This window comes from Micromonospora wenchangensis (genome assembly GCF_002210435.1).
GTDB classification, from domain to species: Bacteria; Actinomycetota; Actinomycetes; order Mycobacteriales; family Micromonosporaceae; genus Micromonospora; species Micromonospora wenchangensis.
In genome coordinates this window covers 1-49,947 of sequence record NZ_MZMV01000051.1, presented here as the reverse complement: position 1 = coordinate 49,947, position 49,947 = coordinate 1, and the positions used below count along the sequence as shown (strand labels likewise).

The following is a 49,947-nucleotide window of genomic DNA, read 5'->3' as shown; positions in this document are numbered from 1 at the left end:
GCACGGCCGAGGTGACCCGGGCGGTGCCCGCGCAGCCGTACCGCCCGGTCTACGACATCCGCGGCGGCGACCAGTACGTCATCAACAACAACGTGCTCTGCTCGGTCGGCTTCGCCGTCGCCGGCGGGTTCGTCACCGCCGGGCACTGCGGCGCGACGGGCAGCACCACCAGCGGCAGCGGCGTCGCCCAGGGCACCTTCCGGGGCTCGTCCTTCCCGGGCAACGACTACGCCTGGGTGCAGACCAACTCCTCCTGGGTGTCGACGCCCACGGTGAACACCTACAACGGTGGCACGACGGCGGTGGCCGGCTCGGCGGAGGCGGCGGTGGGCAGCGCGGTCTGCCGGTCCGGCCGGACCACCGGCTGGCGGTGCGGCACGATCACCGCCCGCGACGTCACCGTCAACTACTCCGGTTCCCTGGTGTACGGCCTGGTGGCGAGCAGCGCGTGCGCGCAGCCCGGTGACTCCGGTGGCGCGTTCATCTCCGGCAACCAGGCCCAGGGCGTCACCTCGGGTGCCGGTGGCGACTGCAACTCCGGTGGCACCACCGTCTACCAGCCGGTCAACGAGATCCTCGGCGCGTACGGGCTGTCGCTGACCACCACCGGCGGTGGCGGGACCAGCCAGCTCGTCGGGTACGCCGGCAAGTGCATCGACGTGCCCAGCTCCAACGGCGTCGACGGCCAGTACCTGCACCTGTGGACCTGCAACGGCACCGCCGCCCAGCGGTGGACGTTCGCCGGGGACGGCACCGTGCGGGCCTTCGGCCTGTGCATGGACGTGGCCTGGGGCTCGACCGCGAACGGGGCGGTCGTCCAACTGGCCCGGTGCAGCGGCAACCCGGCCCAGCAGTTCGTCCTCAGCGGTGCCGGCGACCTGGTCAACCCGCAGGCCAACAAGTGCGTCGACGTGCTGGGGGCGAACAGCGCCGACGGGACCCGGCTGGTGATCTGGGAGTGCACCGGCGGTGCCAACCAGAAGTGGCGGCGCGGCTGAGCCGACCGGCCGCGCCGACCCCGGCGACGGTCCGCGGCCGCCACTAGGATCGGTGTGGAGGTGGACGAGGCATGAGACTCGGACTGCACTACTGGAACTACTCGACCCCGACCGATCCGGCGGCGATCGCCCCGACGCTGATCGAGACCGCGACGATCGCGGAGGAGGCCGGGGTCGCATCGTTCACCGTGATGGACCACTACTTCCAGATGGAGGCGATGGCCCCCGCCGAGGAGCCGATGCTGGAGGCGTACACGACGCTGGGTTTCGTCGCGGCGCGGACCTCGCGGATGACGCTCGGCGTGCTGGTCACCGGCGTGATGTACCGCTACCCGGGGCTGCTCGCCAAGATCGTGACCACGCTGGACGTGCTCTCCGGCGGCCGGGCCCGGCTCGGCATCGGCGCGTCCTGGTACGAGCGCGAACAGCACGGCCTCGGGGTGCCGGTGGTCCCGGTCGCCGAGCGGTTCGAACGGCTGGAGGAGACGCTGCTGATCTGCCGGCAGATGTGGAGCGACGACAACGGGCCGTTCGAGGGCCGGCACTACCGGTTGGCCGAGACGCTCAACTCTCCGCAGCCGCTGCAACGACCCCACCCGCCGGTCATGATCGGCGGCAGCGGCGAGAAGAAGACCCTGCTCCTGGTGGCCCGGTACGCCGACGCCTGCAACCTGTTCGGCAGCAGCCCGGCCGAGGTGGCGCACAAGCTGGACGTGCTGCGCGGGCACTGCGCCGCCGAGGGCCGCGACTACGACACCATCGACAAGACGGTCATCGTGATGCGACCGCCGCTGGCCGACGTGGACGCGTTCCTCGCCGACGTGGCCGGGTACGCCGCGCTCGGGGTGACCGAGGTCCAGGTCACCCCGGACCGGCACCCGGTGGAGTTCACCCACCGGATCGCCGACGAGGTGCTGCCGAAGCTGACCGCCATCGGCTGAGGTCGGTCGACCCGGCCACGGACACCGCTGCGGGCGATCAGTCCGGGCGCGGTGCGCCGCTGGCGGCACGTCCCGCCGGCTGTGATCAGCCGCCGGTGCCGTCCGCCCGCCGCTGAGCCGGCGGGCGGACGGCCTGACGGCCTGACGGTCACTGGCTGAGCTGGGCGACCTGGTCGGCGGTGAGCCGCAGTCCGGCCGGGGCCGCGCTGCGTCCCGTCGCCGTGGCGGCCGGCGGGTCGGCCGGCCGGCGCAGGTGCCAGTCGGTCACCGCCTGGTAGGCGGCGACCACCGACAACAACCGGTCCTCGCCGTACGGCAGGCCACCGAGGATGGTGCCGATCGGCAGTCCCGCGCCGGTGAACCCGATCGGGAAGCCGATCTCGGGCAGGCCGAGGATGTCGAACGGCACCGGGCCGGTCTGCACCACCACGTCGCAGTGCGCGAAGAGCTGGTCCAGCACCCGTTCCATCAGCAGCAGCTTGGCCCGCTGGCCGGTGATGAACTCGCCGCCGCCCAGCAGCGCCCCCTGCAACCAGCCGGTCACCGACACCCCGAAACCCCGCAGGTCGGTGCGCAGGTAGGGCAGGAAGGGCTCGGTGCGCTCGGGCAGCCGTACGTTGTTGAACGCGCTGCCGGTGAGCAGCTCCCACTCGTCGGGCAGCGGCACGTCGACGATCGTCGCGCCGGTGATCGCGGCGAGCTTCGCCAGGTACGCCTGCCGGGCCAGCGCGGTCTCCGAGGTGCCGGCGGTGAAGCCGGGCAGCACCCCGATCCGGGTCTTCCACCGCAGCTTGAGCTTGCCGCCCTGGTAGGTGGGGGTGGCCGCGTCGATCAGCTTGGGCACCGCGGGCAGGCCCTGGCTGCGCGGGTCGGCCGGGTCCTCGCCGGCCATCGCGGTGAGCATGATGGCCGCGTCCTTGGCGTCGCGGGCCAGTGGACCGGGGTGGTCGCGGGTGTAGCTGAGCGGGATGATCCCGTGCAGCGACACCCGTCCCATGGTCGGCTTGAGCCCGGTGAGGTTCTGCGCGTTGGACGGCGCGGTGATCGAACCGCCGGTCTGGGTGCCGGTGCCGCTGGCGGCGAGCCGTCCGGCCACGGCGGTGGCGGTGCCGGTGGAGGACCCGCCCGGGTCGGTGGCGGGATTGGTGGGGGTCCAGGCGTTGACCGTGGTGACCACCCCGGCGGGGGTGGTGGCCCGGGTGGTGGCCAGCGGGCCCATCTGGGTCTTGCCCAGCACGATCGCCCCGCCACCGGTGACCAGCCGGGTCACCGCCGTGGCGTCGTACGGGGGCCGGAAGTCGGCGAACAGGTAGGAGCTGGCGGTGGTCGGCACCCCGGCGGTGTAGTAGTTGTCCTTGACGGCCAGCGGGATGCCGTGCAGCGCGCCCCGGTGCGGCTTGCGGGCCATCGCGCGGGCCGCCTTGACCGCCTGCTCGGCGAGCACCAGGTTGAACGCCTGGTAGGTGGTCTCGTGGCGGCTGATCCGGGCCAGGTACGCCTCGACCAGCTTCTCCGGGGTGAGCTTGCCGGCCCGGATCAGCCAGGCGGCCTCGGCGACGGTCAGTTCGGTCGGGTCGGCCACCGCCTCCGGGCGCGGCTTGACGTAGGCGTTCGGTACGGCCAGCGCCGGGTTGTAGCGGCCGGGTGGGGCGACCGCCGCACGGGTGACGCCGGCCGCCGAGGCGACGGCGGGCAGCCCGACGACGCCACCGACCGCCGAGGCGGTGGCCAGCGCGGCGGTCCGGGCGAGGAAGGCGCGACGGTCGACGCCGCGGTCGGCAGGTGCTGTGCTCATCACTTCCGCCATTCGGTGCTGATCGAGGGGTAGAGCATCGGCGCGGGCTGCTGGGACAGCGCCATGGCCACGGCCGGGTCGGTGCCGGCCGGAGCGGGCGGTTGGTAGGCGGCGAGGGTGCCGACGGTGCCGCGGACGAAGGAGCGCAGCGAGGCCAGCACGGTGTCCCGGCCGGGGGAGCCGGTCTGCGGGTCGGCGGTGGTGCCGGGGGGAAGCTGGTCGAGGTCGATGCCGAGCGACGCGAGCCGGGCGCGGATGAGGACGTCCAGTTCCGCGTCGGTCGGTGGGGTGGGGGCCATGACGCTCCTTGAGGGGTGGGCGACGATGACCCACTGTCGAGCCGGATCGTGTCGCGGGCGTGACATGTTGATCTCGGCGTCGTGAAGCCACGCAGGTCAATGCCCCTGTGCGGGCCGCGACAGTGGACGGCGGGCCGACGCGGCGGGGCTGCGCCGCCGGCCGACGTTGGCTAGGGTGCCCGGGTCGCGCGACCGCGTCCCGGAGGAGAACATGCTCGCCCCACTGCGGCACGCCGCCTTCCGTCGCCTGGCCGCCGGCCGGCTGGTCAACATGGTCGGCAACGCGGTCGCCCCGGTCGCGCTGGCCTTCGCCGTGCTCGACCTGACCGGTTCGGTCCGCGACCTGGGCCTGGTGGTCGGCGCCCGCTCGCTGATGAACGTGCTGTTCGTGCTCTTCGGCGGCGTGCTCGCCGACCGGGTCCCCCGCCGGCTGGTGCTGGTCGGTTCCAACCTGCTCGGTGCGCTGACCCAGGCGGCGGTGGCCGCCCTGGTGCTCACCGGCACGGCGACGATCCCGCTGCTGCTGGCGCTCGGCGCGGCCAACGGGGTGGTGAGCGCCCTGGCCCAGCCCGCCGCGGCCGCCGCGACCCCGCAGACCGTCCCGGCGGAGCTGATCCAGTCGGCCAACGCGGTCATCCGGCTCGGCATGAACGCCGGCATGATCGGCGGCACGGCGCTCGGCGGCCTGCTGGTCGCCGCGGTCGGCCCCGGCTGGGGGCTCGCCGTCGACGCGGTCACCTTCGCCGTCGCGGCCGTCGCCTTCGCCGGGGTCCGGGTGCCCGCCGCACGCGGCGGTGCCGCCCGTACCGGCGTCGTCGCCGACCTGCGCGAGGGCTGGACCGAGTTCGCCGCCCGGACCTGGGTGTGGGTGGTGGTGCTCGGGTTCATGGTGCTCAACGCGGCGCTCGCCGGTGGGGTGAGCGTGCTCGGCCCGGCCGTCGCCGACGCGACGATCGGCCGCAGCGCCTGGGGCCTGGTGCTGGCGGCGCAGACCGTCGGGATGGTCGTCGGCGGCATCGTCGCGTTGCGGCTGCGGGTACGCCGGCTGCTGCTGCTCGGAGTGGTCTGCATGGTCGCCGAGTCGCTGCTGCTGCTGGGGTTGGCCCTGACCCCGACGCTGGTGGCGTTGCTGGCCGCCGCGGTGGCGGTCGGGATCGCCGTGGAGCAGTTCGCGGTGGCCTGGGAGACGTCGATCGCCCAGCACGTCCCGGCCGACCGGCTGGCCCGGGTCTACTCGTACGACATGCTGGGCTCGTTCGTGGCCATTCCGCTGGGGCAGGTGGCGGTCGGACCGGCCGCCGCGGTGGTCGGCACCCGCGACACCCTGCTGATCCTCGCGGCGCTGGTGGTGCTCTCCGTGCTCGGGATGGTGTCCAGCCGGGCCGTCCGCCGGCTGGAGGCGTCGACGCCCGGGGCCTGACGGAGCGGCCGGCGACGACGCCACGCCCGATCGGGAACCGGCCGGCGGCACCGGCGCGTGGTCGGACGTTTGGCGCGGCCGGTGCCCGACCGGCGTGGTCCCCGGCGGCGGGCCACCTGCCCCGGTCGGGCGACCGGCGGGGACGGCGGCGACCGGTCGGGTGCCGGCACCGGGCCGGTGCCGGTCGTGGGTTCGCCGGATCGCGCACCGCCACGCACCGGAGTGGACGCAATCGCGCCCGCCCGACAGTTACCGCAGGGCATTCCCGGCGACGACGAGGAAACGACGGAACGTCAGATCAATGCCCGCCGGAGTCGGCACGGTCGCCGCGACCGCACCGATCCGCGCAGATCCCGAGCGCCATGCGTGCTGCGGGGTATTTCGGACGATGCCTGGTGGCCGCACGCCATTACCTGTTGGTCGTCGGCCGCCGGGAACGGCTCAGTCGTGGAGCGTGACGTCGGGTAGTGGGCGGCCGGTGGCGTCGAACAGCGCGGCACCGCAGTCGCAGTGCTCGTCGGCGAGGCTCCCGGTCGCCGGCAGTTGCCAGACCAGCATCGCGCCGCAGCGTGGGCAGTCGAGGCTGACCAGGGTCTCGGCGGGTGGCGAGCCCCAGGCCCGTACCGGCTGGCCCTGGTGGGTCAGCCCGGCCGGCGGTGGCCCGCCGGTCCGCAGCACCAGCACCGGGTAGCTGTCGGTGCCGTCGTCGTGCACCGCGAGGGTGAAGCCGAGCGGTGCCAGCATGCCGGACAGGTGGTCGAGCTGGCGGATCGGCAGGTCACCCCGGCCCGGCGTCGGGTCGGCCCCGGCGGCCTGCCGGACGACGTCGGTGTCGACGCCGGCCGGCTGCGCCCCGAAGGCCCGGACCCGCCCGGCCACGAACGCCGCCAGGGCGTCGGGCTCCTCCTCGCCGGTCCAGTCCATCACGAACAGCACGCTGTCGACCCCGATGCCCCGGGCCCGCTCGTCGGGGGTGAGGGCCAGGTCCGCCAACTCCGTCACGACGGTCACGCTAGCAACCGTCGGGTGGTGGGCCGTGCGCGCCGGTCGGCCACTGTCGCCGCCCGCGTGGTGGCGGTGGGCGACGACCACAGGACGCGCGGGATCGGTGCGGACCCGGATGCGGCCGGCGTGCTTGACCCCTATGGAAGGGGAAACTAAACTCCGGCCGTTAACGTTCACAATTATCACAGTCGATATGTGCTGTCGAAACGCCGACGGTGAGGTCCAGGTCATCCCCGTGGCGGCGCAGCAGATCGGTGCCGACCGGCTCGATGGAACCGGCAGGGCGCGTATCACCACCACCAGGAGGACGAAAGAAATGACGCAGGATCAGAATGGGCCGGCGGCCGGCGAGCGGAAAACGCTGAGTCGTCGCGTCGTCCTGACGACGCTGGGCGCGCTGCCCGTCGCGGCGGCCACGGCGGCCCTGGGGGCCACCGAGGCCTCGGCCGCCCCGGCCAGCATCAACCTGTCGGCGTCCCGGCAGACGATCAAGGGCTACGGCGCGATGACCCACGCCGGCTGGATCGGGGACCTGACCGCCGCCCAGCGGGAGACGGCGTTCGGCACCGGCGAGGGGCGGCTCGGCTTCTCCGTGCTGCGCATCCCGGTCGGCGAGAGCCAGGCGGACTGGAGCCGTGACCTGGCCACGGCCAAGCGCGCGGCCGAACTCGGGGTCACCGTCTTCGCTTCGCCGTGGAACCCCCCGGCCAGCATGATCGAGACGTTCACCCGGGGCAGCCAGACCAACGCCAAGCGCCTGCGGGCCAGCTCCTACGCCGCGTACGCGCAGTACCTGAACGACTTCACCGTGTACATGCGTAACAACGGGGTCAACCTCTACGCCATCTCCGTGCAGAACGAGCCCGACTACGCCCACGACTGGACGTGGTGGACCTCCGCCGAGATCGTCAAGTTCCTCAAGGAGAACTCCGGGGTGATCAGCACCCGGGTGATGGCGCCGGAGTCGTTCCAGTACGTCAAGTCGATGTCGGACCCGATCCTCAACGACGCCACCGCGCTGGCCAACGTCGACATCATCGGGGCCCACCTCTACGGCACCTCGTACTCGAACTTCCCGTACCCGCTGTTCAAGCAGAAGGGCGCGGGCAAGGAACTGTGGATGACCGAGGTCTACTACCCGAACAGCAACGCGAACTCGGGTGACGCCTGGCCGGAGGCGCTCGACGTCGGCGAGCACATCCACCGGTCCATGGTCGACGCCGAGTTCCAGACGTACGTGTGGTGGTACCTGCGGCGCAGCTACGGCCCCATGCGTGAGGACGGCCAGATCAGCAAGCGGGGCGCGATCATGGCCCAGTACGCCAGGTTCGTGCGTCCCGGATACGTCCGCGTCGACGCCACGGCCAACCCGGCGTCGAACGTCTACGTCTCGGCCTACCGGGGCGGCAACACCGTGGTCATCGTCGCGGTCAACAAGAACACCTCGGCGGTGAGCCAGCAGTTCACCCTCTCCGGCGCCACCGCGTCGGGCAGCGTGCAGAACTGGCTGACCGACGGCAGCCGCAACGTCGCCCCGCAGAGCGCGCTGACCATGTCCAACGGCTCGCTGACCGTCAACCTGCCCGCGCGCAGCGTGATGACGTTCGTGACCAGCATCAACGGCACCACCCCGACCCCCACCCCGACCGTGACGCCCACGGCCACCCCGACGCCGACCCCGACCCCGACGCCCACCCCCACCCCCACGGCGGGCGGCAGCGGACCCCGGGTCGGCTACACGATGAACAGCTGGGACTCCGGCTTCACCGCCAGCATCAGCATCACCAACACCGGCACCTCGACGATCGACGGCTGGACGTTGGTGTTCACCCTGCCGTCGGGCCAGTCCATCACGTCGGCCTGGAGCGCCACCATCTCGCCCACCAGCGGCCAGGTGAGCGCCCGCAACGTCAGCTACAACGGCACGATCGCCCCCGGCGCCACCGTCGAGATCGGCTTCCAGGCCAGCCACACCGGCAACACCGCCAAGCCGACCGCCTTCACCCTCAACGGCATCCCCTGCACGGTCGCCTGACCGGTCGACCGGAGCGACCCCCGTACGGCCGCCGCGGACACCGCGGCGGCCGTACCCGTCGCGGGTGCTTGCTCCTCACGCGGCGTGAGGACGGATAGTCGGTGCCGTGGACGAACACCTGACCGTGGGACGGGTGGCGGAACTGGCCGGGGTCACCGTCCGGACGCTGCACCACTACGACGAGATCGGCCTGCTGACGCCGTCCGCGCGGACGGCGGCGGGACACCGGGCGTACTCGCCTGCCGACGTACGGCGGCTGCGCGAGGTGCTCGGCTACCGGCGGCTCGGGTTCGGGCTCCGGCAGATCGCGGACCTGGTGGACGACCCGGCCACCGACCCCGTCGCGCACCTGTGCCGGCTGCGCGGTCTGCTGACCGACCAGCGCGACCGGGCCGCCGCCCTGGTCGCGGCGATCGACCGGGAGCTGCACGCGCGGGCGATGGGGATCGCGACCACCCCGGAGGAGCAGCTACGGGTCTTCGGCGGCCGGTTGTACGACACCATCGGCGACGCCTACCCGGCGACCCGGCGCACCGAACCCCGGATCGCCGCCCGGATCTGGGCCGCGTTGGGCGACGCCCGGACCGTGCTCAACGTCGGGGCCGGCACCGGCTCCTACGAACCCGTCGACCGTGCGGTGACGGCGGTGGAGCCGTCGGCGGTGATGCGGGCGCAGCGTCCGGCCGACGCCGCGCCGTGCGTGGCCGCCGCCGCGGGGGACCTGCCGTTCGCCGACGGGTCCTTCGACGCGGCGATGGCGGTCAGCACCGTCCACCACTGGCCGGACCCGGTCGCCGGGCTGCGGGAGATGCGCCGGGTGGCCCGGCGGGTGGTGGTGTTCACCTACGACGCCGCCGGCACCGGCTGGCGGGAGAGGTTCTGGCTGACCCGCGACTACCTGCCGGAGTTCGCCGGTCTGCTGGTCGACTGGCCCCCGTTGGGTGAGCTGACCCGCGCGATCGGTGGGCGCGCCGAGCCGGTGGACGTCCCGTGGGACTGCGCCGACGGGCTGTTCGAGGCGTACTGGCGGCGGCCGGAGGCGTACCTGGACGAGCGGGTGCGGCGCGCGGTGTCGGTGTGGACCCGGGTCGGGCCGCAGGCCGAGCGACGGGCCGTCGGGATGCTCCGGGAGGACCTGGCCTCGGGCCGGTGGGCGCAGCGCAACGGGGACCTGCTGCGCCGTGACACCGCGGAGCTGGGCCTGCGCCTGCTCGTGGCCTGAGCGGCCCGACCGGCGGGGCGGCCGGCGGGGCGGTGCCGGCAGCTCCGCCGGACGCTCGGGTGGGGGCCGGCCGACGCCACCTCAGCCCTGGCGGGTCGGTCGGATGGTCAGGTCGCCGATCTCGACGTCGTCGGGTTGGTCGATGGCGAAGGCGATCGCGCGGGCGACCGCGCCGGGGTCGAGGCCGAGCGCGGCCATGGTCCGCTGTACCTCCCCGCGTACCGTGGGGTCGTCGATCGCCCGGTCGACGAACTCGGTGCGGACGTAACCGGGGGAGATCGAGGTCGTCCGCAGCGCTCCGCTGGTGCTCTCCTGCCGCAGACCCTCCAGCAGGGTGCGCACCGCGTTCTTCGTCCCGGCGTACACCGCCTGGGTGGGAACGATCTTCAGGCCGGCGGTCGAGACGACCGTGACGAGGTGGCCGCCGCCCTGGCGGGTGAAGACGGGCAGGGCGGCGGCGATCCCGTGCAGGACGCCCTTGACGTTCACGTCGACCATCGCCGACCAGCCCTCGACGTCCAGTTCGGCGACGGTGCCGATCCTGCTGATCCCGGCGTTGCCCACCAGGACGTCCAGCCGGCCGAAACGTTCCACCGCGAGGGCGACCAGGGACCGCAGGTCGTCCGGGGCGGTGACGTCCACCCGGGTGGCGACCGCGGTGCCGCCCGCGGCCTCGATCTCGGCGACCAGTCGGTCGAGCCGGTCGGTGCGCCGGGCGCCGAGGACGACCGACGCGCCGAGCGCGGCGAGGTGGCGGCCGGTCGCCGCGCCGATGCCGCTGCTGGCGCCGGTGATCGCGACGACCTTTCCGGGGATGGTCATGGTGCTCCTCGGGGTAGAGTGGACACATGTCCGGTTATCCCGACGAGCCTAGCGGACATGTGTCCGCTTCTGTCAAGGGTGCGGCGTCCCGCGCCGACGCGCGGCGCAACCGCGAACGCATCCTCCGCGCGGCCCGCGACCTGGTGCACGGACCGGGCGAGCTGAAGCTCAACGCGGTGGCGAAGGCCTGCGGCATCGGGCAGGGCACCCTGTACCGGCACTTCCCCACCCGGGAGGACCTGCTCGTCGAGGTGTACCGCCACGAGGTCGACGACCTGGTCGCCGCCGCCCCGCAACTGCTGGCCACCCACCCGCCGGTGGCGGCGTTGGCAGCCTGGTTCGACCGGGTGGCCGCCTACGCCCGGGTCAAGCGGGACGTGTTCGCCGCCGTCGAGGCGGCGACCTGGCGTGACCTCGCCGCGCACAGTCTCGGCCCGATCGGCGAAGCGGTGGAACTGCTGCTCGCCGCCGGCCGCTCGGCCGGCAGCATCCGCACCGACGCCGAGGCCCAGGACGTCATCATCCTGATCGGTTGGCTCTCCCGGCTCGACGACACCGAACTCGACAGCCGGGGGCCGCGCCTGCTGGCCATCCTCGTCGACGGCCTGCGCACCCCCGGCCGTGAACCGGGGACCTGACGGCCCCACGCCGCGCCGGCCCCGGCGCGGCGTGGGCGGAAGGCGGCGTGGGGGTGGCCCACGAGGCACCGAGAATCGTCACCGGCAGCGGCTAACCTGCCGTCATGGCGAGCGCGGAACTGGATGAGTTGGTCGTCCCCGACGCGGACGCGCTGCGCGCCTGGCTGTCGGCCCACCACGACACCTCACCAGGCGTCTGGCTCGCCCTGACCCGCAAGGGCGGCACGGTCACCACCCTGACCTGGCAGCAGGCGGTCGACGAGGGGTTGTGCTTCGGCTGGATCGACGGGCAGGCCCGCAAGCGGGACCAGGAGAGTTCCTGGATCAGGTTCACCCCCCGCCGGGCGCGCAGCATCTGGTCGCAACGCAACGTCGCCCACGTGGCCCGGCTGGAGGAACAGGGCCGGATGCAGCCCCCGGGACGGGCCGCGGTGGAGGCCGCCAAGGCAGACGGACGGTGGGCCGCGGCCTACGCCCCGCCGTCGGAGGTCGAGGTGCCCGCCGACCTGCTCGCCGCGGTCGCCGCCGACCCCGCCGCGCAGGCCATGTTCGACGTGCTCACCCGGACCAACCTGTTCGCGCTCGTGCACCGGCTCAACGCGGTGAAACGGGCGCAGACCCGGGAACGGAAGATCGCCGAGTTCGTCGCCATGCTGGCCCGCCACGAGACGCCCCACCCGCAGCGGGCCCGGCCATAACAGGCCCCGTGACCCGAGGTGCGGCCCGACGCGCCTACCGGGGTGGCGCGGGCCAGGCGTCGGCGCACAGGGCGTAGGTGTAGCCGTCCACCCAGCCCCGTTCGGCGTGCCACGAGTCGCCGACGCCGTGCTGCTCGCGACGCATGCCGACCTTCTCCAGCACCCGTACCGAGGCGAGGTTGTCGGCGAAGCATCCGGCGGTGATCCGGCGGACGCCCAACCGGGTGAACGCGTACCCCACCATCGCGGTGACCGCCTCGGTGGCGTAGCCCCGGCCGCCGTGGGCCGGGTCGAAGATGTAGCCGAGCTGGGCCTCGGTGCGGGTCGGCATACCCGGCTGGCCCATCCCGTCCAGCACGTCGAGCGAGACCGTGCCGATCACCAGGCCGTCCAGGACGACCGCCCGGCTGTGGTCGTCGGGGTCGTCGGCGGCGCGCCGCCAGGCCGCCCGGAACGCCGCCGGCTCCACCTCGGTCCGCAGCAGCCAGTACGTCACCTCGGGCAGGTTGCGGTATTCGAGGATGCGGTCGACGTCGCCGTCACCCACCTGGCGCAGGCTCAGGCGGGGCGTACGCAGCGTGGTGCCGTCCATGCGGCCGGACTCTAACCCATCCCGGACGTCGCGGTCCGCGCCGTCGACGGCCCCGCCGCCGGTGGACGCCCGCACCCGCTGGCCTTTCGCCTCTGACCACCCCGGTTCGCGGATCGCGACCGCCACGGTGGCGCGGACGCGGGGGATGTGGGACACCGGACCCGGGGGTGTGCATTCCCCCTATAGTGCGGCATTGTCATACATCCGCCGGTCGGTGCCCAGCCGGGCGGCGTGATCACGGGAGGCACCGGATGGCGGGCTATCGGCCGCCGCTCAGCCGGCGGCCGGCGGCAGGACCCGCCATCGACGCCGATCCCGAGGTCAGGGTGCAGCCACCGCCCTGGCAGCGGTACACCATGACCGACCCCGACGAGGTGTGCGCCTTCTTCCGGGCCACCTTCGCCGACATCGACATCGTGCTGTCCGCGCCCGGACCCGCGGGGGTCGAGCTGCGCGGCACGGGTGTCACGCTCGGCGGCGTCGCCGTGCACGGTCTGCGGTGCTCGGCGCACATCCGCACGGACGGCGTACGGGAGGACCTGGTCAACATCGTCCACCTGCGTCGTGGCCGGCTCGCGGTGACCGACCGCCGGACGGTCGACCGGGTCGCGGTCGGCGGGGTGGTCGTCCTGCCGGTGGACCGCAGGGTCGAGGTGACGTGCGACGCCGTCGAGTCGTTCACCGTCGGAATCCCCACGGCGCTGGTCGACGAGGTCGCCCGGTCCCGGCACGACGGCGGGGGCCGGCGGGTGCGTTTCGAGGGCGTCCGCCCGGTCTCGGCCGGGCTGCAACGGCACTGGCTGGGGACGCTGGCGTACGTGCGGCAGGTGGTGCTGGCCGACGTCGACCTGGCGACCAACCCGCTGATCGTCGGGCAGGTCCGGCACCTGCTGGCGGCAGCGGCGCTGGCGGACTTCCCGAGCACCCCGGTGCCGCCCGTGCAGCGGGGGCCGGGTGTCGTCGCGCCGTCGGTGGTACGTCGCGCCATGGACCACGTGGAGGCCCACCTCGACCGCTACGTGTCACTGGCGGAGCTGGCCGAGGCCGCCGGGGTGTCCCCCCGGGGCCTGCAGTACGCCTTCCGCCGGCACCAGGGCACCACCCCGGCCCGGTTCGCCCGGCGGGCCCGGCTGGACCGCGCCCACCGGGACCTGCGCGACGGTGACCCGACGGCGGGGGACACGGTCGCGTCGATCGCCGCCCGGTGGGGCTTCGTCGACCCGAAGCGGTTCGCCACCGACTACCGCGCCGCCTACGGTCAGCCGCCCAGCCGTACCCTGCGGGGCTGACCGGGCCGGACCCCTGTGCCTCGCCGCCCCCGGTGAGCTGCTCGCCCGGCCGGGTCGGTGGCGGTCGGGCGTGTTTGGATGGTCCGGTGGAGTTCACCGTGACAGACGCGCCGGACCGGGAGCGGTTCGAGGCGCGCGACGAGGCCGGGGCGCTGGCCGGGCTGGTCACCTACCAGTTGACCGGTGCCATCATCGCCTACACGCACACCGAGGTCGACCCGGCGTTCGAGGGGCGGGGCGTCGGCTCGACGCTGGCCCGCGCGGTCATGGACGACGCCCGCGCCCGGGGGCGAACGGTGGTGCCGATCTGCCCGTTCCTCGCCGACTGGCTGGACCGGCACCCGGAGTACGCCGACATCGTGGCCCGCTCCACCCGCCGGATCAGGTAGCCCGGGGCCGCCGGGCTCCCGGGTGGTGGGCGGGCGCGCAGCGCAGCGGCGGGCCGTCCCTCCTTGACGGGGTCTGATTGTTGCGTTGACAATTCCAGCCTGTTAACGCTCACATGACGCCGAGGAATCCCCCCATGCCCTCAGCAGTTCCCCGGAACCACCACCCCACCCCCACCCCCCGCCGCACCCGCACGGTCGTCGCCGCCACCGTGCTCACCCTCCTCGCCGCGCTGGCCCCCGCCACCGCGGCCCCGGCCGCCGCCGCCGACGTCACCGACGGGCTGCTCCTGCGCTACGACCTCGACCAGCGCACCGGCACCACCGTCGTCGACACCTCCGGTCACGGCAACGACGGCACCCTGGTCGGCGGCGGCACCTGGACCGGCCCCGACGGGCTGCTGCTCGACGGCGTCGACGACCACGTCAAACTGCCCGACAACCTGCTGGCCGGCCGCTCCTCGCTCACCGTGGCCGTGGACGTCCTGGTCGACCCGGCCCAGCAGACCCCGTACTTCCTCTGGGGCCTGGGCAACCCGGCCACCTCCGCCGCCGGCACCGGCTACCTGTTCGCCAGCGGCGACGCCTTCCGCGCCGGCATCACCACCACCAACTGGGCCGGCGAGAAGGTCACCGGCACCGGCGGCAACCTGGCCCGGGGCGTGTGGAAGTCGGTCGTCTACACCCAGACCGGCACCACCGGCACCCTCTACGCCGACGGCGTGCAGGTGGCCCGCAACACCGCCGTCACCGTGTCACCCGGCGCCGTCGGCAACGGCGTCACCACCGCCAACCACCTGGGCCGGTCCAACTACGCCACCGACCGGTTCCTCAAGGGACGGGTGGCGAACTTCCGGATCTACGACCGCGCCCTCACCGCCGCCGAGGTCGCGGCGGTCGCGCAACCCGGGGAGTCCGACCAGACCCGGGCCGAGGCGGCCGCCGCCGCCCTGACCCTGGTGCACGCCGACGACGTGCGCGGCAACCTGACCCTGCCCACCACCGGCCGGTACGACGCGACCGTCCGTTGGCGCTCGGCCCGACCGGAGGTGGTCGCCGCCGACGGCGTGGTGCGTCGTCCGGCGCACGGCGCGGGTGACACGACGGTGCCGGTGACCGCCAGGGTCACCGTCGGCGCCGCCACCGTCGAACGGACCATCACGCTGACCGTCCGCGAGCTGCCGGCCCCCGCGCCGTACGCCGGCTACGCGTTCAGCTACTTCACCGGCAACTCGATCGCCGGGGAGAAGATCTACTTCGCCGCCAGCCGGGGCAACAACGCCCTGCAGTGGACCGAGGTCAACGGCGGCCAGCCGAAACTGGAGTCGACCCACGGCACCCGGGGCCTGCGCGACCCGTTCCTGATCCGCAGCCCGGAGGGGGACCGGTTCTTCCTGATCGCCACCGACCTGTCGATCGGCCGCAACGGCGACTGGGACGCCGCCCAGCGCCGGGGCAGCCGCTACCTGGAGGTGTGGGAGTCCACCGACCTGGTGAACTGGTCGGCGCAGCGGCACGTCGAGGTGTCCCCGCCGACCGCCGGCAACACCTGGGCGCCGGAGGCGTACTGGGACGCCGAACGCGGCGAGTACCTGGTGTTCTGGGCCTCGAAGCTGTTCGCCGAGAACGACCCCGACCACACCGGCAACACGTACAACCGGATGCTGGCCGCCACCACCCGCGACTTCGTCACGTTCAGCCCGGCGACGATCTGGCAGGACCGGGGCGAGTCGCGGATCGACTCCACGATGATCCGCGAGGGCGACACCTACTACCGGTTCACCAAGGACGAGGGCGGCGGCGGTACCGGCTGCTCCGACATCATCCAGGAGAGGTCCCCCTCGCTGACCGCCGTCGACCTGCCCGGTCGACCGTCGTGGACGATGCTCGACTCGTGCATCGGCCGCGACGCCGGCACCTCCGCTGTGGAGGGACCGACCGTCTTCAAGGCCAACCCCGGCGACACCTCCGGCTCGCGGTACTACCTGTTCGTCGACGAGTACGGCGGCCGGGGCTACATCCCGCTGGGCACCGACGACCTCGCCAGGCCGAACTGGAAGGTGCCGGCGTCCTACCGGTTGCCGGCCAGCCCGCGACACGGCACCGTCATCCCGGTCACCCGCGCCGAACTCGACGCGCTCACCGACGCGCCGCCCCCGGTGACGGCCAACGCCGACGGGGTGGTGGCCCACTACCGGCTCGACCAGGCAGGCGGTGGCACGGTCACCGACGACTCCGGCAACGGCCACCACGCCACCCTGGCCGGTGACGCCCGCTGGGACTCGGGCAGCCTCACCCTCGGCGGCACCGACGGCCACGTCGACCTGCCCGACAACATCATGTCCGGGCTGGACGAGATCACCGTGTCGATGGACGTGAACATCGCCGCCGACCAGGCCACCCCGTACTTCGTCTGGGGGCTCGGCAACACCGACGCAGGCGGTGTCGGCAACGGCTACCTGTTCACCACCGGCAACGACTACCGGACCTCGATCAGCCTCGGCAACTGGACCGGCGAGCAGACCGTCACCGGCGGCCGGGCGCTGCCCCGGGGGGTGTGGAAGACCCTGACGTACACCCTGAACCGGGCCGGCACCGCCCGGATCTACCTGGACGGGGTGCGGGTGGCCGAGAAGACCGGGCTGACCGTCGCGCCCGGTGACATCGGTGGCGGCCGGACCACCGCCAACTACCTGGGCCGCTCCCAGTACGCCAGCGACCGCTACCTCAAGGGCCGCATCCGCGACTTCTCCCTCTACAACCGGGCCCTCAGCGACGCCGAGGTGGCCGCGTTGGGCAGCAACGGCACCAGTGTCGTCGCCGTCGAACTCGACAGCCTCAGGGTGCCGGCCATCGTGGACGCCGCCAGCGGCACGATCACCCTGCCGGTCCGGCCGGGCACCGACCTGACCGGCCTCGCCCCGCGCTACCTGGTCGCGCCCACCTCGACGGTCAGGCCCGCCGGGCCACGCAACTACACCCGACCGGTGACGGTCACCGTCACCAGCGCCGCCGGGGCCAACCGGGCCTGGACGGTGCGGGCGGTGCCGATGAACACCCCGGTGCTGCCCGGGTACAACGCCGACCCGAACATCGTCCGGTTCGGCGACACGTACTACATCTACGGCACCACCGACGGCTTCCCCGGCTGGGGCAGCTCGACGTTCACCGTGTGGTCGAGCCGCAACCTGGTCGACTGGACCGGCCACGACACCATCCTCGACCTCGGCCCGGACGTCAGCTGGGCGGACACCAACGCCTGGGCGCCGGCCGCGATCGAGAAGAACGGGAAGTACTACCTGTACTTCTCGGCCCAGCAGAACATCGGCGTCGCGGTGGCCGACTCGCCGCTCGGGCCGTTCGTCGACCCGCTCGGCCGGCCCCTGGTGAGCAAGGCCGACTACGGCAACGCCCAGCAGATCGACCCGGCGGTGTTCACCGACGACGACGGGAAGAGCTACCTGTACTGGGGCAACGGCACCCCGTACGTGGTCCCGCTGAACGACGACATGGTCTCCTACGACGTCACCCGGCGGGTCCGGCTGACCGGGCTCACCGGCTTCCGCGAGGGCCTGTTCCTGCACAAGCGCAACGGCGTGTACTACCTGTCCTGGTCGATCGACGACACCGGCAGCGAGAACTACCGGGTCGGCTACGGCACGGGCAGCAGCCCGCTCGGGCCGTTCACCAGCCGGGGCGAGATCCTCACCAAGGACCCGGCCCAGGGCATCCTGGGCACCGGCCACCACTCGATCGTCCAGGTGCCCGGCACCGACGACTGGTACGTGGCGTACCACCGGTTCGCCATCCCGGGCGGCGACGGCACCCACCGGGAGACCACCATCGACCGGCTGTACTTCGCCGACGACGGCACCATCACCCCGGTGGTGCCCACCCTGACCGGGGTGGAGCCGCTGCGCTACCGGGGCGGGCAGCCCCGGCTGCGGATCACCGACCCCGGCGCCGACGGCTGGTACGGCGCGAACGCCGCCCTCACCTTGGCCCACGGCGAGCTGATCAGGCTGGTGGAGTACCAGATCGACGGGGGTGGCTGGTTCCCGTACCGGGAGCCGGTGGCGCTGCCCGCCGGCCGGCACACGATCGAGTACCGGGCGCAGGGGGTCAACCTGCTCTGGAGTACGCCGTGGGCGACGTCGGTGCAGGTGGACGGGGTCGCCCCGACCGCCGCGGCGACCCTGGTCGACCGGGCGCTCGTGGTCACCGGCCGGGACGCCGACTCCGGGGTGGCCCGGGTCGAGTACCGGCTCGACGGTGGGGAGTGGACCACCTGGACCGGGCCGGTGATGCTGGACGACCTGGCGCACGGGGTCCGCTACCGCGCGGTCGACGTGGCCGGCAACGTCGGTGAGGTGGCCGTGCTGCGGGTGCCGGCCCTCCGGTAGCCGCGGCCGGACGCGCCGCCCGACCGTGCGTCGGGCGGCGCGTCCGCGTCCCGGGGTCGCCGGTTCGCGGTCACCGCGACCCGGGGACCGGGGTCACCTGCGCTGTGCCGACCAGGTCCCGGTCTGCCCGGTGGGGGTGGACATGGTGCCCTTCATCGTGGTGCCGTCGACCGTGGCGAGGTAGGTGGCGGTGCCGATGAGCCAACTCGCGGTCGGCGGCGTGCTGGTGTACGGCCCGGAGATGACGTTGCCGTTGGAGTCGGTGAGATAGACCCGCCCGTCGGTCTTGAACGTCCAGGGCTCGCTGACCTCGCAGGTGAAGTTCTTCCAGCAGTAGGTGACCTTCCAGACGCCCAGCGGGCTGGAGATGACCACGGGCAGGGACCAGGCCGGGTCGTCGGCGATCTTGTCGAACCACACCCGGGGCGCCCAGTTCCAGGACGGCTGGGCGGGGAAACCCACCCCGTACGCGGTCAGGATGCGGTAGGTGTGGTCCATGCAGTTGTTGGTGGCCGCCGCGTAGCCGCCGCCGCTGACCACGAGGGCCTCCGCCGCCGCGGCGGCCGGCTGCCGGCTGGCCACGGTGGTGCAGGTGTACTCGTCGTACCCGCGTGTCTTCATCGCGTTGACCATCGCGGTGAAGGAGCCCGACTCCTTCCAGTAGCCGATGTCGCCGCCGGCCGACACGTACGGGTTGTTGCTCGGGTTCTCGGTCGCCCCGTAGGTGTAGGTCGAGGTCGACGACTGGTATCCCCAGCCGGTGTGGCCCAACCCGTGGGCCCCGCTGACCCGGACGAACACGCACGCCTTGCCGGCCACCGCCGGAACGGGTGTCGCGGCGGCCGGCGTGACCGCCGCGAGGGCCGCGCCCAGGGCCAGTACGAGGGCCGCCAGCAGGGCCGCGCCCCGGGCCGGCCAGCCGCCGGGCCGCGAAGTCGATGGTCGCATCATCAGGTCTCCGTCCACAGGGGTGGGAATCGATGCGCCTGACCGTAGGCACGGGCCGCGGCGGGCACATCGGACCACGGGCGGCCCGCCGGCTCCGCCCACGGTACGAGGAGTCGCCCTACCCGGGCGGCGTCCGGCCGGCGACCAGGCCGTGTTCGTAGGCGAAGATGACCGCCTGGACCCGGTCACGCAGCCCGAGCTTGGCGAAGATCGCGCCGATGTGGGTCTTGACGGTCCGTTCACCCACCCGCAGCTCCTGCGCGATCTCCATGTTGGTCAGCCCGGCCGCCACCAGGCCCAGCACCTGCCGTTCACGGGGGGTCAACCGGGACAGCGCCGGCGGTTCCGGCCGGGCCCGGCCGAGCAGGTGGCCGAAGCTGTCGATCAGGCGTCGGGTGACCTGCGGCGAGAGCACCGCCTCCCCGGCGGCGACGCTGCGGATCGCCCGGACGAGGTCCTCCGACGGGCCGTCCTTGAGCAGGAAGCCGCTGGCCCCGGCGTGCAGCGCGGCGGCGACGTACTCGTCGAGCCCGAAGGTGCTCAGGATCAGCACCCGGGTCGCCGCCAGCTCCGGGTTCGCGGTGATCAGCCGGGTGGCCTCGATCCCGTCGACCCGGGGCATCCGGATGTCCATCACCAGCACGTCGGGGCGCAGGCCGCGGGCCAGCCGCAGCGCGCTCTCGCCGTCGGCACCGGTGCCGACGACGGTGATGCCGGGCTCGGCGTCGAGCATCGCCGCGAACGCGTCACGCAGCAGCGGCTGGTCGTCGACGACGACGACCCGTACCGCCGGTCCGTCGGCCTCCGGCGGGCGGTCAGCCATGGCCGGCGTCCCCGTCCGGGGTGGCCGGCAGCGGCAGGTGGGCGACGACCTCGAAACCGCCTGGCGGGGTCGGCCCGGTCCGCACCGTGCCGCCGAGCTGGGTCACCCGGTCGCGCATCCCGGCCAGGCCCCGCCCGACTCCGGGGTCGGCCGGGCGGGGTCCGGGGACCGCCGGCTCGTCGACGACCCGGATGGTGAGCCGGCCCGGGTCGTACGCGAGGGTGAGCCCGACCCGGGCCTGCGGCCCGGCGTGCCGCAGCGCGTTGGTCAGCGCCTCCTGCACGACGCGGTAGGCCGGCGCGGCGACAGTTGGCGGCAGCGGCACCGGTACGCCGCGGGTGCGCAGGTCCACGGAGAGCCCGGCGGCCCGGGTCCGGTCGAGCAGCCCGGCGAGATCGACGTCGAGCACCGGCTGGGGGGTCGGCGTCACGTCGATCACCGCGAGCAGCCGCCGCATCTCCGTCATCGCCTGCCGGCCGGTGGCGCAGACCGACTCCAGGGTCCGTGCCGTCCGGGGCGACAGGGTCGACGCCTCCCCGCGCCTGGTGGTGTCCGCCTGCACCACCATCAGGGTGACGTGGTGCGCGACGACGTCGTGCAGGTCCCGGGCCAGCCGCAGGCGTTCCGCCGCCGCGGCCTCCCGGACGAGGCTCTCCCGCTGCTGGTTCAGCCGCGCCTCACGCTCGCGGACGGCCGCGACGCGGGCCTCGGCGCCCCGCCGGTGCTGGTTGCCCAGCGCCCACACGATGGCGAACAACACGTAGTTGCGGAGCACCTCCTCGGGGTGGGCCACGTCGAGGCCGGGCAGCAGGGCGGTGGGCACCACCACCAGGGCGACGCCGTTGGCGGTCCGGGCGACGGCCGGCGGGCACAGCGCGCCGACCGTCCACACGGCGATGAGGACCGCGAGGAAGTCGGGGACCGCCGTGCCGGTCAACGGCCGGTGCAGCACCGTCACCAGCGAGACGACCGCCAGCACGGTCGCCGGCCGACGCCGCCGTAGCGCCAGGGGCGCGGTGCCGGCGACCACCAGCAGCACCGCGACCGTGTCGGGTGGCCAGCGGGCGCCGACGCCGATGAAACCCAGCCGGGGCACGGCCAGCGCCAACAGGAACAGGGCCAGGACCGTGTCCGTCACGTCGGGATGCCGGCCGAGCCACGCCCACCACCGGGCCGCCGACCTCGACAGCCGGGCCACGGTGACGGACCGGCCCAGCAGTGTACGTCGCACCCGACCATGATGCGCCAGGAGCGCGGGGGTGTCGCCGCCCCGGGCGCGACGCCCGCGCCTGCCGTCCCGGGCCGGGGCGCGATGCGACTCCGTCATCTCACATGCCGGTAGGCGGGGTGGACCGGCGTCCGGATGCCTGCCGTCCGATCGATGTTGATGCGCCCGAAGTCCGTTCATGATGTCGGGCCCGCGCCCGGCGGATCTCCTCCGCGCCGGCCACCCAGCGCACCGCTCCGGTCCGCCCGGCGGCCTGCCCGGAGTCGGGCGACGGGTGGTCGACGCTGCGGGCGACCGGCCCCCCGGTGTGGCCCGGGGACGGCCCGGTGGTTCCCGGACCGCGGGCGGCGAGCAGCCACGACCAACGGTGGACCTGCCCGGCCCAGGCATCGCCCGCCGGCAGCAGGTGCAGGTGGAAGCGGGGGTGGCCGGTCAACCAGCCCCGGACCGCCGGGGCGTCGTGCAGCGCCGGATCGTCGGCGACCAGATGCACCTCCAGGTCGGCGGGCACCGCCCGGTCCACCGCCGCCAGGAACCGCCGGTACGCCCCGGCGCGCCGGGGCCGGTCCGGGACGGCCCCGCCGGCGGCCGTGGGCCGCTCCGGCCCGCGCACAGCGGTCGCCGGCCGGTGCGCCGGCGGCGGACCGTCGGCCGGTGGCCGGCCCGGGACCGGCGTGGGGTCGACCGGGTCGCCGGTCGTCGGCCGGTCGTCGCGGGGTACGGCGCACAGCGCCAGGGACTGTCCCGGGGGCTGGCGGTAGAGCCCGACCACGGCCACCACCGTGGCGACGAACCCCGGGTCGGTGGCCAGCGTCAGGCCGTCCTGCAGGTGGGGGCGCAGGTCGAACCGACGCCAGATCCGGCCGACCGTGGACGCGGAGAGTCCGCTGTGGACGGCCATCGACGCCCGGGACCACCGTCGTGCCGGTGCGGGCGTGGCGTCGAGGGTGGCCGCCACCACCCGGTCCACCTGCTCGGGCCGGACCGAGCGGGGCCGGCCGGCGCGCGGGTCGTCGGCGAGCCCCGGCAGCCGCGCGGCGGCGAACCGGGAACGCCATTTCCCGACCGTCGCGGGTGAAACGTTCAACCGGGTCGCGACCTCGATATTCGTGGCCCCCTCGGCGCAGGCCAAAACGATTCGGCAGCGAATGGCGAACGACTGTGTCGAGTGGGCCGCGCGGGCCCCCTTCGTGAGCTGGTCCCGTTCCTCGTCGGTGAGCGCCAGCCTGGCCTTCGGTCGCCCCTTCCCCATGCCACGATCCTATCCGGATATGACAGGGACTAATGGCGCGTGACGATGGTTTGAGCGGTGGTCGTCGATTGCCCCGACGGTTGCCCTGGACGGTTCACGACGCGACTGAGTATGGTCCCGACGAGTCCCGGACTTGGGGGAAGGGGCCGCTACCGCAACGTTGCCGTGGCCCGTGTGGTGATCTGACATGGGGGGAACCGCTTCAGTGACCACGACCGATCTGCACGAGAACATGACGTCGATCTGCGCCGAAGTCCTCCACCGGTCCACCGTCGGTCCCGACGACGACCTCGTCGAACTCGGCATGGACTCGGTGGGCGCGGTGGAGATCGTGACCCGGGTCGAGGCGGCGTACGGGGTGGACGTGGTCGACGTCATCTTCGACACGCCCACGGTCAACCGGCTCTGCGCGGTCGTGGAGTCCGCCGCCGTCCGCGACGAGTCGCATGCCTAGTCCGCTTGCCGAGCCGAACCTCGCCGACACGGCGAACCTGCTGGACCTCGTCACCCAGGCCGCGGCGGCCTACGGCGACGACCCGTACCTGCTCCCGGCGGAGCCCGGTGGGCGGGAGATCAGCTTCACCGACGTGCTGACCTTCACCCGGGGCTGCGCGGCGCTGCTCGACGAGCACCGGGTGCCGCCGGGTGGCCGGGTGGCCGTGGTCCTGCACAACTCGTCGCTGGCCGCGCTGCTGTTCCTCGGTGTCATCGCCGCCCAGCGGATGCTGGTGCCGCTGAACCCGAAGTCCGGCCCGGCCGAACTGGACACCCTGCTCGCCCACGCCGACGTCGCGCTGGTGCTCGGCCCGTCGGCGACGGCCGCGAAGGCGTCGCCGGGCCGACGCTGGCTGACCGTGGACGACCCGGAGGGGTTCCTCGCCGCGGTCCTCGACCGGGGCGTCGCCCACCGGGGGGAACTGGTCGCGCCACCGGACGGCGGGGCCGGTGACGCCGAGATCGTCTACACCTCGGGGTCGACCGGCGCGGCCAAGGGCGTCGTGCTGTCCCACCGCGCCCTGCTGGCCAACTCGCTGGCGATGGTGAAGTGGGCCGACGCGGGCCGCGACGACGTCTTCCTCAACGTCATCCCGATGCTGCACGTCGGTGGCCAGGGCCTGCCCACGCTGACCCCGCTGTGGTCCGGGGGGCGGACGGTCTGCGTCCGCTCGGAGGTGGCGCTGGCCCGGTTCTGGAACTACGTGGACCGGCACCGCCCGACCTGGACCCTGGTGGTCAACGCCTACCTCGCGCACTTGGTCGAGCGGCCGCAGCGACCGGCCGACAGCCGGCTCAAGGGCGTCCTCGCCGGGGGCTCGGCGCTCAGCCCGGACCTGATCCACCGGTTCGAGAGCACCTTCGGCATCCCGGTGTTCCAGGTGTACGGGATGACCGAGATGACCTCGCTGACCGTGGTGGAGCCCCGCGACCGCCAACCGGGGGACCGGCGCACCGCCGGCCTGCCGGTGCCGTTCGCCCGGGTCCGGGTCGTCGACGGGGACGGGCGGGACGTCGCGCCGGGGGAGAGCGGGGAGGTCCTGCTGCGCGGTCCGAGCATCTTCACCCGGTACGAGGCCGCGCCGGAGCTCACCGCCGGGCGGCTGGTCGACGGCTGGGTGCGCAGCGGCGACCTCGGCCACCTCGACGAACGCGGCGAGCTGACCATCGTGGACCGGATGGACAGCATGGTCATCGTCAGCGGCGAGAACGTCTACCCGGCCGAGATCGAGAACGTGGTGCCGCAGCTCGACGGGATCGCCGACGCGGTGGTCGCCGCGCTGCCGCACCCGGTGACCGGGGTGGAGCTGGTGCTGGTCTACACCCTGCTGTCCGGCGCGGTCGCCCGGGAGGATGAATGGCGCGCGCTGCTGTTGAAGCAACTCAGCGCGTTCAAGGTGCCGCGCCGGTTCGTCCCCCTGGCGCAGCTCGGGGTCGACAGTTTTCCGCGTACCCCGCTCGGCAAGATCCAGCGGTCGGACGTGCGGCGGCTGGCGATCAAGAACCTGACCTGAGTCACCTTCGGTGACGGACGAGGAGGAACGGGGGATCTGCCAGGAGATTCGGTTCACCGGGGGCGCCTCCGGGTCCGTCGTCGTACCGCGCGAGTGTCGGTGCCCCCTTTCCAGTGATTTGCGGGCGTGAATGCCAACAGGAGGCGAGCTGCGTTATGCCGGTGGAGATCTTTGACGACGAGGAAGTGGTGGTACGTACCCCCGACGAGCTGAAGCGCATGCCTCGGGCGTACCAGAAGGCACTGATCAGCCAGATCATGATCAACACGGAGGGTGAACTCTCCGGTGGCGACGACTACACCATGATGTTCCTGCCGCTCGCGCCCAACGCCGAGGAGCGTCAGGTGTGCGCGGAGCGGGCCGCCGAGGAGTACGACCACTACAAGATCGGCAAGCGGGTGCTGGCCGAGATCGGCATCGACACCTCGCACATGGAGTCCCAGTCCATCGAGGAGCGGCGGCTGTTCGCCGACAAGCGGCTGCACCAGTGCACCACCTGGGCCGAGCGCGGGATCTACTCGTACATCGGCGAGGAGAGCGCCCTGATCATGATCAAGGAGTTCGCCCAGGGCAGCTACAAGCCGTGGGCGGACGCGGTCCGGACGATCATCCTGGACGAGAAGATCCACATCGCGCACGGGGCCCGGGTCTGCCGCAACCTCGCCGCCACCGACGAGGGCCGCGAGCAGTTGCAGGCCGCGCTGGACCGGCTCTGGCCGGTCTTCCGCGACCTGTTCGGCACCCCGGAGTCCGAACGGTCCAAGCGGGCGGTCCGCTACGGCCTGCGGCGCACCACCAACGGTGAGGCGTTGCAGCAGTGGGAGAACACCGTCATCCCCCGGATCCACGCGCTGGGGCTCGTCGTCCCCGCCGTGACCACCTGAGAGGACGCCCCGCCCATGCCCACCCCCATCGCGATCAATCCCCGTCCGCTGTCCCGGCGGGAGGCCAAGGTCCGCCTGGCGTCCCTGCTGGCCGACCGGCCCGACCTGGCCGCGCGGTTGCAGGTCGTACGGGACATGGGCCGCCGGGTCAGCGCGACCGAGGTGCACCTCACCACCACCTGCAACATCCGGTGCAAGGGGTGCTGGTACTTCGAGGGCGGCTTCGACGCGGCCGTCCCGGAGACCTCGGACCCGGCGCTGATCTCCCGGTTCGTGGACTCGCTCGTGGCCAGGGGCGTCACCCAGGCGACCCTGATCGGCGGCGAGCCGACCCTGGTGCTGCCCCGGGTCGTGCCGTTCGTCGAGCGGCTGCCGTACGTGACCATCTCCACCAACGGCATCCGGCCGCTACCGATGAGCGGCTTCGAGCACGTGGCGGTCGCCATCAGCCTGTTCGGCGGCGGCCCGCTCGACGACGCGCTGCGCGGCTACCGGGTCAACGGCTCGTCGTTCTCCGGCCTGTTCGAGACCGCCCTCGGGCACTACCGCAACGACCCCCGGGTGATCTTCGTGTACGCCCTGTCCGAGGAGGGCCTGCAGTACGTCGAGCCGACCGTGCGGGCCATCCAGGACAACGGCAACCAGGTCACCTTCAACTTCTACTCCGCCCACGGCAGCGACCACGCGCTGCGGATCGAGAACGAGCAGCGCACCCTCGCCGAGGCGCTGCGGGTCAAGCAGGCGTACCCGGAGACGGTGGTCTGCCACCCGTACTTCATCGAGTCGCTGATCACCGGCCGCACCCACTGGGACGGCCAGTTCGGCTACGACGTCTGCCCCAGCATCAGCGTGGACCACCCGGACCACGCCGAGCGCATCCGCAACGGCAACCCGGTCCTGGACGGTTTCGCCGTCTACGGCGCCGACTACCAGACCCTCCAGTTCTGCTGCACCTCCGGCAACTGCGCGGACTGCCGGGACAGCCAGGGCGTCTACAGCTGGCTGCTGGTCAGCATGAACCGGTTCCTCGACGACACCGGCCGGCTGGAGACCTGGCTGGAACTGGCCGAGAGCTACTGGCGTCAGTGGTACTGGGCGCAACGGCACCACACCAACTTCGCCCGTCGTGCCCCGTTGACGGCCTGACCGATCCCCCTGCGAGACAAGGAGCACCCGGATGTCCTCACCATCGACCGAGATCACCGCCCCCGCCGTCGAGGAGCGCCTGCGCGCCGAACTGATCGACCTCGGCGTCGAGGAGGACGCGATCAGCACCGACGCCAAGTTCGACGCGCTGGACATCGACTCGCTCGACGTCGCCGACCTGATGGCCATGGTCGTCAAGGAGTACGGGGTGGAGATCCCGCGCAGTGAACTCGCGGACGTCACCATCGGTCAACTCGTCGAGCGGATCGTGGCGGGCGCGTCGAGTTGAGCTCGTTGCTGAGCCTGGACAAGCGCACCTACCTGGTCACCGGGGTCCTCAACAACGAGTCCATCGCCTGGCACGTGGCGGCGGCCCTGCAACGCGAGGGCTGCGAGGTCATCCTGACCTCGTACGGGCGGGTCGGCCGGATCACCCGCCGGGTGGCCGACCTGCTGCCGTCCCGCCCCGAGGTGCTCGAACTGGACGTGATGTCCGACGCGAGCGTCGACGCGCTGGCCGAGGTGATCGGCAGCCGCTGGGGGCAGCTCGACGGGGTGCTGCACAGCATCGCCGCCGCCCCGCCTGACGCGTTGGGGGCCGGGTTCGTCACCGCCGGGCCCGGCGGGGTGCTCGACGGGTTCCGCGCGTCGGCGTACTCGTTGCAGCAGCTCACCTCCGCGCTGTCGCCGCTGCTGAGCCGGGCCCCCGGCGGCGGCGCGGTGGTCGGGCTGACCGTCGACTCGACCCGGGCGCTGCCCGGGTACGGGTGGATGGGGGTCTACAAGTCGGCGCTGGAGGCGGTCTGCCGCTACCTGGCGCTGCACCTCGGCCCGGCCGGGATCAGGGTCAACCTGGTCGCCGCCGGGCCGGTCGAGACCGTGTCGGCCCGCGGGGTGCGCACCTTCTCCGCCCTGGCCGACCAGTACGAGCAGTGGGCGCCGCTGGGCTGGGACCGGGCCGACCCGGCCCGGGTGGTCGGGGCGGTGCTGTTCCTGCTGTCGGACCTGTCCCGGTACACCACCGGGCAGGTGGTGCACGCCGACGGTGGCATGCACGCCGTCTTCGGCGGCGTCCCGGCCCCCGGCCCGGCTGCGGGCCCGGGGCCGGGCCCAGCTCCGGCGACACCGTCGCCACCAGACACCGCCGGCTGACACACACTGCGGGGAGGGACTGTGCGTCTCGTCATCAAGGGCACGGCCGAGCCACTCGTGGGCGAGTTCGACGTCCCGGCGTCGAAGTACCACGCGCACCGGGCGCTGATGCTCGCGTCGCTGGCCGACGGGACCAGTCGCATCCACGGGGCCTGCCACGCCGGCCACGTGCAGCACACCATCCGGGCGTTGCGGGACCTCGGCACGGCCATCACCGTCGAGGACGACGCGTTCGTGGTCCGGGGCGGCCGGTACCGCCCGGTGCGTCCGGAGGTCTCGGTCGGCAGCTCGGGCACCACGCTCTACTTCCTGACCGGGCTCGCCGCCCTGGCCGAGACCCCGGTCGGCATCACCGGGCAGAAGTACTTCCGGCGGCGGCCCATCCGGCCGCTGCTCGACGCCCTCGCGGGCATCGGCGTGCAGATCACCTCCACCGGCGGGCTGCTGCCGATCCGGGTCGCCGCCCACCCGCCGACCGGTGGGCGGGTGCAGATCCCCGGCACGCTCTCCCAGTGGATCTCCAGCCTGCTGCTGGTCAGCCCGTTCGCCACCGGCCCCACGGTGGTCGAGGTGGTGGGCGAGTTCAACGAGCGGTCCTACGTCGACCTCACCGTGGCGATGATGCGCCAGTTCGGCCTGCACGTGCAGGTCAGCGCGGACGGCCGCCGGTACGACATCGAGCCCGGCCAGCGGCCCACCCCGGCGGTGGTGCGGCTGCCGCCGGACGTCGGCGCCGCCGCGTTCGGCCTGGCCGCGACCGCCCTGCACCCGTCCGACGTGCTGTTCCGGGGGTTGCCGGCGGTTCCCGCCGGGGAGCTGGACCATCCGGAGGCGCACCTGCTGGACAGCCTCACCACCATGGGCGTGCCGTTGGCCCGCGACCCGGCGACCGGCTGGATCCGGGTGCGCCACGACGGGCTGCGGCTGGCCCCGGTGCGGGTGGACTGCCGCGCGGTGCCCGACATGCTGCCGGTGCTCAGCGTCCTCGGCTCCCACGCGCACGGCACCACCGTGCTCGACCACGTGGCCCACGTACGGCTCAAGGAGTCCGACCGGGTGACGGCGATGCTGCAACTCAACCGGATGGGCGGCCGGTTGCGGCTCGACGGCGACCGGCTCGTCTGCGAGGGCGTCGGCCAGTTGCGGGAGGCCGACCTGTCCTCGTTCAACGACCACCGGGTGCTGATGGCGCTGGCGGTGGCCGCCTCCCGGGCCACCGGCGAGAGCCGGCTGACCTACCCGAACGCCCACCGGATCTCGTTCCCGCAGTTCCTCGACCAGATGAACGGCGTCGGCCTCAACATGTCGGTCGACCGGGCCCGCGCCCGCCGCCTGCCCCGGCCCACCGACCCACAGCCGGCGGGTCGGCGACGTGCCGGGCCCGCGCCGACCACCCCCGCGTCGTCGTCCGGAACGGCACCGTCGGCCGCACCGGCCCGGTCCCTCGACGCGTCGTCCGTGCCGACGACCGCCCCGCCGACGCCTGCCGAACTGGCCGCCGTCCCGGTGGCCGAGCTGGTCCGTCGGCACGCCGACACCCGTGGCGACGACGAGGCCGTGGTCGAGGCGGCCTCGCCCGGCCGGGCCGGGGCGACGCTGAGCTGGCGCGACCTGGACCGGGCCGCCGACCGGGCCGCGTCGTTGCTGCTGGAGCTGGGCGTGGGCCCCGGTGACGTGGTCGCCTGGCAGCTGCCCAACTGGTCGGAGTTCGTGGTGCTCACGCTGGCCACCACCCGGATCGGGGCGGTCTGCTGCCCGCTGATGCCGTTCTTCCGGGAACGCGAGATGAGCCGGCTGCTGCGCCGCTCCCGGGCCCGGGTGCTGGTGATCCCCGACCGGTTCCGGGGCCGCGCGCACCTCGCCGAGACGGCGGCGATGCTGGCCGGCCCGGACGCCCCGGGCGTGGCACACGTCCTCGTCGTCGCCGGCCAGACCGCCCCGGACGGCACCGCCACCCCGGACGGCACCGCCACCCCGGACGGCACCGCAGGACTGCCGGCGGACACCACGGACCTGCGCTGGCAGTGGTTCGGCCCGGCGCTGGCCCGGCAGCGGCCCGACGACGCGGCGTCGGCCGCCCGCCGGCCCGACCCGGCGGCCCTGGCCCAGCTCATGTTCACCTCCGGCACGTCGGGCGAGCCGAAGGGCGTGCTGCACCGCGTCGACACGCTGACCCGGGCCGCCGCCATGCAGGCCCGGCACCTCGGCCTGACCGCCGCCGACCGGCTGTTCATCCCGTCACCGCTGGCCCATCAGACCGGCTTCCTCTACGGCATGTGGCTGGGGTTCACCATCGGCGCGCCCGTGGTGCTGCAACCGGTCTGGGATGGCCGGACCGCGCTGGCCACCCTGCACCGCACCCGGGCCACCTTCGTCCAGGCGGCCACCCCCTTCCTCGCCGACCTCGTCGAGGCCGTGGAGACGGGCGGGCAGCCGCCACCGACGCTGCGGGTCTTCGTCGCCACCGGCGCGGCGGTGCCCCGCAACCTCGCCGAGCACGCCACCCGCACCCTCGGCGCGGCGGTCTGCGGGGCCTGGGGCTCCACCGAATCGTGCCTGGGCACCCTCTCCGCGCCCACCGACGCGCCCGCGCACGCCTGGGGCACCGACGGGCGGGCGCTGGAGGGGGTCCGGATCAGGGTGACCGACGACGCCGGCACCGTGCTCGGCCCCGGCGTGGAGGGCAACTTCGAGGTCGCCGGGGACTGCCTGTTCGCCGGCTACCTCGACCGCCCGGACCTGACCGCCGCGGCGCTCACCCCGGACGGCTGGTACCGCAGCGGCGACCTGGCCACCATCGACGACGCCGGCTACCTGCGGATCACCGGCCGGGTGACCGACGTGATCAACCGGGGCGGCGAGAAGATCCCGGTGGCGGAGGTGGAGCAGCTGCTGCACACCCACCCCGCCGTCCGCGAGGTGGCGATCGTGGCGATGCCCGACCCGCGCCTCGGCGAGCGGGCCTGCGCGTTCGTGGTGACCCGGGCGGAGCTGACCTTCGCCGGGATGCAGCGGTTCCTCGACGGCCACAAGGTCGCCAAGCAGTACTGGCCCGAGCGGCTGGAGACGGTGGCCGCGCTGCCCCGCAACGTGGTCGGCAAGGTGCAGAAGTTCGTGTTGCGTGACCAGATCAGCGCAACGATCGGCGAGGAGGCAGAGTGACCCAGGCCGATGGCACGTCGTTCGCGACGTTGGCCCGCGAGGTCGAGGCGTTCGTCCGGGGCCCCGGCGAGGAGTACGCGGCGGCGATCGAACGCGACCGCAGCGTCCCCGCCCAGCTCTGGACGGACCTGCGCGACCGGGGCTACCTGCGGCTCGCCGCGCCGGTCGACTACGGCGGGGCCGGCCTGTCCTTCACCCAGTACCTGCACCTGCTCGAACTCTTCTCGATGTCGCACGCGTCGCTGCGGATGATCGTGCACGTCTGTAACGGGGTGTGGCGCTCCATCGACCAGTTCGCCTCCGACGAGCAGCGCAAGAAGTTCGTGCTGCCGCAGGTCGCCGGGGACCTGCGGGTCGCGTTCACGCTCACCGAACCGACCGCCGGCACCGGGGCCGACCTGCGCGCCAGCGTGGTACGCGACGGCGACACCTACCTGCTCAGCGGCGAGAAGCACCTGATCACCTTCGGGGTGAGCTGCGACTACTGGCTGCTGTTCGCCCGGCTCGACGGCAGCACCGGCAAGGACGGCACGGTGGCGCTGATGGTGGACCGGCACGTCGAGGGCGTCCGGGTCGAACCGATGCCCGACACCATGGGCGTACGCGGCACCGACCACGCGCACCTGATCTTCGACCGGGCGCCGGTGCCGGTGGCCAACCGGCTCGGCGAGGAGGGCGACGGGCTGGCCGTCGCGCTCGGCGGCTTCCTCACCCCGAGCCGGATCGGCGTGGCGATGACCTGCGTGGGGCTGGCCCGCCGGGCGCAGGAGCTGGCCGTCGAACACGCCGGCAACCGGGTCACCTTCGGCAAGCCGCTGACCGCCCGGCAGGCGGTGGCGTTCGCGCTCGCCGAGAACGCCGCCGACATCGAGGCCGCCCGGCAGCTCACCCTGCACGCCGCCCGCCGCTGGGAGGCGGGCCAGCGCGACGCCGGGGCGCTGTCCTCGATGGCCAAGCTGGTCGCGGTGGACATGCTGACCCGGGTCACCGACAAGGCGTTGCAGGCGCACGGCGGCATCGGCTACTGGGAGGGCAGCACCATCGAACGGGTCTACCGCGACGCCCGCGCGCAGCGCTTCGAGGAGGGCACCAACGAGATCCAGAAGACCGTGATCGCCCGGGAGATCCTGGCGGCCGGCCGGTGACCGCCTTCCAGGACCGCACCGCGCTGATCACCGGCAGCTCCCGGGGGATCGGCCGGGCGCTGGCACTCACCCTGGCCCGGGGCGGCGGCTCGGTGGTGGTCAACTACAAGAAGAACGCCGAACTGGCCGAGCAGGTCCGCAAGGAGATCACGCAGCTCGGCGGGCGGGCCGTCACGGTGGCCGCCGACATGGAACAGCCCGAGGAGATCGAACGGCTCTTCGCGGTGGCCGAGCAGGAGTTCGGCACCCTCGACTACTTCGTGTGCAACGCGGCGGCCAGCTCGTTCAAGAACATCATGGACCTCAAGCCGCACCACCTCGACCGGTCGTACGCGATGAACATGCGCTCGTTCGTGCTCGGCGCGCAGCAGGCGGTGCGGCTGATGCCCGACGGCGGCCGGATCGTCGCGCTGTCCAGCTACGGCAGCATCCGCGCCTACCCGACGTACGCGAACCTGGGCGCGGCCAAGGCCGCGATCGAGGCGTGGGTGCGGTACATGGCCGTGGAGTTCGCCGGCCGTGGCATCAACGTCAACGCGGTCAACGGCGGCATCATCGAGACCGAGTCGTCCGGCTACTTCTACGACGTGCCCGGGATGGCACCCCTGTCCGGGGTGCTGCCGCTGATCCCCAAGCAGCGGATGGGCACCGCGCAGGAGGTCGCCGACGTGATCGCCTTCCTGCTCTCCCCGGCCGCCGAGTACGTCACCGGGCAGACCCTGGTGGTCGACGGCGGCCTGTCGATCGTCTCGCCGCCGTTCAGCCGGGATCTGAGTGGCCCGCTGGCATGACGGCCGGACTGGACAGGGTGCTGCGACCCGGCCGGATCGGCCGGCTGGTGCTGCCGCACCGGATCGTGATGGGGGCGATGCACCTGGGCTGGGACCACCGGGACGACGGCGGCCGGGCGCTGGCCGCGTTCTACCTGGCCCGGGTGCGCGGCGGCGCCGGGCTGATGGTCACCGGCGGCGCGGCGGTCAACCCGGCCGGCGCCGACGTGCCGAGCTGCGGGGTGCTCGACGACACCGCCTTCCGGGCCCGGCTGCGCCGGGTCGCGGGGGAGGTCGGCGCGGCCGGCGGCCTGCTCGCCCTCCAGCTCTTCCACGCCGGCCGGTACGCCCAGCCGACCCCCGGCGGCCCGCACCCGGTCGCCCCGTCGGCGGTGCCCAGCCCGATCTCCCGGTGCACCCCGGACGCGCTGCCCGCCGACGCGGTCACCCGGATCGTCGAGGACTTCGCCCGGGGCGCGGCACACGCCCGTGACCTCGGGTTCAGCGCCGTGGAGATCATGGGTTCCGAGGGGTACCTGATCGACCAGTTCCTCTCCCCGCTGACCAACCGGCGCGACGACGAGTGGGGTGGCGACCCGCAGCGCCGGATGCGGTTCGGGACGGCCGTGGTGGCGGCGGTCCGGGCCGCCGTGGGCCCCGACTTCCCGGTCGTGATGCGGATGACCGGCGACGACCTGCTGCCCGGCGGCACCGACCCGGACACCGTGACGGCGTACGCCCGCGCGCTGGCCGCCGCCGGCGCCGACGCGCTCAACGTCGGCGTCGGCTGGCACGAGTCACCGGTGCCGACGGTGCAGGCGCTGGTGCCGCCGGGGCACTGGGTGCCGGTCGCGGCGGCGGTCAAGGCCGCGGTGGGCCCGCTGCCCGTGCTGGCCAGCAACCGGATCAACCGGCTGGCCCAGGCCGAGGCGGTCCTCGCCGGCACCCCGCTGGACCTGGTCTCGATGGCCCGGCCGTTCCTGGCCGACCCGGCCCTGGTCGAGCGGAGCCGCCACGGCCGGCCGGTGAACGTCTGCGTGGCCTGCAACCAGGCGTGCATCGACCGGTCGCTGGTGGGGGCCGCGGTGTCCTGCATGGTCAACCCGCTCGTCGGCCGGGAGGCCGACCCGGCGACGCCGGCCGGGCCCGCACCGCACGTCGACCCGGCGGTGCGGGCCGGGTCGACGCCGGTGGACGGGCCACGGACGGTGGCCGTGGTCGGTGCCGGCCCGGCCGGGCTGCGCGCCGCCCACGACCTGGCCCTCGCCGGGCACCGGGTCACCGTCTACGAGGCCGACGGGGAGCCCGGCGGCCAGTTCCGGCTGGCCTACCGGGTGCCGGGCAAGGCCGACTACGCCGAGACGATCCGGTTCCTCACCGCCGAGCTGACCCGGCTCGGCGCGCAACTGCACACCGGCCGGCGGATCACCGACGCCGACGAGGACCTGCTGCGCCGCCACGACGGGGTGATCGTCGCCACCGGGGTGCTGCCACGCCGCATCGACCTGCCCGGCGACGGGCTGCCGCACGTCCGCGACTACGGCTCGGCCTTCGCCGACGACGCGCTCGGGCAGCGGGTCGTCGTGATCGGCGGCGGTGGCATCGCCGTGGACCTCGCCCACCTGGCCAGCCAGCGTCCGGACCGGCAGGTCACCGTCCTGCTGCGCGGCGAACGGCTCGGCCCCCGGATGGGCCGCTCCACCCGCTGGGCGGTGCTGGCCGAGTTGCGCCGCCGCGGGGTCCAGGTGGTGCCGGGCGTGCGGGACCTGCGTGTCGACCCCGACGCCGTACGCCTGGTCGACGGCACCGGAGCGGTCCGGTCGGTGCCCGCCGACACGGTGGTGGTCGCCGCCGGCCAACTGCCCGCCGACGCCCTGGTGCGCACCGTACGCCGGGCCGGGGTGTGGCACCGGGTGGTCGGCGGTGCCCGGGACACCGGCGGGCTGGACGCGGTCCGGGCGTTCGCCGAGGGGCACGACGCGGCGCTGGCGTTCCAGCGGGCCGTGCGGACCCAGCGGGTCGGGGAGCCGGCATGACCGGCGACCCGACGACGGCCGGCGTCGTGGCCGGGGTGGTCCGCCGGACCGCCGTGGACCGGTGGCGCATCGTCACCCTGCTGCCCCGGGCGGGGGTCCCGGCGGTGGCCGCCGCCGCGCTGGTCAACCTGCTGCTCGCCGCCGCGCCTGTGGTGTTCGTCGTCGCGACGAGCCGGATGATCGGCCGGCTGCCGCAGGCGGTCCGCGACGGCGTCGAGTCGCCGGCCTTCGGGCACCTGGTGACGGCCTTCGTGGTGGCCGCCGGTGCGCTCAGCGCCCAGCAGTTGCTGGCCCAGCTCCAGGCCACCACGGGTCTGCTGGTGCAGCGTCGGATCGACGGCGCGGTGGCCGACGAGCTGATGGCGGCCGCGCTGGGCAGCACCAGCACCACCCCGCTTGAGGACCAGGCGCTGCTCGAACAGCTCACCGAGGCGTCCCGTGAGGTCGAGCACGGCATCCAGAGCCCGGGTGCGGCGGGGGCCGGGATGCTGGCCCTGCTCGCCCGCTACGGGCAGCTCCTCGGGTACGCGGTGGTCGTCGGGGCCGCCTTCGCCTGGGCGGCGGGGTTCGGTCTGCTGGTCGCCGTGCTCGCGTTCCGGCACGGTCAACGCGGCGGCCTGCGCCGCTACGCGGCGATCTACGGGGCGATCGTGGCCCGGGTCCGCCGGTTGACCTACTTCCGGGGCGTGGCGATGGGCCGGCCGGCCGCCAAGGAGATCCGCGTGTTCGGTCTGCTGCCGTGGCTGCGCGGGCAGTACCGGCAGGCGTACCTGGACTGGATGCGTCCGGTGTGGGCGCAGCGGCGACGGGTCTACCTGCGGCCGTACTTCCTCTACACCGCCGTCGGGTTGACGGTCCTGGTCGCGGTCCTCGCCGCGCTGGGGCTGGCCGGCGGGCAGGGCCGGGTGGGGCTGACCCAACTCGCGCTGGTGATCCAGGCGGTGCTGGCGGGGGTGCAGCTCGGCGAGTTCTATCCCGAGGCCGACGTGCAGACCCAGTTCGGCATGAACGCCTACCGGGCCGTCGGCGAGTTCCGGGCCGGGATGCGCGACCGGACGTCCCCCGGTGACGACGCGGCCGGCGACGGCCCGGCCGGCGACGACCCTGCTTCGGCGGCGGCGGCGGAGCCCGCCCCGGCGGCGGACATCCGGTTCGAGGCGGTGTCGTTCCGCTACCCGCACCGCGCGACGCCGGTCTTCACCGACCTGGATCTCACCCTGCCGGCGGGGGCGTGCACCGCCATCGTCGGGCTCAACGGCGCCGGCAAGACGACGCTGGTCAAGCTGCTGTCCCGGCTGGCGCTGCCGGACGCGGGCCGGATCACCGTCGGCGGTCGGCCGATCGACACGCTCCCGACGGCCCGCTGGCGACGCGAGCTCGCCGTCATCTTCCAGGACTACCTGCGGTACGCCACGAGCGCGGCGGACAACATCGCGCTGGGGGCGGTCCGGCACGCCGACGACCGGGACGGCATCCGGGCCGCCGCCGAGGCCGCCGGCATCCTCGCCACCCTCGACGCGCTGCCCCGTGGACTCGACACCCCGCTGAGCGGGCAGCTGCGCGACGGGGTGGACCTGTCCGGCGGGCAGTGGCAGCGGGTGGCCATCGCGCGGGCGTTGTTCGCCATCCGGCACGGCGCGTCGGTGCTGGTCCTCGACGAGCCGACGGCCAGCCTGGACGTCCGGGCCGAGGCGCGGTTCTTCGACGAGATCATCGCCGCCACCACGGGGGTCACCACCATCCTGATCTCGCACCGGTTCGCCACCGTCCGCCGGGCGGACCACATCGTCGTGCTGGCCGAGGGTCGGGTGGTCGAGCAGGGCTCGCACGCGGAACTGCTCGCCCGGGGCGGCCGGTACGCCCGGCTGTTCACCCTCCAGGCGGAACGCTTCGCCACCCCCGCCGCCGACCCTCCGACCGTCGACGGGGCCGGGGCCGACCCGTCGGCCGACGATCCGGACGGCGGCGCGGTGGACGTCGGGTCGACACGGAGCGTCAGGTGAACCGGGGTCTGCTCTCCGCCGGCTGGGCGCTGTGGCGCACGTCGCTGCGCCAGGACCGGCGCAAGGCGCTCACCGCGCTGGTCCTGGTCGTCGCGGGTGCGGTGGCGTGGCCGCTGGTGGCGGTGCTGCTGCGGGTGCTCTTCGACGCGGTCACCGCCGGCCGGCCGGTCGCCGCGAGTCTCGCCGGGGTGGGCGTGGCGGTCGGCCTGATCGCCGGCCTGACCCTCGGCCACTTCGCCCACATCGCCTACTTCGAACTCGCCGAACTCGACGTCCTGCACGTGCACCAGGAGCTGATGGATGCCACCAACGGCACACCGGGGATGGCGCACTTCGAACGGTCCGAGTTCGCCGACAAGATCACCGTGCTGGAGCAGGACGTCGAGCAGCTCCGGGTCGGCCTGCAGGCCGTGCTGACCGGGGTCGGCCTGGCCGTGGCGATGACGTTGACGTCGGTGGTGCTGGCCGTGCTCCATCCGCTGTTGTTGCTGTTGCCGCTGGCCGCCGTGCCGCCGCTGCTGGCCGGCCGGTGGGCGGAGCGGATGGTGAACCGCGCCCGGGAGGCGGGAGCCGAGTCCACCCGCCGGGCGGCCGGACTGTTCGGGCTGGCCACCGACGCCGCCGCCGGCAAGGAACTGCGCGTCTTCGGGCTCACCGGGGAGGTGCGGCGGCGGCACCGCGGCCACTGGCAGGACGCCACCCGACGGTTGTGGCGGGCCCAGCTGGTGGCGAGCCTGGTCCGGATGACCGGGCAGTTGGCGTTCGCCGCCGGGTACGTGCTGGCGGTGCTGCTGATCCTGCGCGACGCCGTGGCCGGCCGTCGCGGGGTGGGTGACGTCGTCCTGGTCGTCACCATCGCCGCCCAGGTCAACCAGCAGGTCGCCGCGGCGGTCGGGGTGTTGCAGGACCTCCAGCGGCTACGCAGCGTCTACCGCCGGCTCGACGAGGTGCACGACCTGGTCCGGGCCGCCGACCGGCACCCGTCGCCCGGCGACCCGTCGCCCGGCCACGCCGCCGCCGGGTCGGCCGTCGCTCTCGGGTCGGCTGTCGCCGTCGGTGCGCCGCCGGCCCGGCTGCGGGAGGGTATCCGGCTGGCCGGGGTCACGCTGCGCTACCCCGGTGGTACGGAACCGGTGGTCACCGGTCTCGACCTGCACCTGCCGGCCGGTGCCACGGTCGCCGTGGTCGGCGAGAACGGCGCCGGCAAGACCACCCTGGTCAAGCTGCTCTGCGGCCTGCTGACGCCGACGTCCGGCCGGATCCTCGTCGACGGCGTCGAGCTGGCCGGGTTGTCCCTGCCGGCCTGGCGTGAGCGGATCGCCGCCGGCTTCCAGGACTTCGTCCGCTTCGAGCTGCCGGCCCGGCAGGCCGTGGGCGTCGGCGACCTGCCCCGCCGCGACGACGACCAGGCGGTACGCACGGCGCTGGGCCGGGCCGGCGCCGACGACCTGGTCGGGCAGCTCGACGAGGGACTCGACACCCCGCTGGGCCGCAGCCACACCGACGGGGCGGAACTGTCCGGCGGCCAGTGGCAGAAGCTCGCCCTCGGCCGGGCGTTCATGCGCGACGACCCGCTGCTGGTGGTGCTGGACGAGCCGACCGCCGCGCTCGACGCGGAGGCCGAGTACGCCCTGTTCGCCCGCTACCGCGAGCAGGCCCGGGAGGTGGCCGCCCGGACCGGTGCGGTCAGCGTGTTCGTGTCCCACCGGTTCTCCACCGTGCAACTGGCCGACCTGATCGTGGTGCTCGCCGACGGCGCTGTCGCCGAGGCCGGCAGCCACGCCGACCTGCTCGCCGCCGGGGGTCAGTACGCCGAGATGTTCGAGCTACAGGCCAGGGCGTACCGGTGACCGGCCCCCAACGACTCCGGAGGACATGGCAGTGACCAGCGCGACCCAGACCGACGAGTTCGACCCCTTCTCGCCCGAGTCCATGGACGACCCGTACCCCGCCTACGCCGAGCTGCTGCGCGCCGAGGAGCCGCTGTACCTGGCCCAGCGCGACATGTGGCTGGTGATCCGCTACGAGCACGTCCGGTCGGCGGCGAAGAACCACGCCGGCCTGTCCTCGGCCGACGGGATCGCCTACCACCGCTCGACGTTGCCGGTGCTGTTCGGGCTCGACCAGCCGGACCACACCCGGCTGCGCGCCCTGATCCGGCACGACTTCTCCCCGCGCGGGGTGCAGTTCTGGCGGCCGTTCATCGAGCGGGTCTGCGGCGACCTGCTCGACGAGGCCGTGGCCACCGGTGACATCGACCTCGTCCAGCAGGCGATCATCCTGCAACCGGTGAAGGTCATCACCACCATCGTCGGGGTGCCCGACGACAACCTCGCCAAGCTCAAGCTCACCGCAGGAGTGCTGGAGAGCTTCATCGCCAACGCGAAGGTCGGCGAGGACGCCCCGGAGGACCCGGACGAGAACGCGCTGCGGTTGCAGGCCGCGAAGGCGGCGCTGTCGTCGGTCGCCGGCCTCTCCGGCTACCTGGGCAACCTGCTCACCCGGCGGCGCGACGAGCCGGCCCGCGACGACGTGGTGTCGAAGCTGTTCGCCGCCGCGGCCTCCGGCGGGGTGACCGAGAACGAGATCCTCTGGCTGTGCCTCACCCTGCTGGTCGGCGGGCAGGAGACGATGACCCACTTCCTGGGCAACATGCTCGACGCGTTGCTCAACCACCCCGACCAGTTGCGCCTGGTCCGCGAGCGGCCGGAGCTGATCGGGCCGACGATCGAGGAGACGGCCCGGTTCTACCCGCCGGTGCAGAACGTCTTCCGTACCGCCACGACCGACGTGGTGGTCGGCAACACCACCATCCCGCAGGGCGCCCGGGTGGAGCTGTCGTTCGCCGCCGGCAACCGGGACCCGCGCAAGTTCCCCGCCCCCAACGACTACCGGATCGACCGGGTGACCGACGGTCACCTCGGCTTCGGGGCGGGCATCCACACCTGCGTCGGCGCGCACCTGGCCCGCCTGCAGGCCACCACGTTCCTGCGGATGCTGCTCGACCGCACCGACGACATCGAACTGATCGGTGAGCTGGTCAAGGTCAAAAGTCCGGCGTTCCGGGGGCTCGACCACCTGCCGCTGCGGCTCACGCCGAGGTCGTCCGGCCCGTTCGCGCGGGCGTAGCGGGTACGAGGACCGTGGAAAGGGGGGAACGGGTGACCGACACCAGCACCAGCGCGGGCACACTCAGCCTGACGTTCACCGGCCAGGGGGCCGGCACGGGCCCGCTGACCTGGGCGCAGAGCGTCATGTGGGGGCCGATGCAGTGGTTCGGCAAGGAGGCGAGCCAGTTCAACATCGGGCGGGCCCTGGTGCTGCCCGAACCGGTCGACCCGGGCCGGCTGGCCGCCGTGCTGCGACACCTGGTCGCGACGCACCAGACCCTGCGCACCCGGTACGTCCAGCGGGCCGACGGGCCGCGCCAGGAGGTCGCCGCCACCGGGACGTACGACGTGGTGGTGGTCGACGACCAGGGCGAACCGGCCCGGGTCGGTGAGGAGCTGGTCGCCACGCTGACCGAGGCGGCGTTCGACCACGAGGCGCAGTGGCCGCTGCGGGTCGGCTGCGCCCGGGACCGGGCCGGCCGGATCAGCGCCGTCGCCCTCGTCGGCTCCCACCTGGCGTTCGACGGCTGGGCCTTCACCACCCTCACCGACGTGCTGCTCGACCGGCTCACCGGGGCGGACCCCGACGCGTCGCCGTCGGACGGGACCGTGCGCCGGGCCGACCGGGTGCCGCAGCCGTTGGCGCAGGCCGCCTTCCAGCAGTCGGCCGCCGGCCAGCAGACCAGCGCAGCGGGGCTGCGGCACTGGGAGGAGGGGCTGTCCGCCGCGCCGGCCTCCATGTTCGACCTGCCGACCGCGCCGACCGGTGACCAGCCCATCGAACGGCACCTGCTGGACTCCACGGCAGTCACCGCGGCGGCGACCGCGCTGGCCACCCGGACCCGCACCTCGTTCTCGACCGTGCTGCTCGGCCTGACCACCCTGATCCTGACCGCCTACAACGGGCACCGCACCGCCGTGTTCAAGCTGATCGCCGGCAACCGGCTGGACCGGGACAGCCGCGACCTGATCGCCCTGAACACCCTGGACGCCCTGCTGGTCCACCGGGTCGACGACGACGTCGACCTGCTGACCGCGATCCGCAACCTGCACCGGCCGGCGTTCGACGCGTACCGGCGGGCCCCGTGCGACCCGGCCGGGGTGCGCCAGGTGGTCGAGCGGGTCGGCCGGCGGCGCGGGGTGGCGTTCGACCTGTCCGCCTACTTCAACAACGGGCACCGGGGCAGCGACTGGGCCACGCCCGACCCGGACCCGGGACCGGACCGGCTCGCCGTGCTGCGCCGGGACTCCCGCTACTCCCGGCTGGAACCGCTGTCCAAGAGCGACATGAGGTTCTACGTCGCCGCCAGCAACCTGGGTGACGGCCGCTGCCGGCTCGGCCTGCTGGTCGACACGGCGTACCTGCCGGGGTCGCTCGGCGAGACCGTCATCCGGGGGATCGAGACGCTGCTGTGCGACGCGGTCACCGGGGAGGTGCGGGTCGCCGAGATCGCCGGGCGGATCGGCCTGACCCCGGCCCGTCGGGGGAGCGACTGGGTGTCCACCCCGGCCGGCTGGGTCCGCCCGCAGGCGGTGGCGGACCTGGTCGGCGAGGTGGCCGGGGGCGTCCCCGCGGCGGCCCTCGTCGACCCGGCGGGCGACGGCGGGGTGACGGTGTACGTGGCCGTCCCCGACGGCTCGCCGCGGGAACTGCACCGGCGGGTCCTCGACGCGCTGCCCGGCCGGCCCGGGGTGGCCGCGCCGACCGGGTACGTGGTCTGCCGGTCCGCGCCGCCCGCCGGAGCCGGGCCGGACGCCTGGCGGGACGTGCCGGTGCTCGCCCGGGGATCGGGGCGCGATGCGTAGGGCGGCGGGCGGGTCACCGGATGCCGTGGACGGATGCCGGGCGTCGATGGTGACTGATAGTGTTCTATCGGTCGTTCGGTGGCGGAAGAACGGAGCCGGGGCGCGATGCTGGGGGGCGACGGCGAGATGATGACCGACGACGTCGTCATCACCGGGATCGGCGCCGTCACGCCGCTCGGCCTCGACCGCGACAGCACCTGGCAGGGCCTGCTCGCCGGCAAGTCCGGCGTCGGCCCGGTCACCGCCTTCGACGCCGGCGCGCTGCCCACCCGGATCGCCGCCGAGGTGCGCGGCTTCGCGCCGGCCGAGCACTTCACCGGCAAGCAGCTGCGGCGGATGGCCCGGTTCAGCCAGTTCGCGGTGGTCGCCACCCGCGAGGCGGTCGCCGACGCCGGGCTCACCGTCGACGCCGGCAACGCCGCCCGGGTCGGCGTGGTGGTCAACGCCGCGGTCGCCGGCTTCGACACCGTCGAGGCCACCGTACGCGGGCTGCTCGCCCCCGAGTCGACCGCGCCCCTGTCGCACTTCGTGCCGTCCTCGCTGACCAACATGCCGGCGTGCGAGGTCGCCATCGAGGTGGGCGCGCACGGGCCGGTCAACGCCAGCGCGCTGGCCTGCGCCAGTGGCGCGTACGCGCTGCTCGACGCCCGCCGGTTGATCCTGTCCGGGGAGGCCGACGTGGTCATCTGCGGGGGCACCGACGCGGCGATCACCCCGGCCATGTTCGCCGGTCTGGTGAGCATGGGGGCGATGTCCCAGCGCAACGACGACCCGACCGGCGCGAGCCGGCCCTTCGCCGCCGACCGGGACGGCTTCGTCTTCGGCGAGGGGGCGGTGATCCTGGTGCTGGAGTCCGCCGCGTACGCCCGTCGCCGGGGCGTCACCCCGTACGCGACGGTCGCCGGGGGCGCGCTGACCAGCGACGCGTTCCACGTCAGCGCCCCCCGCCCCGGCGGGGTGTTCGCCGCCGAGGCGATCCGGCAGGCGCTCGACCGGTCCGGGGTCCACCCCGACGAGGTCGACTACATCTGCGCCCACGGCACCTCGACGAAGGCCAACGACCTGACCGAGACGGTCGCCATCCGGGCGGCCCTCGGGACGGCGGCCGACCGGGTCGCCGTCAGCGCGCCCAAGTCGATGCTCGGGCACCTGATCGGCGCGGCGGGCGCCCTCGGCGCGATGGTGTGCGCCCTGGCGATCCGCGAGGGCGTCGTCCCGCCGACGGTCAACCTGCACCAGCCCGATCCGGACTGCGATCTGGACTACGTGCCCCACCAGGCCCGGGAGACGCCGGTGCGGGCGGCGCTCACCAACGCCTTCGGCTTCGGCGGGCAGAACTGCGTCGTCGTGTTCACCGATACCCCGTCGCGAGGAGAGTCCGGATGACCGCGCAGTTCCCACTGAGCCCCACCGACCACCCCACCCCGCCGCAGACCCGGGAGGAGATCCTCGCCGACCCGGGTTTCGGCCGCTACTTCACCGACCACATGGCCACCGCCGTGTGGTCGCCCGACGCCGGCTGGCACGACCACCGGGTGGGCGCGCTGGAGCCGTTCACCATGCACCCCGGCGCGGCGGTGCTGCACTACGCGCAGGAGATCCTCGAAGGGCTCAAGGCGTTCCGGCACGCCGACGGCAGCATCTGGCTGTTCCGCCCGGAACTCAACGCGCGCCGGTTCGCCGCGTCTGCCCGCCGGATGGTCCTGCCCGAGCTGGACGAGGAGACCTTCGTCGAGAGCGTGGCCGCGCTGGTCCGCGCCGACGAGGCGTGGGTCCCGCCGTACGGCGGTGAGCAGAGCCTCTACCTGCGCCCGTTCATGTTCGCCTCGGAGGCGTTCCTCGGGGTGCGTCCCGCCCAGCACGTCACCTACTGCGTGCTGGCCTGCCCGGCCGGGTCGTACTTCCCCAACGGGGTCACCGGCGTCACGCTCTGGGTCAGCACCACCTACAGCCGGGCCTCGATCGGTGGCACCGGCGCGGCCAAGTGTGGCGGCAACTACGCGGCCAGTCTCGCCCCGCAGCGGGAGGCCCTCGGCCACGGCTGCGAGCAGGTGCTCTACCTGGGCGGCGAGGGGCGGCGCAGCATCGACGAGTCGGGCACCATGAACGTCTTCTTCGTCACCCGCGACCACCAGCTGCTCACTCCCGGCCTGGGCACCATCCTCGACGGGGTGACCCGCGACAGTGTGCTGACCCTCGCCGCCGAGCACGGGCTGGAGCCGGTGCAGCGCACCATCGACCTGGACGAGATGCGCGCCGGGTTCGCCGACGGGTCGATGACCGAGGCGTTCGCGGCCGGTACGGCGGCGGTGATCACGCCGATCGTCGGGCTCAAGAGCGACGAGTTCGCCCTCACCATCGGTGACGGGGCGCCGGGCAAGTACACCCAGCAGTTCCGGGAGCGGCTGCTCGACATCCAGACCGGCCGGGCTGACGACCCCCACGGCTGGATGCGCCGGGTGCTGTAGTGCCCACCCCGATCGCGGTCGTCGGGATGGCGGTCCGCGCGCCCGGCGGGGTGTCGAGCCCCGACGCGTACTGGTCGGCGCTCCTCGCCGGCCGGGACCTCACCGGCGAGCTGCCCGACGACCGCCGGGCCGGGTTCGGCACGCAGTGGGACGGCATGGTCACCCGGGGCGGCTACCTCGACGCCGTGTTCGACTTCGACGCGAAGTTCTTCGGCATCTCGCCCCGGGAGGCCCGGGTCCTCGACCCGCAGCACCGGCTGCTGCTCGAGGTGGTCTGGGAGGCGTTCGAGGACGCCGCGATCCCGGTCGCCACCGTGGCCGGCAGCACCGGGGTCTTCGTCGGGGTGACCGGCCGGGACTACCGGCAGTGGCTGACCGGGGATCCGAACTCGTACTGGACGATCGGCAACGGGCACAGCTTCACCGCCGGGCGGATCGCGTACACCCTGGGGTTGCAGGGGCCGGTGTTCGCGCTGGACACGGCCTGCTCGTCGTCGCTGGTGGCGGTGCACACGGCGGCGCGGGCGCTGTCGGCGGGTGACTGTGACGCGGCGGTCGCCGGCGGGGTCAACCTGATCCTCGCCCCGAGCACCACCCGGTCGGTGGCGCAGACCGGCGCGTTGTCGCCGGACGGCCGGTCGCGTCCGTTCGACGCCGACGCCAACGGGTTCGTCAGGGGTGAGGGCTGCGCGATGCTGCTGCTCAAGCGGCTGGCCGACGCGCAGCGCGACGGCGACCGGGTGCTCGCGGTGCTGCGCGGCACCGGGATCAACCACGACGGCCGGACGGCGACGTTCACCACGCCGAACGTGGCGGCCCAGGCCGGGCTGATCGACGCGGTGCTGGCCGCCGCCGGGATCGCCCCCGGTGAGGTCGGCTACCACGAGGCGCACGGCACCGGGACCCCGCTGGGTGACCCGGCCGAGATGTCGGCGGTCGCGGCGGCGCTGGGCCGCGCCGACGGCCCGCCGCTGCACGTGGGTTCGGTGAAGGGCAACATCGGCCACACCGAGTCCGCCGCCGGGGTGCTCGGGCTGGTGAAGGCGGTGCTCTGCCTGCACCGGCGCACCATCGCCCCGCAGGCCAACTTCCGCACCCTCAATCCGCGCATCGACCTCACCGGCACCGGCATCGAGATCCCGGTGGCCCCGCTCGCCTGGGACGACCGGTTCGGGGCCTGCGCGTCGACCAGCTCGTACGGGATGAGCGGCACGAACGCCTTCGCGGTGCTGTCGCCCGCCCCGCCGGTGCCGCCGGCCGTGCCGCCGCCGGTGGACGGGTTCCCGGTGTCGGCGGCCACCGGGCCGGCGCTCGCCGCGTTGGCCCGCCGCTACGCCGACCGGCTGGCCGGGTTGCCGGCGGCGGACTTCCCGGCGTTCGCCGGCACCGCCGCCGGGGGACGGACCCGGCTGGCGCACGCGGTGTGGGTGCGGGCGTCCGGCCCGGTGCAGGCGGCCGAGGCGCTGACCGCGGTGGCGGCTGGCACGGACCACCCGGACGTGCGGGTGCTCGGTGCGGACGATCCGGTGCCGACGCCGAAGGGCCGGGTGGTGGCCCCGCTGCCGACCTACCCGTGGCAGCGGCGCACCCACGTGGTGGACCGCCCGGACTGAGCCGCCGGGGGCCCGGCCGCCGGCTGAACCGGTCGGCACGACCGGTGGGTCAGCTTCCGGCGCGGACGGCCTGCTCGGCGCGCAGGGCCGCCCGGGTGGCCCGCGACGGCAGCGCGAAGTGCAGGGTGGACGCGGCCACCAGCGTGCCCCGGCGGTCGCTGGCGCGGGCCTGCACCACCGCCGACCGGCTGGCCAGCTTGATCACTTCGGCGGTGACCCGCAGCTCGCCGGGCTCGGCCGGTTCGAGGAAGCTGATGCTGCTGTGCGCCAGCACCATCGCCGGAGCCGGGCCGATCAGCACGGTGACCGCGACGAAGCCGGTGAGGTCCATCGCCCAGAACATGGCCGGCCCGGAGATCGTGCCGTCGAGGCGGAGTTCGAGGCAGTCGGGGCCGGTCACCGCGACGACCCGGTCGTCGTCGACCGACTCCAGGCGCAGGCGCTCGGCGCCGGAGATGACCTCGGCGAGCCAGGCCCGCGCCTCATCGACCGACATCACGGCTCGGCTAGGCATGGACGCCACTATAGGCGATGACCGGGTAGCGCTCCGTCCCTACGTGATCACCCTTGCGTACCGGATCCACCACCCGGACGCCCCACCCCGCCGGGTCGTCCACCTCGGACGCAGCCGCCGGGCCGCCCGGCTCGGACGGCCCGGCGGGCGACGGTCACTCCAGCACGAACGTGGCCTCGGCGTTGCCGGTGGCGTCGGTGACGGTCCGCAGGTAGAGCAGGCCGTTGCTGTGCCGCAGGTACTGGCCGGGATAGTTGACGGCCTCGTACGACACCCCGGCGGCGTTGGACAGGCCGGGCCGCTGCACGAAACTGGCGTCGGCGCGGTACGTCGACGACGCGTCGTCCCGCTCGACCCACACCTCCCAGTTGCGGTGCCGCAGGTGGTAGCCCGGGAAGTTGGTGGACTCCAGGGAGACCGTGTTGCCGCCGGCCAGGCCGGGCACCAGGCGGAACTGCGAGTCGGCGAGGTTGGTCACGTTCGCCTCCAGCCGGGCCCGGTACTCCCAGTGCCGGACGAACCGGTCGGGCAGGTTGTCCGACCGCAGCCGGACCGGGGTGGCCCCGTCGGGCACCGGGATGCCGAAGTTCGGGGTGCCGTCGGCGTTCCAGTAGACCTTCTGGATGCGGGTGCGCCGGTTGGGGTCGCGCAGCGGGTCACCGCTGATGTCCCGGTAGTTGCGGTCGTGGTAGACGAGGATGTCGCTCTGCCCGTCCTCGGAGACGGTGAACGAGTTGTGTCCCGGCCCCCACTGGCCGGTCGCGGAGTTGCTGGTGAAGACCGGCTGCGGCGACTTCACCCAGGACGAGGCCCGGAGCAGGTCGCTGCCCGCCGAGGCGGTCAGCATCCCGAGGCAGTAGTTGGCGTCGGTCGCGCTCGCCGAGTAGGTGAGGAAGATCCGGCCGTTGCGTTGCAGCACGGTCGGTCCCTCGTTGACCTTCACCCCGCCGCGCATCTCCCAGTCCAGGGTGGGCACGGCGATCCGGGTGGGGGAGCCGCTGAGCGTCCACGGGTTGGCCATCCGGGCGATGTAGAGGTTGGAGTTCGTGGCGATGCCCGGCTCGGCCTGGGCCCAGATCAGGTAGCGCACCCCGTTGCTGACGAACGTCGACGCGTCCAGCGCGAAGGTCTCCCAGGGGGTGCGGATCTGTCCCTTCTCGGCCCAGCTCGCGGTCAGCGGGTTCGCCCCGGTGCCCTCCAGGACGTACATCCGGATCGCCCAGACGTTGTCGGTGGCGCCGGCGGCGAAGTAGACGTACCAGCGGCCGTCGATGAAGTGGATCTCCGGGGCCCAGATGTGGGCGCCCATGATGCCGCTGGTGTGCCGCCACCAGATCACGGTCTCCGGGGCGGTGGACAGGCCCTGGAGGGTGGTGGCCCGGCGCAGCACGATCCGGTCGTACTCGGGGGCGGTGGCGGTCATGTAGTAGTAGCCGTCGGTGTGCCTGACGATGTGCGGGTCGGCGCGCTGCGCGACCAGCGGGTTGGTCGCCCGCACGGCGGGGGCGGCCCCGGCCGGGGCGGCGGCGCTCAGCAGGCTGGCCAGCAGGGCCAGCACGAGCAGCGCCGCCGTCCGGGTGCGGCCGGGACGGCGGCGCGACGGCGGGGCGGTACGGGCTGTGGTGGCGGGCGGGACAGCCGACCGGGGGTGGTGTGAGGCGGACATGGCGGTGCTCCTGTCGGGGGTGGGGATACGCCTCGCCGGCCGACCACGGGGGTGGTCGGCCGGCGAGGAGGGACGGGCCCTACGACTTGGCCAGGTCGAACTTCCGGACGGTCACCGCGCCACCGAGGGAGCTGGTGGCGTAGTTGAACATGGCGAACCGGTAGCCCATGAAGAACTGCCAGGCGTTGTTGAGGGTGAACGCGGGGCCGAGCGAGGTGAAGTTCACCCCGTCGGTGCTGTACGAGAAGCGGGCCTGCCGGCCCGAGCCGGGACTGATGTCGGCGTTGATCCGCAGCCAGATCCGGCCGCCGGAGATGCCGGCCCCGGCGACCTCGGTGCCGGTGCTGGTGGTGTTCCAGTTGCTGTCCATGGTCAGGTTGTTGACCACGGCGACCCGGGTCGCGCCGTTGTCCCGCCGCACGCCGATCCAGGCCGACTGGTCGCGCAGCATCGCCAGGCCGCTGCGGTCACCGTCGCGCATGGTGGAGTAGTCGAGTTCGATGGTGGCGGTGGACCTCGGTCCCTGGATGCGGTGGGTCAGCGTGTTGCGCGCGGAGTAGAGGTCGTTGGTCACGGTCGCGGTCTGTAGCCGCAGCCCGTCGTTGACCGACCACTTCGAGTTGTCCGGGTTGTGGTTCCACTCGTACTGCGGTCCGAGGGTGGTGCCGGCGAAGGTGTCGGTGCCGATCATCGGTTTGACCTGGCGCGGCGGCCGGGGCACGTTCGGGTACGGGTACGACCCGCCCCAGGCGTTGTTGACGAGCTGGATCACCGGCCAGCCGCTGGAGTTCCAGGTGACCGGGGCGAGCACCGGCACCCGGCCGCCGGGGTAGGCGTCCTGGAAGCCCATGTAGTACCAGTCGCCGTTCTGCGTCTGCACCAGACCACCCTGGTGCGGCACGCCGCCGCCGGAGATCGGTCCGGGCAGGTTCAGCAGCACCTGCTGCATCGTGTACGGCCCGAACGGGCTGGACGCCTTGAGGATGTACTGACCGTTGGCCGGCCGGGTGAGGAAGATGTAGTAGCTGCCGTTGCGCTTGTAGAACCGGGCCCCCTCCAGGGTGCCCACGCTCGACGGGGTGGTGAACACCTGCTGCGAGCGGACCTGGGTCTTCCCGTCGGCGGAGAGCTGGGCGACGCTGATGTTGGTGTTGCCGTACGCCACGTACATGGTGTCGTTGTCGTCGACGAGCAGACCTGCGTCGTAGTAGCAGCTGTTGAGGGTGGTGTGCCGGGTCCACGGTCCCTCGGCCGACGGCGCGGTGTAGATGTAGGTCTTGCTGAAGTCGACGCAACCGCCCCAGTAGAACGTCTTGTTGCTCTTGCGGTAGCCCAGGAACGACGCCCAGATCCCGTCGACGTACGCCCGGCCGCCGGACATGTCGTACTTCTGGCCGAAGTCAAGCTTGGGCACCGAGTGGCCGGCGAACTCCCAGTTGACCAGGTCGTAGGAGCGCAGCACCGGGGCGCCGGGGGAGTAGTGCATGGTCGACGCCGAGTAGTAGTAGGTGTCGTCGACCCGCAGGATGTCGATGTCGGCGAAGTCCTGCCAGATCACCGGGTTGCTGAAGGTGGACGACGGCGGCCACGGGCCCGTCGTGGGCGGCGGGGTGGTCGGCGGCGGCGTGGTGGGCGGGGGTGTGGTGGGCGGCGGCGTGGTGGGCGGGGG

Annotated in this window: 39 protein-coding genes; 27 read left to right on the top strand and 12 right to left on the bottom strand. The window is 73.5% G+C overall.

Annotation, left to right across the window (positions count from 1 at the left end; genetic code table 11):
- On the top strand, positions 1-998 hold a 998-nt coding region (locus B5D80_RS24785), incomplete at its 5' end, for a ricin-type beta-trefoil lectin domain protein (protein WP_211291638.1).
- 71 nt (positions 999-1,069) lie between these two features.
- Entirely contained in the window at positions 1,070-1,939 is an 870-nt protein-coding gene (locus B5D80_RS24780) for an LLM class F420-dependent oxidoreductase (RefSeq protein WP_088646342.1), read from the top strand.
- A gap of 148 nt (positions 1,940-2,087) precedes the next feature.
- Here B5D80_RS24780 and B5D80_RS24775 read toward each other — a convergent pair whose 3' ends face one another.
- Positions 2,088-3,734 (bottom strand): amidase, encoded by a 1,647-nt coding sequence (locus B5D80_RS24775; protein ID WP_245854963.1) that lies wholly within the window; start codon positions 3,732-3,734, stop codon positions 2,088-2,090.
- Positions 3,734-4,033 (bottom strand): hypothetical protein, encoded by a 300-nt coding sequence (locus tag B5D80_RS24770; protein ID WP_088646340.1) that lies wholly within the window; start codon positions 4,031-4,033, stop codon positions 3,734-3,736. Before B5D80_RS24770 ends, B5D80_RS24775 begins: the two co-directional genes overlap by 1 nt.
- Positions 4,034-4,244: 211 nt before the next feature.
- Here B5D80_RS24770 and B5D80_RS24765 point away from each other — a divergent pair, with 211 nt between their 5' ends.
- Complete coding sequence (locus tag B5D80_RS24765) at positions 4,245-5,453, top strand: MFS transporter (RefSeq protein ID WP_088646348.1); 1,209 nt, start codon at positions 4,245-4,247, stop codon at positions 5,451-5,453.
- A 441-nt stretch (positions 5,454-5,894) separates the two neighbouring features.
- Here the strand turns inward: B5D80_RS24765 and B5D80_RS24760 are convergent, their stop codons facing one another.
- Positions 5,895-6,464: a hypothetical protein gene (locus B5D80_RS24760; RefSeq protein ID WP_088646339.1), complete on the bottom strand. Its 570-nt coding sequence runs from the start codon at positions 6,462-6,464 to the stop codon at positions 5,895-5,897.
- A 310-nt stretch (positions 6,465-6,774) separates the two neighbouring features.
- Between B5D80_RS24760 and xynC the strand changes: the two genes are divergently transcribed.
- Positions 6,775-8,493: a glucuronoarabinoxylan endo-1,4-beta-xylanase XynC gene (gene xynC / locus B5D80_RS24755; RefSeq protein ID WP_088646338.1), complete on the top strand. Its 1,719-nt coding sequence runs from the start codon at positions 6,775-6,777 to the stop codon at positions 8,491-8,493.
- 106 nt (positions 8,494-8,599) lie between these two features.
- A complete protein-coding gene (locus B5D80_RS24750) occupies positions 8,600-9,715 on the top strand; it encodes a MerR family transcriptional regulator (protein WP_088646337.1) in 1,116 nt (371 codons plus the stop codon).
- A gap of 81 nt (positions 9,716-9,796) precedes the next feature.
- On the opposite strand, the gene B5D80_RS24745 is transcribed toward B5D80_RS24750, so the two are convergent.
- Entirely contained in the window at positions 9,797-10,537 is a 741-nt protein-coding gene (locus B5D80_RS24745; RefSeq protein WP_088646336.1) for an SDR family oxidoreductase, read from the bottom strand.
- 59 nt (positions 10,538-10,596) lie between these two features.
- Between B5D80_RS24745 and B5D80_RS24740 the strand changes: the two genes are divergently transcribed.
- Both B5D80_RS24740 and B5D80_RS24735 read left to right on the top strand, forming a co-directional pair.
- On the top strand, positions 10,597-11,175 hold the full coding sequence (locus B5D80_RS24740; protein ID WP_245854962.1) for a TetR/AcrR family transcriptional regulator: 579 nt from the start codon (positions 10,597-10,599) through the stop codon (positions 11,173-11,175).
- A gap of 104 nt (positions 11,176-11,279) precedes the next feature.
- A complete protein-coding gene (locus B5D80_RS24735; RefSeq protein ID WP_088646334.1) occupies positions 11,280-11,873 on the top strand; it encodes a YdeI/OmpD-associated family protein in 594 nt (197 codons plus the stop codon).
- A gap of 34 nt (positions 11,874-11,907) precedes the next feature.
- Here the strand turns inward: B5D80_RS24735 and B5D80_RS24730 are convergent, their stop codons facing one another.
- Positions 11,908-12,465: a GNAT family N-acetyltransferase gene (locus tag B5D80_RS24730; RefSeq protein WP_088646333.1), complete on the bottom strand. Its 558-nt coding sequence runs from the start codon at positions 12,463-12,465 to the stop codon at positions 11,908-11,910.
- A gap of 251 nt (positions 12,466-12,716) precedes the next feature.
- Here B5D80_RS24730 and B5D80_RS24725 point away from each other — a divergent pair, with 251 nt between their 5' ends.
- From B5D80_RS24725 to B5D80_RS24715, 3 genes are all read left to right on the top strand, one after another.
- Positions 12,717-13,754, top strand: a complete 1,038-nt coding sequence (locus B5D80_RS24725) for a helix-turn-helix domain-containing protein (protein WP_088646332.1) — start codon at positions 12,717-12,719, stop codon at positions 13,752-13,754.
- 98 nt (positions 13,755-13,852) lie between these two features.
- The gene (locus B5D80_RS24720) at positions 13,853-14,143 is read left to right on the top strand and encodes a GNAT family N-acetyltransferase (RefSeq protein ID WP_245854961.1); all 291 of its coding nucleotides are present in this window, start codon (positions 13,853-13,855) and stop codon (positions 14,141-14,143) included.
- Positions 14,144-14,277: 134 nt separating this feature from the next.
- The gene (locus tag B5D80_RS24715) at positions 14,278-18,543 is read left to right on the top strand and encodes a family 43 glycosylhydrolase (protein WP_158224236.1); all 4,266 of its coding nucleotides are present in this window, start codon (positions 14,278-14,280) and stop codon (positions 18,541-18,543) included.
- 93 nt (positions 18,544-18,636) lie between these two features.
- On the opposite strand, the gene B5D80_RS24710 is transcribed toward B5D80_RS24715, so the two are convergent.
- From B5D80_RS24710 to B5D80_RS24695, 4 genes are all read right to left on the bottom strand, one after another.
- Positions 18,637-19,491, bottom strand: coding sequence for a hypothetical protein (locus B5D80_RS24710; RefSeq protein WP_144081755.1), 855 nt, complete (start codon positions 19,489-19,491; stop codon positions 18,637-18,639).
- Positions 19,492-19,609: 118 nt separating this feature from the next.
- Positions 19,610-20,314, bottom strand: a complete 705-nt coding sequence (locus B5D80_RS24705) for a response regulator (protein ID WP_088646329.1) — start codon at positions 20,312-20,314, stop codon at positions 19,610-19,612.
- On the bottom strand, positions 20,307-21,545 hold the full coding sequence (locus tag B5D80_RS24700) for a sensor histidine kinase (RefSeq protein WP_144081754.1): 1,239 nt from the start codon (positions 21,543-21,545) through the stop codon (positions 20,307-20,309). The genes B5D80_RS24705 and B5D80_RS24700 overlap by 8 nt, the downstream gene beginning before the upstream one ends.
- Before the next feature lie 97 nt (positions 21,546-21,642).
- A complete protein-coding gene (locus B5D80_RS24695; RefSeq protein WP_088646327.1) occupies positions 21,643-22,794 on the bottom strand; it encodes an IS630 family transposase in 1,152 nt (383 codons plus the stop codon).
- 205 nt (positions 22,795-22,999) lie between these two features.
- Between B5D80_RS24695 and B5D80_RS24690 the strand changes: the two genes are divergently transcribed.
- From B5D80_RS24690 to B5D80_RS24610, 17 genes are all read left to right on the top strand, one after another.
- Positions 23,000-23,248 carry an acyl carrier protein gene (locus B5D80_RS24690; RefSeq protein ID WP_158224235.1) on the top strand — a complete coding sequence of 83 codons (249 nt, stop codon included), beginning with the start codon at positions 23,000-23,002 and terminating at the stop codon, positions 23,246-23,248.
- Positions 23,241-24,803, top strand: a complete 1,563-nt coding sequence (locus tag B5D80_RS24685; protein WP_088646325.1) for a class I adenylate-forming enzyme family protein — start codon at positions 23,241-23,243, stop codon at positions 24,801-24,803. The genes B5D80_RS24690 and B5D80_RS24685 overlap by 8 nt, the downstream gene beginning before the upstream one ends.
- 161 nt (positions 24,804-24,964) lie before the next feature.
- On the top strand, positions 24,965-25,687 hold the full coding sequence (locus B5D80_RS24680; protein ID WP_211291637.1) for a Phenylacetic acid catabolic protein: 723 nt from the start codon (positions 24,965-24,967) through the stop codon (positions 25,685-25,687).
- 15 nt (positions 25,688-25,702) lie between these two features.
- Positions 25,703-26,833, top strand: coding sequence for a radical SAM protein (locus tag B5D80_RS24675; protein ID WP_088646324.1), 1,131 nt, complete (start codon positions 25,703-25,705; stop codon positions 26,831-26,833).
- Between the two features lie 31 nt (positions 26,834-26,864).
- Complete coding sequence (locus B5D80_RS24670; RefSeq protein WP_088646323.1) at positions 26,865-27,122, top strand: acyl carrier protein; 258 nt, start codon at positions 26,865-26,867, stop codon at positions 27,120-27,122.
- The gene (locus B5D80_RS24665; RefSeq protein ID WP_245854960.1) at positions 27,119-27,985 is read left to right on the top strand and encodes an SDR family oxidoreductase; all 867 of its coding nucleotides are present in this window, start codon (positions 27,119-27,121) and stop codon (positions 27,983-27,985) included. Before B5D80_RS24670 ends, B5D80_RS24665 begins: the two co-directional genes overlap by 4 nt.
- 21 nt (positions 27,986-28,006) lie before the next feature.
- Positions 28,007-31,147, top strand: a complete 3,141-nt coding sequence (gene aroA / locus B5D80_RS24660) for a 3-phosphoshikimate 1-carboxyvinyltransferase (protein WP_088646322.1) — start codon at positions 28,007-28,009, stop codon at positions 31,145-31,147.
- Positions 31,144-32,292, top strand: coding sequence for an acyl-CoA dehydrogenase family protein (locus B5D80_RS24655; RefSeq protein WP_088646321.1), 1,149 nt, complete (start codon positions 31,144-31,146; stop codon positions 32,290-32,292). The genes aroA and B5D80_RS24655 overlap by 4 nt, the downstream gene beginning before the upstream one ends.
- Complete coding sequence (locus B5D80_RS24650; RefSeq protein ID WP_088646320.1) at positions 32,289-33,083, top strand: SDR family oxidoreductase; 795 nt, start codon at positions 32,289-32,291, stop codon at positions 33,081-33,083. Before B5D80_RS24655 ends, B5D80_RS24650 begins: the two co-directional genes overlap by 4 nt.
- Positions 33,080-35,098 carry an oxidoreductase gene (locus tag B5D80_RS24645; protein ID WP_088646319.1) on the top strand — a complete coding sequence of 673 codons (2,019 nt, stop codon included), beginning with the start codon at positions 33,080-33,082 and terminating at the stop codon, positions 35,096-35,098. The genes B5D80_RS24650 and B5D80_RS24645 overlap by 4 nt, the downstream gene beginning before the upstream one ends.
- A complete protein-coding gene (locus B5D80_RS24640; RefSeq protein ID WP_088646318.1) occupies positions 35,095-37,101 on the top strand; it encodes an ABC transporter ATP-binding protein in 2,007 nt (668 codons plus the stop codon). The genes B5D80_RS24645 and B5D80_RS24640 overlap by 4 nt, the downstream gene beginning before the upstream one ends.
- Positions 37,098-38,951 (top strand): ABC transporter ATP-binding protein, encoded by a 1,854-nt coding sequence (locus tag B5D80_RS24635; RefSeq protein ID WP_088646317.1) that lies wholly within the window; start codon positions 37,098-37,100, stop codon positions 38,949-38,951. Before B5D80_RS24640 ends, B5D80_RS24635 begins: the two co-directional genes overlap by 4 nt.
- Before the next feature lie 31 nt (positions 38,952-38,982).
- Positions 38,983-40,230 (top strand): cytochrome P450, encoded by a 1,248-nt coding sequence (locus tag B5D80_RS24630; RefSeq protein WP_144081753.1) that lies wholly within the window; start codon positions 38,983-38,985, stop codon positions 40,228-40,230.
- A gap of 32 nt (positions 40,231-40,262) precedes the next feature.
- On the top strand, positions 40,263-42,017 hold the full coding sequence (locus B5D80_RS24625) for a condensation domain-containing protein (RefSeq protein WP_088646315.1): 1,755 nt from the start codon (positions 40,263-40,265) through the stop codon (positions 42,015-42,017).
- 78 nt (positions 42,018-42,095) lie between these two features.
- Positions 42,096-43,403, top strand: a complete 1,308-nt coding sequence (locus tag B5D80_RS24620) for a beta-ketoacyl-[acyl-carrier-protein] synthase family protein (protein WP_245854959.1) — start codon at positions 42,096-42,098, stop codon at positions 43,401-43,403.
- Positions 43,400-44,485, top strand: coding sequence for a branched-chain amino acid aminotransferase (locus B5D80_RS24615; RefSeq protein WP_088646314.1), 1,086 nt, complete (start codon positions 43,400-43,402; stop codon positions 44,483-44,485). Before B5D80_RS24620 ends, B5D80_RS24615 begins: the two co-directional genes overlap by 4 nt.
- Positions 44,485-46,098, top strand: coding sequence for a beta-ketoacyl [acyl carrier protein] synthase domain-containing protein (locus B5D80_RS24610; protein ID WP_245854958.1), 1,614 nt, complete (start codon positions 44,485-44,487; stop codon positions 46,096-46,098). Before B5D80_RS24615 ends, B5D80_RS24610 begins: the two co-directional genes overlap by 1 nt.
- A 49-nt stretch (positions 46,099-46,147) precedes the next feature.
- Here B5D80_RS24610 and B5D80_RS24605 read toward each other — a convergent pair whose 3' ends face one another.
- From B5D80_RS24605 to B5D80_RS24595, 3 genes are all read right to left on the bottom strand, one after another.
- A complete protein-coding gene (locus B5D80_RS24605; RefSeq protein WP_088646313.1) occupies positions 46,148-46,612 on the bottom strand; it encodes a PaaI family thioesterase in 465 nt (154 codons plus the stop codon).
- A gap of 154 nt (positions 46,613-46,766) precedes the next feature.
- The gene (locus B5D80_RS24600; protein ID WP_088646312.1) at positions 46,767-48,278 is read right to left on the bottom strand and encodes a family 43 glycosylhydrolase; all 1,512 of its coding nucleotides are present in this window, start codon (positions 48,276-48,278) and stop codon (positions 46,767-46,769) included.
- Between the two features lie 79 nt (positions 48,279-48,357).
- Positions 48,358-49,947 (bottom strand): glycoside hydrolase family 43 protein (locus tag B5D80_RS24595; protein ID WP_158224234.1); only part of this gene is annotated, 1,590 nt, incomplete at its 5' end.

Excerpts from the sequence above, each read along its gene's own strand:
- B5D80_RS24780 (WP_088646342.1), top strand. The coding sequence starts at position 1,070 with ATGAGACTCGGACTGCACTACTGGAACTACTCGACCCCGACCGATCCG.
- B5D80_RS24775 (WP_245854963.1), bottom strand. The coding sequence starts at position 3,734 with ATGAGCACAGCACCTGCCGACCGCGGCGTCGACCGTCGCGCCTTCCTC.
- B5D80_RS24770 (WP_088646340.1), bottom strand. The coding sequence starts at position 4,033 with ATGGCCCCCACCCCACCGACCGACGCGGAACTGGACGTCCTCATCCGC.
- B5D80_RS24765 (WP_088646348.1), top strand. The coding sequence starts at position 4,245 with ATGCTCGCCCCACTGCGGCACGCCGCCTTCCGTCGCCTGGCCGCCGGC.
- xynC (WP_088646338.1), top strand. The coding sequence starts at position 6,775 with ATGACGCAGGATCAGAATGGGCCGGCGGCCGGCGAGCGGAAAACGCTG.
- B5D80_RS24745 (WP_088646336.1), bottom strand. The coding sequence starts at position 10,537 with ATGACCATCCCCGGAAAGGTCGTCGCGATCACCGGCGCCAGCAGCGGC.
- B5D80_RS24735 (WP_088646334.1), top strand. The coding sequence starts at position 11,280 with ATGGCGAGCGCGGAACTGGATGAGTTGGTCGTCCCCGACGCGGACGCG.
- B5D80_RS24730 (WP_088646333.1), bottom strand. The coding sequence starts at position 12,465 with ATGGACGGCACCACGCTGCGTACGCCCCGCCTGAGCCTGCGCCAGGTG.
- B5D80_RS24725 (WP_088646332.1), top strand. The coding sequence starts at position 12,717 with ATGGCGGGCTATCGGCCGCCGCTCAGCCGGCGGCCGGCGGCAGGACCC.
- B5D80_RS24715 (WP_158224236.1), top strand. The coding sequence starts at position 14,278 with ATGCCCTCAGCAGTTCCCCGGAACCACCACCCCACCCCCACCCCCCGC.
- B5D80_RS24710 (WP_144081755.1), bottom strand. The coding sequence starts at position 19,491 with ATGCGACCATCGACTTCGCGGCCCGGCGGCTGGCCGGCCCGGGGCGCG.
- B5D80_RS24705 (WP_088646329.1), bottom strand. The coding sequence starts at position 20,314 with ATGGCTGACCGCCCGCCGGAGGCCGACGGACCGGCGGTACGGGTCGTC.
- B5D80_RS24695 (WP_088646327.1), bottom strand. The coding sequence starts at position 22,794 with ATGGGGAAGGGGCGACCGAAGGCCAGGCTGGCGCTCACCGACGAGGAA.
- B5D80_RS24685 (WP_088646325.1), top strand. The coding sequence starts at position 23,241 with ATGCCTAGTCCGCTTGCCGAGCCGAACCTCGCCGACACGGCGAACCTG.
- B5D80_RS24675 (WP_088646324.1), top strand. The coding sequence starts at position 25,703 with ATGCCCACCCCCATCGCGATCAATCCCCGTCCGCTGTCCCGGCGGGAG.
- B5D80_RS24670 (WP_088646323.1), top strand. The coding sequence starts at position 26,865 with ATGTCCTCACCATCGACCGAGATCACCGCCCCCGCCGTCGAGGAGCGC.
- B5D80_RS24645 (WP_088646319.1), top strand. The coding sequence starts at position 33,080 with ATGACGGCCGGACTGGACAGGGTGCTGCGACCCGGCCGGATCGGCCGG.
- B5D80_RS24640 (WP_088646318.1), top strand. The coding sequence starts at position 35,095 with ATGACCGGCGACCCGACGACGGCCGGCGTCGTGGCCGGGGTGGTCCGC.
- B5D80_RS24615 (WP_088646314.1), top strand. The coding sequence starts at position 43,400 with ATGACCGCGCAGTTCCCACTGAGCCCCACCGACCACCCCACCCCGCCG.
- B5D80_RS24605 (WP_088646313.1), bottom strand. The coding sequence starts at position 46,612 with ATGCCTAGCCGAGCCGTGATGTCGGTCGATGAGGCGCGGGCCTGGCTC.
- B5D80_RS24600 (WP_088646312.1), bottom strand. The coding sequence starts at position 48,278 with ATGTCCGCCTCACACCACCCCCGGTCGGCTGTCCCGCCCGCCACCACA.